The sequence below is a fragment of the Streptomyces sp. NPDC049837 genome, assembly GCF_040674455.1.
GTDB lineage: Bacteria > Actinomycetota > Actinomycetes > Streptomycetales > Streptomycetaceae > Streptomyces.
Genome location: NZ_JBFAMP010000008.1, coordinates 224288 through 280938, shown reverse-complemented (window position 1 = coordinate 280938; position 56651 = coordinate 224288). Strand labels below are relative to the sequence as shown.

Genomic DNA, 56651 nt, shown 5'->3' with positions numbered 1-56651 from the left:
GCCCCGACGGCACGGCGCTGGCCAGCGGCGCCGAGGACGGCACGGTCCGCCTGTGGAACCTCCCCGCCGACGGCGGCGCCCCGTCGCCGCGCGCCACCCTCATCGGCGTACCGGGCGGCTGGGCGGCACTGACACCGTCCGGTGGCTACAAGTACGAGGGGAACGTGGCAGGGGAGTTCTGGCACGTGGTGGGCATGTACCGGTTCCAGCCGGGGGAGTTGGACGAGTTCCTGCCGGGGGTGCGCCGGCTGCCGCTCGGGGAGGAGCTGTGACGGTCGCCTAGTCTGATCGTCATGCCGATCAGCCTCCGGAAAATGGAAGAGACCGCGCCGGCCCTGGTCAGCCTCTACAAGAGCGCGGGCGTCAGCCTGCGCAAGCACGGGCTGAGCGGCGAGCGGGCGGCGGTCTACCTGGTCATCGACTACTCGGGGTCGATGAAGCCGTACTACAAGGACGGCAGCGTGCAGGCCCTCGCCGACCGGGTGCTGGGCCTGTCGGCGAACCTCGACGACGACGGGCGCGTGCCGGTGGTCTTCTTCTCCACGGACATCGACGCCGAGACCGACATCGCGCTCGCCGACCACCAGGGCCGGATCGACCGGATCGTGGCGGGCCTCGGCCACATGGGCAAGACCAGCTACCACCTGGCCATGGACGCGGTCATCGACCACTACCTCGACAGCGGCGCCACCGCCCCGGCGCTGGTCGTCTTCCAGACGGACGGCGGGCCGATCAACAAGCTCGCCGCCGAACGCTACCTGTGCAAGGCGGCCAGGCTGCCGCTCTTCTGGCAGTTCATCGGCTTCGGCGACCCGGGCAGCCGCCAGTTCGAGTTCCTGCGCAAGCTCGACGAGCTGGCCGTCCCGGGCAAGCGGTGCGTGGACAACGCGGGCTTCTTCCACGCGGGCACCGACCCGCGCCGTGTCCCGGACGCCGAGCTGTACGACCGCCTGGTCGCCGAGTTCCCCGCCTGGCTCGCCGCCGCCCGCGCGCAGGGCATCGTGCGATGAGCACCGTACTGCGGGCGGCGGAGCGGACGGCGCTGCCGTGGAAGAACGGCGGCGGCGTCACGCGCGAGATCGCCGCGTACCCCGGGGACGCCGGCCTGGAGGGCTTCGACTGGCGGGTGAGCCTCGCCGACGTCCGCGCCGACGGGCCGTTCTCCGCCTTCCCCGGGACGGAACGCATCCTGACCGTCGTCGACGGCACGGGCATGAACCTCGACACCGGCGGACGGCACCTGCGCGCGGAGCGGTACGTCCCCCGCCCCTTCCCCGGCGACGTCCCGACCGACGGGCGGCTCCTCGCCGGGCCGGTCGTCAACCTGAACGTGATGTACCGGCGGGGGGCGGCCGGGGCGGCGGTCGCGGTGGTGCGGGGCGAGCTGACCGTGGCGGCCCCGCCGGACGCGACGGTGCTCGTCGTCGCCCTGGACGGCCCGGCGGAGGTGGCGGGCGTCCAACTGGGGCGCTACGACGCCGTGTTGTGCGACGCGCCCGGGACGGCCGTGCGTACGGACGGGCACGCGGCGGTCGTCACGCTCGGCCGAACGGGCTGAGCCGGCCGTGTGATTGTGCCCGGCCCCTCGTGACCGGCCGCGCCCGCCGGGTAGTGCTGCACCTCGGGGCAGGCCACCGGACAGGAGACATTCACATGCGCCGTGCAGGTTTCGTCATCGCCGCCACGACCGCGCTCACCCTGGGGTCCGCCGGGCAGGGCTGGGCGACCACCTCCAGCGGTGACATCACCGCTAGCTGGGGAGACCGGACCCGTATCCAGGTGACCTGGGTCGACAAGCACTCCTTCCGCGACGGAACGCTCGCCGTCGCCGACCAGACGTGCGACGACAAGTCCCTCTACGCCACGCTCACCGTCCGGACGGGCTCCGGCGCCACGCGCTCGCTGGGCGACCGGCACAACACCCGCGGCTGCGGCACGACCGCCGACTTCCGGGACATCCGGGCCACGGACCCCAGCGGCATCCGAAGCGTCACGATGACCCTGTGCCGCCGGTCGGCCGGCGCCGCCGACCACTGCGAGACCCGGTACATCACCGCCAACCCGTACTTCGGATTCGGTGCCGTGTCCGGACTCGGCTTCGGGCTCTGATGCCCGACCTCAGCGTGTGTACTCCTTCAAGTAACGGAGCACCTCGTCCACATGGGGCCGGGTGCGTTCCGGTACGCCACGGGCCTCGATCACGGTCTTGTCGCTGGTGCGGTAGCCGGCGGCCATCAGCGCGGGCAGGTTGTCGCGCAGCCCGTTGTCCTTGAACCGCTGGTCGAGCCAGCACGTGAACACGGCCATGGTCGCGATGGCGTCGGGCGGGGACATGTGGTCCTTGTCGCCGTCCCCGTCGCCGTCCACGGCCCACGCCTGGAACACCGACGGCGTCCACATGGCGATGCCGTACTCCCCGGCCGCGGGCCGGGATGCCCGCGGGTCGAAGCCGCTCTCGGCCTTGATCATGGCGGCGAGGAACGCCGGCGTGACCTCCGGGTCCGTGCAGCGCTTGGCGGCGTTCGTGATGGTCGCCCGCAGGGCGACCGGCACGTCCGAGTCCGGGGGAATGGCCCCGGGCGGACCGGACGCGGTCCCGGTCGCGGGTGTGGCCCTCGCGGGCGGGGCCGGCCCCTCGTGCCTCCCGTCGTCCCTCCCGTCGGGCAGCAGCGCCAGGGTGGCGGCCGTGACGGCGGCCAGCCCGAGGCCCGAACCCAGCAGCAGGGCCGTACGTCTCGGGCGCGGCCGGGCGGGCGCACCCTTCCGGAGGTCCCGCGCGCGCCGGGCCAGTTCCCCGGCGCCGAGCGCCGCCCGCGCGGCGTGGTCGGGGGCGAGGCAGGCGCCGATGAGCTCCCGCCACTCCGGCCGCAACCCGTCGTCGAGGCGGAGCTGCGCCGAACCGGCGGCGTAGGACTGGGCGGCGAGGGCGCGGGCCCGCGCGGTGGTGCCCGGGAAGGGGTGGAGCCCGCCGGTCAGCACCTGGTGCGCCAGGACACCGAAGGCCCAGATGTCGGCCGTCTGCCGGACGGCGGTGCCGTGGACGCCGGTCCGCTCGGACCACCACTCGGGCGGTACGTGGTCGAGGGAGCCCATGGGCGGGATGTAGGCGTGGGTGCCGTCGAGTTCCACGGTGAGCCCGAAGTCGGCGAGCCGGACGGCGTCGTCCGGGCCGAGCAGGATGTTGGCGGGTTTCAGGTCCGCGTGGACCCAGCCACGGGCGTGCATGTGGGCGAGCCCCGTGGCGACCCCGGCGAGGACGCGCTCGGCGCCGGGGACGGGCACGCCCGGCTCGCCGGCCGCGATGAGGTCGTGGAGGCTGCGTTCCGCCCGGTCCATGACCAGCGCGGTGACGCCGTCGAGGTCGGGCCGGTCCGGGTCGCGCAGGACGACCACGGTGTGGGTGCGTATGAGGTTCGGGTGTTTCGCCTCGCTGCTGAACCGCACCTCCTGCCGGATCAGTTCCTCCATGGACGCCCGCTGCCCGGGGGTGAGCAGGTCGGTGCGGAGCAACTTCACGGCGACCTGGTCCGGCGCCCCGCCGGCCCGCTCGGCGGCGTAGACGGTGCCCCAGCTCCCCGATCCGAGCAGGGCCGTCACGGCCCAGTCGGCGATCCGGTACCCCTCGGGCAGGTCGAGGCCGGTGGCGTTGCGGTGTGGGTCCATCCTCGATGGGCCTTTCGGTTCAGCGTCTGACGGGCGGGGGAAGGAGGCGCAGGTGCTCTTCGCGCACGAGGTCGAAACGGAGCGCCAGGGAGACGAGCCGGCTCCGCTTGGCACCGCCCGTGGCCGGCTCGTCGGGGTCCTCGCGCAGCCGCAGTTTGGCCGTGACGAGATAGTCGATGTGGTAGTTGACGGCCGACCGGGTCAGCCCCGCGCAGGACGGCAGGGGCCGCAGCCGTTCGACGACCTCCCCCACGCCCGGCACCGCCGCGTCCGACGGGCGGCGCAGCCTCGGCTCGCACAGGGCGAGCAGCACCAGGAAGTACTTGGACGTGGGGTCCAGGGAGAAGGGCGTGGTGGTCGGTTCGCCGGCGCCGGGGGCGCGGCCCGGTTCCCGGTACGCGTGCTGCGGCGCGAACACCTTGAACCCCACCGAGCCGTCGGCCGCGGGCAGGATCACCCGCGACAGCTCGAACGGCACGGGGGCGCCGATCCGGCCGGGTGCGACCTTGATGTGCTCACCGCCACCCTCCATGTTCTCGACGACGTAGGTGGCGCCCAGGCTGTAGTTGGACAGCCGCCAGTAGTCCTCGGTGGCGGTGATCTGCCCGGCGTACCGGGAGACGCCGGGGTCGTCGAGGGGAATGGGGAGCGGGGCTCCGGGCGTACCCCGGCCGAAGTCGGCGCTCTGGCCCGGGCTCATATGAAGAAGGCGGGGCTTGGGCGGCGGCTCGTCCGAGTGCCGGGGCGCCGGTTCGGGGAGCTGGACAGTCACGGTCGTCACGGGGGCATGACAATAGCGACTGCCTGCGCGCGGCCGCATCACCTCAGGCCACGGCGGTACTGACATCCGTCAGGACCGGCGGGCCGCCCCCGCCCCTAGTGTCTGCCCCGTAGGAGAGAGGTACCGAAGCAACGGGGGAGCATCGGTATGAAGCGGACGTCTGCCCGGGTCGCCGCGGCGGTGCTGGCCACCGTCGTGGCGACCCTGGTGACGGGGTGCACGGGCGACACACCGCACCCGCGGAACGCACCGGGCGCCCGGAACGCGGCCGCCACCCCGGCGCCGGCCGGCCTCCGGCCGCTCACCGAGGCCGAACAGCTCCGCGTCGCGGACGCCCAGCAGCGGCTGATCAAGGACTGCATGGCCCGCGAGGGCTTCACGTACCACGAGGCCGAGCGGCTGAGCCTGGAGGAGAGCCGCACGTTCGGCTACGTGTCGGACGACGTCGACTGGGCCCGCGCGCACGGCTACGGCAGCCGCATCCGGGCGAAGCACGAACAGGCCAAGCGCGCCAACCCCAACCTCGCCCACCGCCAGGGCCTCCCGGCCGAGCGCCGTGCGGCGTACGACAAGGCCCTGGACGAAGGGGTGGACGCGCCCGAGCTGACGGCCGAGCTGCCCACCGGCGGAACGGTCCGCAAACGGGTGGGCGGGTGCGTGGCCGAGTCCGAGAAGCACCTGTACGGGGACCCCAAGGCCTGGTTCCGGGCGGAGAAGACCGCCATGAGCCTCCAGCCGCTCTACGTCCCCAAGGTGATGGCCGACCGGCGCTTCACCGCGGCCCTGGCGGACTGGTCGGCGTGCATGGAACGGGCGGGCCACCCCTACAAGAACCCGGCCGAGGCCCGCCAAGCACAACCCGCCTCCTTCGAAGCCGAGCGGAAGCTCGCCGTCGCCGACGCGACGTGCGCCAGGGACAGCCGCTTGAGGGTCATCGGCAAGGAGCTGGAGACCCAGTACGTCAACGCGCTGCGCGGCCAGTACGGCGAGGCGCTCGACACCTACGCCCGGCTGCGGCTCCGGGCGCTGGCCCAGGCGGCGAAGCTCGTCGCCCCCCGCGCCTGAGCGCGCCCCCAGACGTCCACGGTCGTCGTCCGTGGATCCGGCATGCCTCCGACGAGGCCGACAAAAGGAGTGAACGATGCGCAAGTTGGGCACAGCCCTCGCAGCCCTGGGCCTGGCGGCCTTCGGCGTCGCGGTCCCCACGTCCGCCCAGGCGGCGGCCCAGGGCGCCTACTGCGACTACGACTGGAACCAGCACGGCCGTGACGGGATGGTCCGCGCCTGGAACGGCTACGACTGCACGGGCACGCTGCTGGGAGCGACCCCGGGCGACGACTACGCCTGGGGCGACAGCTCCGGCGCCTTCACCGGCACGGAGTACAGCCAGCCCAAGTCCGTGATGAACAGCGGCTACGTCGGCAACCTGGACGTCGTCGCCTTCTACCGCACCAGCGGCTACCGCTACGAGTACGGCTACGTCTGCCTCTCGCCGTACGAGCTGTATGCCGACGACCTGTCCGACAACTACTACACCAACAACGGTGGCCGGGTGCTCAACAACATCGGCTCCCACCGGTGGGTGAACGCCTCCGGGTGTGCCGCCGGTAGCTGGCTCACCTGACCCGGTCATTTCCGGCACCGACGGCCCGCCGGTCCACCCGGCGGGCCGTACGCGTGGCCTGGGCGTCACCGTCCAGCACCCGCGCCCGGCACCACGCGGGCGTGCCCCACGCGTCCCGCAGGGGGCGCGCCTTGCGCAGCCAGAGCGCCAGGTCGAGCTCCTCGGTGTAGCCGATGGCGCCGTGCAGTTGGAGCGCGGTGCGGGCGGCCCCGTACGCCGCCTCCCCGGCCGTCACCTTGGCGGCGGCGACGTCGGGGGTACGCAGGGACAGCGCCGCCCCGTACAGCAGCGGCCGGGCGAACTCCAGCGCCAGCAGGGTGTCCGCCAGCCGGTGCTTGACCGCCTGGAACGAGCCGATCGCCGCCCCGAACTGGGTGCGCTGCCTCACGTACGCCACCGTCCGGTCCAGCAGCGCGTACCCGACGCCCAGCGCCTGCGCGGCCGTCGCCAGGGCCGCCCACCGCGCCGCGTACCGTGCCGCCTCCACCACGTGCGGCCCCGCCGCGAGGACCTCCCCGCCGGGCGCCGGCCGCGCGAGCCGCCGCGCCGGATCGGCGCCCACCCGCACCGGACCGTGCCCGGGGGCCACCCGCAGCTCGTCGCCCGCCACCACCAGGACCAGGTCGGCCGTGTCGGCGTCCAGGGCGTACCCGGACCCCACCGCCAGGGTGGCCGACAGCTCGCCGGCGGCGATGCCCGGCAGCCGGCGCTTGGCGGGCCCGCCGTCGCCCAGCCGGTCCAGCAGCGCCGCCACCGCGACCGTCTCCACCACCGGCCCGGGCACCGCGTGCCGCCCCAGCTCCACGAACGCCAGCGCCACCTCCAGCGGCAGCACGCCCAGCCCGCCCTCGTACGCCTCCGGCACCGCCAGGGCGAACACCCCCGCCTCCGCCAGCCGCGCCCGCAGCGCCCGCCCCGGGACAGGGTCCCCGGCCGCCCACGCCCGTACCGCCGACGGGGTGTCCGAGGCGGTCAGCATGGCGTCCAGCGACCGGGCGAAGTCCCGGTGCTGCTCGGTGAGGTGAAGTGGCATCAGCGGCGGCCCTTCGGCAGGCCGAGCAGCCGCTCGGCGATGATGTCCCGCTGGATCTCGTTCGTCCCGGCGTAGATGGGTCCGGCGAGCGCGAAGGTGTACCCCTCCGGCCACGGGCCGTCGAACTCGCCCTCGTCGCCGAGCAGGTCGAGCGCCGTCTCGTGCAGGGCGATGTCGTACTCCGACCAGAAGACCTTGTTCAGGCTGGATTCCGCGCCCACCGGGCCGGCGGACGCGGCGAGCTCGGTGAAGAGCTGGTACGCCCGCGCCCCGATCACCGCGTCCGCCACCCGGTCGCGCACGCCCGGGTCCCGCCCGCGCTCCCGCCACAGCTTCACCAGCCGGCCGGCGGACGCCAGGAAGCGGCCGGGGGAGCGCAGCATCAGACCGCGCTCGTTGCCGGTCGCCGCCATCGCGATCCGCCAGCCGTCCCCGGGCGCGCCGATCACGTCCTCGTCCGGCACGAACACCCCGTCCAGGAACAGCTCGGCGAACGCCGGCTTCCCATCCAGCCGGGGAATCGGCCGCACGGTTACCCCCGGCTCCCGCAGCCCGAACATCAGGTACGACAGGCCCTGGTGCGGCCTGGCCGCCGCCGGGTCCGTACGGAATATCCCGAACGCCCGGTCGGCGAACGCGGCCCGCGACGACCAGGTCTTCTGCCCGTGCAGCAGCCAGCCGCCGTCCGTGCGGACCGCCCGGGAACGCAAGGAGGCGAGGTCGGAGCCCGCCTCGGGCTCGGACCAGGCCTGGGCCCAGACCGTCCCGCCGCTCGCCATCGACGGCAGGACGCGGTCCCGCTGCTCGTCCGTGCCGTGGTCGAAGAGGGTCGGGGCGAGCAGGCTGATGCCGTTCTGCGAGACCCGGCCGGGCGCGCCCGCCGCCCAGTACTCCTCCTCGAAGGCCAGCCAGTGGAACAGGTCCACGCCCCGCCCGCCGTACCGCTCGGGCCAGGTGACCACCGACCAGCCCCCCGCGTGCAGCTCCGCCTCCCACGCGCGGTGCGCCTCGAAGCCCTCCGCCGTCTCCAGCGACGGCAGCGGCTCGGGCGGTACGTGCGCGGTCAGCCAGGCGCGGGCCTCGGCCCGGAAGGCTTCGAGGGACTCGTCCACGGCGCTCCCCTTCCCTAACAAGCGTTTGGCAGGTTAGCGTACGGCCATGAAGAGCGTCGAGTACGTCCCCGCTCACGGCCTGCTGGCCGGACGTACCGCCGTCATCACGGCCGCCGCCGGAGCCGGGATCGGCGGCGCCACCGCACGCCGCTTCCTGGAGGAGGGCGCACGGGTCCTCATCAGCGACGCGCACACCCGGCGCCTGAAGGAGACCGAGCGGGCGCTGGCGGAGGAGTTCGGGCCGCCGGCCGTCGCCGCCCAGCCCTGCGACGTCACCGAAGAGGCCCAGGTGCAGGCGCTGTTCGCGGAGGCGGTACGGCTCCACGGCGCACTCGACGTGGTCGTCAACAACGCCGGCCTCGGCGGCACCGCGCACCTCGCCGACATGACCGACGAGCAGTGGAACCGGGTCCTGGACGTGACGCTGAACGGGACGTTCCGGTGCACCAGGGCGGCGCTCAGGCTCCTCCGCGAACAGGACAGCGGCGGCGTCGTCGTCAACAACGCCTCCGTCGTCGGCTGGCGCGCCCAGGCGGGCCAGGCCCACTACGCCGCCGCCAAGGCGGGCGTCATGGCGCTCACCCGCTGCGCGGCACTCGAAGCCGCCCCGTACGGCGTCCGCGTCAACGCCGTCGCGCCGAGCCTCGCCATGCACCCGCACCTGGTGAAGGTCACCTCCGCCGAACTGCTGGAGGAGCTGACCGAGCGGGAGGCGTTCGGGCGGTACGCCGAGCCGTGGGAGGTCGCCAACGTCATCGTCTTCCTGGCCAGCGGCTACTCCTCGTACATGACCGGCGAGACCGTGTCCGTCAGCAGCCAGCACGCCTAGGACCACAATGTCCCCGTGCCGAAGCAGACGAAGAAGCCCCAGGTGACCGCCCCCGCCCCCGAACGGCGCGCCGAACTCCTCGCCACGGCGGCGGAGGTGTTCGCCGCGCACGGCTACAACGCCACCACCGTCCGGAAGATCGCCGACGAGGCCGGCATGCTCGCCGGCAGCCTCTACTACCACTTCGATTCCAAGGAATCGATGGTCGACGAGATCCTGTCCGACTTCCTCGACGAGCTGTGGACCGGGTACGACGCCGTCCTCGCCGCCGGACTCGGGCCGCGCGAGACCATCGAGGCGCTCGTCACCGAATCGTTCCGCGAGATCGACCGCCACCGCGCCGCCGTCGCCATCTACCAGAAGGAATGGCGCCACCTCGCCACCCAGCCGCGCTTCCAGTACCTCTCCGACTCCCAGGTGAAGTTCGAGAAGGCGTGGCTCGGGACGCTGGAGCGCGGCGTCGCCGCCAGGGTCTTCCGCGCCGACCTGGACGTCCGGCTCACCTACCGGTTCGTGCGCGACACCGTCTGGGTGGCGGCGTCCTGGTACCGGCCGGGGGGCCTGCACAGCCCGGAGGAGATCGCCCGCCAGTACCTGTCGATGGTGCTGGACGGTATCGCCGTACGAACCTGAGAGGAAGTCTGATGGGTGAGGCCTACATCGTCGAAGCGGTACGCACCCCCGTCGGCCGGCGCGGAGGCGGCCTCGGCGCCGTCCACCCCGCCGACCTGGGCGCCCACGTCCTGAAGGCGCTCGTCGACCGCTCGGGCGTCGACCCGGCGGCCGTCGACGACGTCGTGTTCGGCTGCCTGGACACGGTCGGCCCCCAGGCCGGCGACATCGCCCGCACGGCATGGCTGGCCGCCGGGCTGCCGGAGGAGGTGCCCGGCGTCACCGTCGACCGCCAGTGCGGCTCCTCCCAGCAGGCCGTGCACTTCGCCGCCCAGGCGGTCATGTCCGGCACCCAGGACCTGGTCGTGGCGGGCGGCACCCAGAACATGACGATGGTCCCGATCGCGTACGCCTCCCGGCAGGCCGCCGTCCCCCTCGGCCTCACCGAGGGCCCCTTCGCCGGCTCGGAGGGCTGGCGCGCCCGGTACGGCGACGCGCCGGTCAACCAGTTCACCGGGGCGGAGATGATCGCGCGGCAGTGGGGCATCACGCGGGCGGACCAGGAGGAGTACGCGCTGCGCTCGCACCGGCGGGCGGTCCGCGCGACCGACGAGGGGCGCTTCGCCCGCGAGACGGTGGCCTACGGGGCGGTCACGGCGGACGAGGGCCCGCGCCGCGACACCGGCCTGGAGAAGATGGCCGGGCTGAAGCCCGTCCTGGAGGGCGGCACCGTCACCGCCGCCTGCTCCTCCCAGGTCTCCGACGGGGCGGCGGCGATGCTGCTGGCGAGCGAGCGGGCCGTCGCCGCGCACGGGCTCACGTCCCGGGCCCGCGTCCACCACCTGTCGGTACGCGGCGAGGACCCCATCCGCATGCTGACGGCGCCCATCCCGGCGACCGCGCACGCCCTGAAGAAGACCGGCATGACCATCGGCGACATCGACCTCGTCGAGATCAACGAGGCGTTCGCCCCCGTCGTCCTCGCCTGGCTCACCGAAACGGGCGCCGACCCCGACCGGGTGAACGTCAACGGCGGCGCCATAGCCCTCGGCCACCCCTTGGGCGCCACGGGCGTCCGCCTCATGACCACGCTCCTGCACGAACTGGAGCGCACCGGCGGGCGGTTCGGGCTCCAAACGATGTGCGAGGGCGGCGGCCAGGCCAACGTGACGATCATCGAGCGGCTGTAGCGAGGCTCCAGCGTGCCTGGTTGCGGACGGCCCGCCGGGGTGGTGTGCTACGGTTGTCCACGTTGCAGTTTTGGTACCCATGAACTTTATGTGCGCCTGACGGGAATGTTCCTCAGGCGCATTATTGTTTTACCGGCTTTCTCCGGATGGGGCCCCGACACCATCAGGAGATAATTATGGCCACCGGTACCGTGAAGTGGTTCAACTCGGAAAAGGGCTTCGGCTTCATCGAGCAGGACGGCGGCGGCGCCGACGTCTTCGCCCACTACTCCAACATCGCCACCTCGGGCTTCCGTGAGCTCCAGGAAGGCCAGAAGGTGACCTTCGACGTCACGCAGGGCCAGAAGGGCCCGCAGGCGGAGAACATCCTCCCCGCCTGATCACCGGACACACAGCACCGGTATCTCGCAGCCGGGACCCGCACCATGCAGTCGCAGGTGCGGGTCCCGGCTTGTGCTGTGCTCAGGCCCTGCACAGGCCTGCTCAGGCCAAGGAAGGCAAATGTATGACGACGACTCGACCCGAACGCCCCGCCCGTAAGCGCCCCGCGCGCTCCGGGAACGCGAATTCCGCGCGCTCCGGAAACGGCAGGGCAGCCGGAAACGGCAGGACGGCCGGAAACGGCAAGGCGCCCGCCCGCGGCACGGGCAACCGCGCCACCGTCGCGCCCCCGCGCGAATTCACCCTGCCGGAAACCGCCACCCCCGCGCTGCCCCCGGTCGCGGCCTTCGACGACCTCGACATGCCGGCCGCCCTCCTCAAGACGCTCACCGCCCAGGGCGTCACCGAGCCGTTCCCCATCCAGGCCGCCACCCTGCCGAACTCGCTCGCGGGCCGCGACATCCTCGGCCGGGGCCGCACCGGCTCCGGCAAGACCCTCGCCTTCGGCCTCGCCCTGCTCGCCCGCACGGCCGGCCGGCGCGCCGAGCCGAAGGCCCCGCTCGGCATGGTCCTGGTCCCCACGCGCGAGCTGGCACAGCAGGTGACCGACGCCCTCACCCCGTACGCGACCTCCGTGCAGCTCCGGATCGCCACCGTCGTCGGCGGCATGTCGATCACCCGGCAGGCCGGTGCGCTGCGGCGCGGCGCCGAGATCCTGGTCGCCACCCCCGGCCGCCTCAAGGACCTCATCGAGCGCGGCGACTGCCGCATCGACCAGGTGTCGGTCACCGTCCTGGACGAGGCCGACCAGATGGCCGACATGGGCTTCCTCCCGCAGGTCACCGCGCTGCTGAAGCAGGTCGAGCCGGACGGGCAGCGCATGCTGTTCTCCGCCACGCTCGACCAGAACATCGACCGGCTGGTGCGGATGTTCCTCACCGACCCCGTCGTCCACTCGGTCGACCCGTCGGCGGGCGCGGTCTCCACCATGGAGCACCACGTCCTGTACGTCGCCGACGAGACCGACAAGAAGGCCGTCACCGCGCGCATCGCGGCGCGCGACGGCCGGGTGATCCTCTTCCTGGACACCAAGCGCTCCGTGGACCGGCTGGTCAAGCGGCTCCTCGCCAGCGGCGTACGGGCCGCCGGCCTGCACGGCGGGCGTTCGCAGCCGCAGCGCAACCGGACCCTGGACCAGTTCAAGAACGGTCAGGTCACCGCGCTCGTCGCGACCAACGTGGCGGCCCGGGGCATCCACGTCGACGACCTCGACCTCGTCGTGAACGTCGACCCGCCCACCGACCACAAGGACTACCTGCACCGAGGCGGCCGTACCGCCCGCGCGGGCGAGTCCGGCAGCGTCGTCACGCTCGTCCTGCCCGAGCAGAAGCGCGACATGACCAAGCTGATGTCCCACGCGGGCATCACCCCGCGCGCCGCCCGCGTCAAGTCGTCCGACGAGGAACTGGCCCGGCTCACCGGCGCCCGCGAACCGTCCGGCATACCGGTCACCATCGAGGTCCCGCAGCCGGCCCAGCCCGCCGCGCAGACCTCCGGCAAGCCCGGACGGCGCCGCCGCCCCCGGCGCAGCGGCCAGGGCGGCGGCACCGGCACCGGTGCGGCGACGGCCGCCGGCGCGAGCACCCAGGCGGGCGCACCGCGTCGCCGGCGCGCCACCACCGGCGGCGGCACCACCGGCACGGGCGCGGGTCGCCCGACCGGGCGCGGCGGCCGCCGCACCGCCGCCTAGGCCGGGACCGGTCCCCGACCGCTCAGCCCACGAGCTGGGCCCGGAGCGCCGCGAGTGTGCGGTGGTCCAGGCCCAGCCCCGCGGTCAGGTACCGGTACAGGCCGCCGTACACCTCCGACGCGGCCGCCAGCGCCGCGTCCAGGTACTCCGTCCGCACCTCCTGCAACGGAATGAGCAGGTCGGGGTTCTGCATCAGCCCCGCCTGCTTCAGGTACGCCCGCAGCGCGGCGTCGTACGTGGCGCGGAAGGTGTTCGACGCCAGGTAGTCGGCCACGGCCGTCCGCTCGGGTACGCCGAGCGCGGTCAGCAGCAGCCAGCTCGTCCAGCCGGTGCGGTCCTTGCCGGCCGTGCAGTGGTAGAGCAGCGGGGCCCGGCGCGCGGCCGCGATGTCCCGGAGCGTGGCGCCGAACTGCGCCCGGTTGTCGGCGCTGGTGACGAAGGTGCGGTACACGTCCCGCATGAACGCGGCCGCCTTGCCGCCGCCCAGCATCTCCTCCTGCCGGACCGGGTCGGCCGACCCGATCGCGGTGCGCAGCCGCGCGTACAGCCCGTTGTCGGTGACCGGGCGGGAGACGGGCGTGAGGCCGTCCGGGAGGCGGTCGGCCCCGTCGTACTGGACCTCCAGCGGGATGCGGAAGTCGATGACCTTCGCCAGGCGGAGGCCGGAGAGCGTGGCCACGTCGGTGTCGGTGAGCCTGCTCAGCCCGTCGGCCCGGTAGACCAGGCCGGGGCGTACCGTCTCGCCGTCGTAGGTGAGGTGACCGCCCAGGTCGCGGACGTTGACCGCGCCCTGGAGGGGGATGTGGCGGCCGGTGGTGCCCGCCTTGGCGGTTCCCGTGGCCGCGAGGAACGCGGCCGTCGTCGCGGTGGTGAGGAGTGTGCGTCTCGTCAGGGTCATGGACCGGCTCCTTCGGGAGAGGGCAGGGAGCGGAGCACGTGCTGTGCCTCGGACATGACGCGCCGGACGAGGTCCTCGCAGCTCGGAAGGTCCTCGATCACCCCCGCGACCTGCCCCGAGGCCATCACGCCGAGGTCGGTGCGGCCCTCGACCATGGACGCCCGCAACAGCACGGGCGTGTTCGCGGCGAGCAGGACCTGGCTCCACGACAGGTCCTTGCCGCGCTTCATGGCCCGCCCGTCCCGGACCATCCGCGCCCACGACAGGCCGGACAGTTTCCGGAACCGGGCGGCCCGCCGTACCGCCTCCGCCAACGCCCTCACGCGGCCCGCGCGTTCGAGGGCGGCGACGAAGTCGGTACGCAGCATGCGGTGCGGCAGCCCGTCGACGGCGGTCGTCACCGTGACGTCCCGGACCGTCGCCGCCAGGTAGGCGGCCTTCACCGGGCCGGGGACGGGCGAGTCGGAAGTCAGCAGGAAGCGGGTGCCCATGGCGATGCCCGCCGCTCCGTACGCCAGCGCCGCCACCAGCCCGCGCCCGTCGTGGAACCCGCCCGCCGCGACGACCGGGACGTCCACGGCGTCCACGACCTGGGGCAGCAGCACGGACGTGGCCACCTCACCGGTGTGCCCGCCGCCCTCGGCGCCCTGCGCGATCACCGCGTCCGCGCCCCACGCCGCCACCTTCTCGGCGTGGCGGCGGGCGCCGACGGACGGGATGACCACCACGCCCGCGTCCTTCAGCTCGGCGATCAGCTCCCGCGAGGGCGCCAGCGCGAACGAGGCGACCCGTACGCCCTCCTCCACGATGATCCGCACCCGCTCCCGGGCATCGGCCGCGTCCGCCCGCAGATTGACGCCGAACGGCGCGTCCGTGCGGGACTTGACCTCACGGACGGCCGCCCGCAGCTCGCCGGTGGTCATGGTGGCGGAGGCCAGGATGCCGAGCGCGCCCGCGCGGGCGGTGGCCGTGACCAGGCGCGGCCCGGCGACCCACCCCATGCCGGTCTGGACGATGGGGTACCGCACGCCCGTCAGCTTGGTCAGCGCGGTGTCCATCAGGCCGTCACCTCGCGGTCCCGCGTACCGCTGGGATCCAGCACCTCGCGGATCAGCCGGAGCTCCTCGGCGGCCGGTTCGCGGGTGTACGGGACGTCGTCGGCGACCGCGAGCGGGAAGCCGGTCGCCGCCCGGACCTCCTCGACGGTGACGCCCGGGTGGACGGAGACCAGCCGCATGGAGCGGTCGGGCGTGGCGAAGTCGAAGACCCCGAGGTCGCTGACCACGCGCGGGATGCGGTGGAAGCGGGCTCCGGTGGCGGCCGCCCGGTCGTACCCGACCCCGCACACCATGTCGACGCGCTCGACGAACACGCGGCGGGAGTGGCGCGGCACCCAGTAACTGGTGGGGTTGTTGAGGGTGTTGACGGGCGCGCCCCGCACACCGAGGAGCTGGCGGGCGGGCCGGGCCCAGTCGCCGATGCAGGAGATGTTCTGGTTGCCGTACCGGTCGAGCTGGCTCGCGCCCATCATCACGTGCCGCCTGCCACCGGTGACCAGCGCGAGGTGGCGGCGGTACGGCAGCCAGCCCTCGACGGTGCCGTCGGGGCGGACCAGCATCGCCTCGCCGTCGGTGAGGAGCAGGTCGGGGGAGAAGGTGAGCCGGGCGAGCCGGGCACCGAGCGAGGGGATCAGGCCCATGGGGCTCGCGAGGACCTCGCCGTCGCCGCGCCAGGCCTCGGCGCACGCGACGACGCAGTACTCGGCACGGGAGGCACGGGAGGCACGGGAGTCACGGGACACGGTCATCGCTGCTCCTCCCGCCACGCCTGGACGGCCGCCTGGTACGCGCGTTCGCTGCCGCCCGACAGGAATCGGCCGGCGAACTCGGGCCAGGGCGTCGTCGCGTACAGCTTCTGGAACGCCTCGTCGCGCCCGTGGTCGGGGGCGCAGGAGGTGAAGTGGGCGCCGTTCGGCGTCTCGACGACCCCGGTGACGTACTGGCGCTGGATCAGCAGCGTCTGCGGGGCGGCGCCCTTCGTCAGCTCGGCGGTCCCGACGAGCCGTTCGCACGAGACGTACGCGGTGTCGGCGGCCTGGCAGAACAGGTCGTCGAAGTAGGGGTCGGGGCCCAGGTACTGGCCGTTGCCGAGCCGGTCGGCGCGGTTGACGTGCACGAGGGCGGCGTCCATGCGCAGCGCGGGCACGGCGACGAGCTCCTCGCCGTCCTCGTACGGGGAGCGCACGGTACGAAGGGCGGGGTTCACCCGCATGACGTCGGAGCCGAGCCCCGCGCGCACGGGGAGGAAGGGCAGCCGGTGGGCGGCGGCCCGCAGGCCCCACATGACCATGGCCTCGTCGTACTCCGTCAGTTCGAAGGCGCCGCGCTCGCGGGCCGCCCGGAAGTGCGGCTCCAGGGGGATCGAGTCCAGGGTGGCGAAGGCGGTGACGAGCCTGCGGATACGGCCGGCGGCGGCGAGCAGCCCGACGTCGGGACCGCCGTACGACACGACCGTCAGATCGGTGATCTCCGACCGGAGCAGTGCGCGCACCAGGGCCATGGGCTTGCGGCGCGAGCCCCAGCCGCCGATGCCGATCGTCATGCCGCTGCGCAGCCTCGCGACGGCCTCGTCGGGTGTCATCGTCTTGTCGGTCACGGCGTCGCCCGGCCCTTCCCGAAGCTGTCGCGTACGCGGTCGGCGGCCCCGCTCAGGCTCGCCTCGAAGGTGAAGCCCTGCTCGAAGCGGTAGCTGCGGCGTACGTCGACGGGGTCGATGCCGTTGATGGCCGCCTTGGCGAGCCGCAGCAGGGTGCCGTCCTTGCGGGCGATCTCCCGGGCCAGCTCCAGGGCGGCGCCCCGTAGTTCTGCTGCCGGCACGACCCGCCACACCGACCCGTGGGCGTGCAGCTCGGCGGCGGTGGCGGTGCGGGAGGTGTAGTACAGCGCCCGCATCAGGTGCTGGGGGACCAGCCGGGCCAGGTGGGTGGCGGCGCCGAGCGCGCCCCGGTCCAGCTCCGGCAGCCCGAAGGTGGCGTCGTCGGAGGCCACGATCGCGTCCGCGTTGCCGACGAGCCCGATGCCGCCGCCGAGGCAGAAGCCGTGCACGGCCGCGACGACCGGCACCTCGCACTCGTACACCGCCGAGAACGCCTCCGCGCAGCCCCGGTTCACCCCGATGAGCGCTCTGCGGTCCGGGGTGTCGCGCTGCAACTCCTTGATGTCGACGCCCGCGTTGAAGCCCCGCCCGGCGGCGGCGAGGACGACGCAGCGTGTGTCCGGGTCCCGCCCGGCGGCGCGCACGGCGTCGGCCAGCTCGTACCAGCCGCGTACGGGAAGGGCGTTGACGGGCGGGAAGTCGACTTCGACGAGCGTGACGCCCTTGCCGGGGCTTGTGGTGGAGACACCCATGAGCGGATCAGCTACCTTTCCACCAAACATTTGTTAGGCGCTGTGTGATGAGGAAGGTAGCAGCGGATGGAGCTGGACGGGAGGGGCCTGGACGGGAGGGTCGCCGTCGTCACCGGCGGCACGCGCGGCGTCGGCGCGGGCATCGCACGGGCGTTCCTCGCGGCGGGAGCGCACGTCGTGGTCTGCGCCCGCCGCCCGCCGCCGGGCCCCGTCGAAGCGGCCGGCCGCCGGGCCGAGTTCATTTCTGTGGACTTACGCGAACAGGCCGCCGTACGCGCGTTCATCGCCGACGTGGTGGCGGAACACGGCCGCCTGGACGTGCTCGTGAACAACGCGGGCGGCACGCCGTACCGCCCCCTGGCCGAAGGGACCGCCGAGCAGCACGCGCGCGTGGTGGGGCTGAACCTGCTCGCCCCGCTGACCGCCTCCCTCGCCGCCTACGAGCACCTGCGTGCCGTCCGGGGCTCGGTCGTCATGATCGGCAGCGTGAGCGGGACGCGCCCCTCGCCCGGCACGGCGGCGTACGGCGCGGCCAAGGCGGGCCTGGAGAACCTGGCCCGTTCGATGGCCGTGGAGTGGGCGCCGGAGGTACGGGTGAACACCCTGACGCTCGGCATGGTCCGCACCGAGCTGGCCCACCTGCACTACGGCGACGACACCGGCGTCGCGGCGGTCGCCCGCACCGTCCCGCTCGGGCGGCTCGCCGAGCCGTCGGACGTGGGCGACGCGGCGGTCTTCCTCGCCTCCGACCGCGCCGCCTACATCACCGGGGCGTCGCTCCTCGTCCACGGCGGCGGCGAACGCCCCGCGTTCCTGGACGCCGCTACCGCCAACAAGGAGACCTGACATGACCGTAGAAGAACGTGCCGGGAGCTGCGCGGGCCGGATCGTCGCCGTCACGGGCGCCGGCCGGGGCCTCGGCCGCGCCCACGCGCTCGCCTTCGCCGCCGAGGGCGCCCACGTCGTCGTCAACGACCTGGGCGTCGGCCTGGACGGCACCCCGGCGGCCGACAGCCCCGCCCGGCGGGTGGTGGACGAGATCCGGGCGGCGGGCGGGCAAGCCGTCGCCCACGGGGGCGACGTCGCCACCACCGAGGGCGCCGCCTCGCTCGTCGCCACCGCGCTCGACGCCTTCGGGCGGCTCGACACGCTCGTCAACAACGCGGGGTTCCTGCGCGACCGGATGCTCGTCAACCTCGGCGAGGACGACTGGGACGCCGTCATACGCGTCCACCTCAAGGGCCACTTCCTGCCCCTCCGGCACGCCGCCGCCCACTGGCGCGCCGAGGCCAAGGCGGGCCGCACGCCCCAGGCGCGGGTCGTCAACACCAGCTCCGGCGCCGGGCTCCTGGGCAGCGTCGGCCAGGGCAACTACGCCGCCGCCAAGGCCGGCGTCCTCGCCCTCACGCTCGTCGCGGCCGCCGAACTCGCCCGCTACGGCGTCCAGGTCAACGCCATCGCCCCGGCCGCCCGCACCCGCATGACGGAACGGACCTTCGCCGCCACCATGGCCGCCCCCCGCGACGGCGGGTTCGACGCCATGGCCCCGGAGAACGTCTCCCCGCTCGTCGTCTGGCTCGGCTCCGGCGAGCCCAGCGAGGGCGTCACCGGCCGGGTCTTCGAGGCGGAGGCGGGCCGCATCACCGTCATGGAGGGCTGGCGCCCCGGCCCCACCGCCGACAAGGCGGCCCGCTGGACCCCGGCCGAAGCGGGCGAGGCCGCCCGTGAACTGCTCGCCCGCGCCGAACCCCCGCAACCGGTGTACGGGGCCCAGTAGTACACCGGCCCAGCCTCCTCCTTACCCTCGTCCGCATGGCCCTCGCGCTCACCGTCCTCGGCACCGCCTCCCCGCACCCCGCACCCGGACGCCCCTGCTCCGGGTACCTGCTCACCGGAGGCGGCGCCCAGGTGTGGGTCGACGCGGGACCGGGCACGTTCGGGGAGCTCCAGCGGTACACCGACCCCGCCCGGCTCGACGCCGTCTGGATCTCCCACCTGCACGCCGACCACAGCGCGGACCTCCTCGCCGCCCTGTACGCCTTCGCCTACGGCGGCCTCACCCCGCCCGCCCCCGTCCCCGTATACGCCCCGCCCGGCTGCGCCCGCCGGATCGCCGGCTTCCTCGGGCGGCCCGACCCGGCCTCCCTGCCCCCGGTGTTCGACTTCCGCGACCTGCACGACGGCCACGAGGCCCGCCACGGTGACCTGCGCCTGACCGCCCGGTCCGTCCGGCACGACACCGAGGCGTACGGGCTGCGCGCCGACTGCGACGGTGCCGTCCTCGCGTACTCCGGCGACAGCGGGCCCTGCCCCGCGCTGGCCGAACTCGCCGACGGGGCCGGCCTGCTGCTCTGCGAGGCCGACATCGACCGGGCGGCGGGGGAGGGCGAGCAGGTCCACCTCACCCCCGAGGACGCCGGGCGGCTCGCCCGGCACGCGCGCGTGAAGCGCCTTCTGGTCACCCACGCCGGCCCCACCCTCACCCGCGAGGCGGCGACGGAGCGGGCCGCGGCGGTGTACGGGGGCGTGACGGCGACCGCGTACGAAGGTGACGTTCACCGTCTCACCCCGTAAGTGTCGGACACGTCAACATCCGGGAAACACAACGGACTTGGCGTTGACGTGACCACATCTACACGCGTCATCATCGGCGTATGCGAATCCCCCCACGGTTCACCCTGCTCGGCGGCGCGGCCGCGCTGCTGTCCACCCTGCTCGTCGGCCCGGCGGCCGCTGTCCCCACCACGGCCGCCGCCGTCGGCGACATCTGTTACTCCGATCTGCCCTCGCAGGCACACGACACCCTGCGCCTCATCGAGAGCGACGGCCCCTACCCCTTCCCCCAGGACGACACCGTCTTCCAGAACCGCGAAGGCATCCTGCCGAGCCGGACCACCGGCTACTACCACGAGTACACGGTCATCACCCCCGGCTCGGACACGCGCGGCGCCCGCCGCATCGTCACCGGCGAGGCCGACCGGGAGGACTACTACACCGCCGACCACTACGAGTCCTTCGACCTCGTCGACCACACCTGTTGAGCGTCTACGTCATCGAGGGCCGCCGGGTCACCGCACCGGCCGACTTCTGGCAGGCCATCGGTGAAGCCGTGAACGGCCCCGGCGGCTACTTCGGCCGCAACCTCGACGCGTTCGCGGACTGCCTGAGCGGAGGTTTCGGCACGCCCGAGGACGGCGACTTCACCATCGAGTGGCGCGACCACGACGTCTCGCGCCGCGCCCTCGGGCCTGCTCTCTTCGACGAGCTCGTGGAGATCATGGAGGAACGGGCACCGGGCGCGCTCCGGCTGCGCTGATCCTTCGTCGCGGGGTCAGCGGCCGCGCGGCAGCGTGTGCTCCAGGCGGCGCCTGTTGCGCTCATCCCGTACGTGCACGAGCGCGGCCTCGGCGATGGCGCGCGCCGAACCGCCCGGAGCCTCGCTGCCCAGGATGCGTGCCAACGCCTCCAGGGCACGGTCGTCCTGACGCATCGCCAGGCCCCGGGCGGCCTCGGCGGCCGTGTCCGCGTCGGAGTCGTCCAGCCGGGCGGCCAGGGCCTCCCGCAGGGCGGGGGAGTCGTCCGGCAACTCCGCGAGCGCCAGGGTCGCCCAGTCGCGCACCTCGCCCTCCGCGTCGCGGCTCAGCCTGATCAGCGCCTCCACGCCCTCGCGGTGCCCGGCCGGTACCAGCCCGGTGAGCGCGACGGCCACCCCGCGCCGTACCCCGGCGTCCGGGTGCGCCGCGTGCCGGAGGATCTCGGGCAACGCGGCCGGGTCCCCGAGCTGCCCGAGCGCGGCCACGACGGCCACCACCAGCTCCGCCTCCCGCGCCTCCCGCGCCACCTCCCGCAACACCGGCCACGCCCGCCCCGCGAACGGCATCCGCTCCCGCGCGGGCCGCCGGGTGCCGTCACCGCCCTCCTCACCCTCACCCTCACCCGCGTCCTCGCCGCGGCCGAGCCGGGCCAGGACGTCCACCGCGAAGGCCCGGCGCAGGGGGTCGTCGCTCGCGGTCCAGGCGACCGCCGCCCGGAACGTCTCCTCGTCGCCGCGCCGCCACAGCGCCCGTACCGACTCGATCCAGTCGTCCTGCCCGGGGTCGCCGCGGTCCAGTGCCCGCGCGGCCAGCTCCTCGTGGCCGGCGCGGATGCCCAGGGCGCCCTCCAGGAGCGTGACGATCGCCGCGTGGCCGGTCTGCTGTTCGGCGCCCGCCCCGGGCACCCCGTCGCGCAGCAGCTCCACGACGACGGTCACCCCGCCGTCCTCCGGGACCCGCCGGGTGGCGATCTCGTACTCGCCCGGCCCGTACGCCTCGACCAGGTCCCGCCGCAGCGCCTCCGCCACATCCGTCGCGGCCCACCGCAGCGCCTCGCGCAGCGCCTCCTCCAGGCCCGGCGCGCCCCGCTCCAGCAGCGCCCGCACCACGGAGGGCGAGCCGCGCCGCGCGGCGGCGACCAGCGGCGGCTCCCCGCCGGGCGCCGGCCCGGGCAGGCCGGGGTCGGCCCCGTACTCCAGCAGGGCCTCCACGGTGTCGGTGAACCCCTGCCGCACCGCCCACGCCAACGCGGTGAACCCGAACTCCTCCCGCTGGTCCGGCCGCGCCCCGGCGGCGAGCAGCGCCCGCACCACCCGGGTGTGCCCGCCGCAGGCGGCGCCGCACAGCGGCAGGTCACCGCCGCGCTCCCCGCTGCCCCGCCCGGGGTCGGCCCCGGCGGCGAGCAGCAGCCGCACGATCCCCACGTGCCCGCTGACCGCGGCCAGGTAGAGGGCGGTCTGCCCGTCCCCGTCGGCCGCCTCGGCGGGAACGCCCGCCCGCAGCAGGCGGACCACCGCGTCCTCGTCGCCGCCGTGCACGGCTTCGAAGAGCGCGTCCTCCATGTCCTCGACCGTCATGGTCCGACCTAAGCCCGCCCGCCCCCTCGCCGCCAAGTCAATTTCGCCCCGGCCGTCTTATGTGTCGCATTCCAGTACCGTCCGGCACAGTCCGCACCGGGCCCGCACCCGCCCCCGTACCGGGACCCGGATGCGCTGCTGGCAGGTGGGGCAGGGGAACGACACCCGCAGCGCGGCGTCCCGCCCGCCGCCCTCGAAGGCGTACGCGAGCCCCGGCCCGGGGTCCGCTCCCGGCCCGTGGTCCTGGGCGTGCCGGCGGTCCTTGGCGTACCGGTGGCGGCCCGCCCAGCCCGCCGCCGTCAGCGGGGGCTGCCGCCCGTCGCGCAGGGCCAGCGCCCGCCCGTCGGTGTACGCGCCGTACCCCTGCGGGCTGGTGAACCACGGCGACGGGTCCTCCCCGAACGCCAGCGCCCGCTTGGCCAGCACGTACCCGAACTCCTCCGGCGTCAGGTAGCCCAGCTTCTGGCTCGACACCGCGTCCTCCCGGTAGGCGTCCAGCAGCAGCCAGCCGGCCCCCAGGTACGTCGCCACCGTGTCGGTGAGGATCTCGTTGTCCCGCGTCCCGGGGAAGCTCAGGCCGAGCCGGTGCAGCAGCACGTGGGTGATCTCGTGGGCGAGGGCCGCCCCGATGTCGCGGCGATGGGTGCGGAACCGGTCGTTCAGTTCGATGAAGTACTCCGGGCCCGCCGCCAGTTCGACGCTCGCCGCGTGCGTCATCTCCCGGAAGCTGACGATCATCCGCGCGTCCGGCAGCCGCAACTGCTGCACCAGCGCGTGGGCCACCCGCTGTGCGCCCAGGTGCAGGTCGTCGTCGTCCGCGAAGGCCACGTCGGCGGGGGCGACGCTGACGGCGTACGCGTACAGACCCTCCTGGGTCAGCCGCCGGTACAGGGCGGTGATCGCCGCCCGCACGGTGCCGATGTGCGGGTAGCCGTGCACGACCTCACTGCCGTTCGCCACGTCCCTGCCCCCATGTGCGACGCCGACCCACTTCCACTGTACGAGCCCCCATGGGCGCCCCACAGGAGTCGAAGAACAGTGCGATGGCCGAAAACACGGCCTTGTCGCGCCGTCGGCGGCCTCCGGATAATCCGGGACACGCCTTGACGGGCCCATGTCATAGAGCTGCCTGCCGGCAGGGGTCCGTCGTGCGCGCAAGGCTCAACCCCCCACGAAAGGCAGACAGTTGTCCAAGCTTCTTCGCGCCATCAAAAGATGCGCCGCGGCCGGCGCCGTCGTCCTCGCCGCGGTCAGCCTCCAGCCCACCTCCGCCCACGCGGCACCCTCGCCCGCACCCGCGCCCGTCGTCGGCGGGACGACGGCCGCACAGGGCGAGTTCCCCTGGATGGTCCGGCTCTCCATGGGCTGCGGCGGCTCCCTGCTCACCCAGCAGATCGTGCTGACCGCCGCCCACTGCGTCAGCGGCTCCGGCAACAACACCAGCATCACCGCCACCGCCGGCGTCGTGGACCTCCAGAGCTCCAGCGCCATCAAGGTCCGCTCCACCAAGGTCCTCCAGGCGCCCGGCTACAACGGCAAGGGCAAGGACTGGGCCCTGATCAAGCTCGCCCAGCCGATCAACCTGCCCACGCTGAACATCGCGACGAACACGGCGTACAACAACGGCACCTTCACCGTCGCCGGCTGGGGCGCCACCCGCGAGGGCGGCCCCCAGCAGCGCTACCTGCGCAAGGCCACCGTGCCGTTCGTCTCGGACGCCACCTGCAAGCAGGCGTACGGCAACGACCTGGTCCCGGCCGAGGAGATCTGCGCCGGCCTGCCGCAGGGCGGCGTCGACACCTGCCAGGGCGACTCCGGCGGCCCGATGTTCCGCCGCGACAACGCCGGGGCGTGGATACAGGTCGGCATCGTGAGCTGGGGCCAGGGCTGCGCACGGCCCGACTACCCCGGTGTGTACACCGAGGTGTCCACCTTCGCCTCCGCCATCAAGTCCGCGGCGGCGAGCCTCTAGCGCGACAGGACACGGGGGGCAGGCCCGGCGGGGCCTGCCCCCTTCCCGCGCACAAGCCGCCTGCACAAGCCGCCTACACCAGCCGTACGGAGGCCCCGGCGCCCTCCAGCTCCAGCACCCACACCTCGTTCGTCCCCTCCCGCAACACCGGCCCCGGCACGAACAGCGACTCCTGCGGGCCCACCCCCCAGTACCGCCCCAGACAGAACCCGTTCAGCCACACGAACCCCCGCGTCCAGCCGGGCAGTTCCAGCGCGGCGTCCCCCGCACCGGCCACCTCCACGACCATGCGGTACAGCCCCGCCCCCCCGCCCGGCCCCGGCCCCCCGCCCGGCGCGGGAGCGCCGTCCGGCGCCGCGGTGACGCCCGGCACCGGCGTGAACGGCACCTTCGCCACCCCGTCCGCCGTGAACGCGTCCACCCGCAGCCCCCGCGCCCGCACCCCGTGCACGTACTGCCGTTCGTGCAGCACCCCGCCCGTGACGCCCTTCGCCTCACCCAGGCGCGGCCCGTAATTGACCCGCCCCAGCGACTCCACCCACAGCTCCACCACCGCGGGCCCCGCCACCGGCTCCGCCAGCACCGCGTCCTCCGCCTCCAGCACACCCGCCCGGACGCCGTCCACGTACACCACCGCCCGGTCCCTCAGGCCCGTCACCGCCAGCGGATACGGCTGCCGGGGCCCCGGCACCTCCAGCCGGTAGCGGACCAGGCCCCGGTCCACCCCGAGGTCCTCGAACGTCGGCGGCACCGGCCCGTCCCACTCCTCGTCGCCGAGCGCGTCCAGCACTCCCTCCAGCGGCGCCCACTCGTGCGGCACCGCCGCCACCCGGCCCGCCAGCCGCGCGGGCGGCGCCGGAACGGGCGGCAGCGGACCGGTCGCGTACCGCTCCAGCACCGACCGGAACGCCCAGAACTTCGCCGTCGGCAGCCCCGCCTCGTCGACCGGCGCGTCGTAGTCGTACGACGTCACCGTCGCCTCCAGGGGCCCGTCATGCAGCGCGCCGGCCCGGTTCGCGCCCGCCCAGCCACCGAAGCTGGTGCCCCCGTGCGCCATGTACACGTTGACCGACGCCCCGCAGTCCAGCACCTCCGCCAGCGCCGCCGCCGCGTCCTCCGCGTCCCGCACCGCACGCGCGTCGCCCCAGTGGGCGAACCAGCCGCACCAGAACTCCATGCACATCAACGGCCCCCGAGGCTGGTGCCGGCGCAACACCTCGAACGCCGCCCGCGCGCCCGACCCGAAGTTCACGGTGGCCAGCACACCCGGGATCGACCCGCCCGTCAGCATGTGGTCCTCGGGCCCGTCCGACGTGAACAGCGGCACGGTCACCCCGCACGCCTCCAGCAGATCCGCGACGTACCGCAGATACCCCTGGTCGGAGCCGTAACTCCCGTACTCGTTCTCCGCCTGCACCATGATCACCGGACCGCCCCGGTCGATCTGCCGCGCCACCACCTCCGGCAGCAGCGTGCGGAACCAGCGGTTCACATGCACCAGGTACCCGGCGTCCTCCGACCGCACCCGCCGCCCCAACCGCCCCGTCAGCCAGTGCGGCAACCCGCCGTTCTCCCACTCGGCGCAGATGTACGGGCCCGGCCGCACGATCGCCCACAGCCCCGCCTCCCGCACCGCGTCCAGGAACCGCCCCAGCGCCCCCACGTCCCGGTAACGCCCGGGCTCCGGCTCGTGCAGGTTCCAGGGGACGTACGTCTCCACACAGTTCAGGCCCATCGCCCGCAGCATCGCCAGCCGGTGCTCCCACTGCTCCTCGTGCACCCGGAAGTAGTGCAACGCCCCCGACAGCAGCCGCACCGGCCTGCCGTCCAGCAGGAAATCCCGATCACCCACCGTGAACTCGCCCACGACCCACCCATCCCCGCCCGTCTCATGGTCACGTACCGCGACCAACTGTCGCCCTCTGGCGGCTGACGGGTCCATGGACAAAGATCGGCGCTGATTGGACGCAAAAACGGTTCGCCGGGGAGGCCGAGGGATGTACCACACCTGGATGCGCTTCTTCACGCCGAGCCCGCTGCACACCCGGCTCGGCCTCACCTGCCTCGGCGTCGGCCTCCAGCACGGCACCCTGCCCACGGTCGGCCCCCGCACCCTCGACCACCACGTCGCCGTCGTGATCAACGCGGGCGGCGGCTGGTACCGGTGCCCCGACGGGCGGCGCCTGACCGTCACCGCCCCCGCGCTGCTCTGGCTCACCCCCGGCGTCCCGCACCACTACGCGCCCGACCCCGCGACCGGCTGGGACGAGGGCTTCGTCGACTTCACCGGCCCGGTCACCGCCACCTACACCGAGCTGGGCTACATCGAGCCCGACCGCCCCGTCGTCCCGCTCGCCGACGCGGGCCCCGCCCGCTCCGTCATCGGCCGCATCGCCCGGGCCGCCCGGCGCGGCAACCCGCTCCTCGAAGTGGAGACCGCCGCCGCCGTCCACGAACTGCTCGTCACCCTCCGCCGCGCCCGCGCCGACACCAACGCCGACGGCGACCCCGTCCTGGAAGCCCTCGCCCGCGACGCCTTCCAGCCCCTGTCCGTCGCCGAACACGCCGCCCGGCACGGCATGACGCCCGCCGAGCTGCGCACCGCGGTACGCCGCGGCGCCGGGTGCAGCCCCAAGGACTTCCTCCTCGGCATCCGGCTCGGCCGCGCCAAGGAGCTCCTCGCCGGCACCGAGCTGCCGGTCGCCGCCGTCGCCCGCCGCGTCGGCTACGACGACCCCGCCTACTTCTCCCGCCTGTTCACCCGCCGTGTCGGCATGGCCCCGGTCCGCTTCCGCGAGCAGCAGGGCCGCACCGTACCGGGCGGCTGGAGCACCCGGATCCCGGATGCCGAACACCCCCCGACGATCATCACGGGACACGTCTAAGCTCGCTGACCATGAGCACCAGCGAGACCGAGGACTCCGTACGCGCCGAACTGACGCGGCTGCGCGAAAGCATCGACAACATCGACGCGGCGGTCGTCCACATGCTGGCCGAGCGGTTCAAGTGCACCCAGCAGGTCGGCCACCTCAAGGCCCGCCACCACCTGCCCCCGGCCGACCCCGAGCGCGAGGCCCGCCAGATCGCCCGGCTGCGGCAACTCGCCGAGAGCGCGAACCTCGACCCCGCCTTCGCCGAGAAGCTGCTGAACTTCATCATCGCCGAGGTGATCCGCCACCACGAAACGATCGCGGGCGGCCGCCCGGCGGTCTGAGGCGGGGCCGAGCCCGGAGGGCCCAGCGAGGCCCGCGCCCATGCCCCAGCCCGGCTGCCCCGCGCAACCCCGCCGGGCACCGACCACACCGCGCACGACCCGCCCGCCACGGGCCCCCGGGCTCCGACCCACCGGACACGACCGGCCCGCAACCGCGCGACGCATCCCCGCCGGGCGCCCACCCGGCCGGCGCCGAAGCCCCGGCGCCGACTCCTGCCAGGCGCCGCCCCGACCACCCCCGACCGCGCCGGGCCACCCGCCCCACCGGGCACCCGCCCACCGGCCACGACCCACCCGCGCCCGCGCGACGAGCCCCCGGGGCACCGACCCCAACCCGCACCGCCCCCCCGGGCACCCACCCCACCCGCCCCCGCCGGGTACCGACTCCCCGGGGCACCGGCCCCAACCCGCATCCGCCCCCCGAGCAACCACTCCCACCCCCACCCGCCCCGCCACCGGATCAGCCCTCAGAAGAACACCCGTGCCCCGCGCCCGCCCCATCGGGCAGCATGGGCCCATGCCCGTACTGACGCGCGACGAAGCGCAGACCCGAGCCCGGCTCCTCGACGTCCACCGGTACACGGTCGACCTCGACCTGACCACCGGCGAAGAGACCTTCGACTCCACCACCGTCATCCACTTCACCGCCCGCGCCACCGGGAACACCTTCGTCGAGCTCAAACCGGCCACCCTCCGCTCCGTCACCCTCGACGGCTCGCACCTCGACCCCGAGACCCTCGCGGACAACCGGCTGCCCCTCACCCTCGCCGAGGGCGAGCACACCCTCCGCATCGACGCGGCCATGCGCTACTCCCGCACCGGCGAGGGCATGCACCGCTTCACCGACCCCAGCGACGGCGAGACGTACGTCTACACCCAGCTCTTCATGGAGGACGTCCAGCGCGTCTTCGCCGCCTTCGACCAGCCCGACCTCAAAGCCGTCTTCGAGGTCGCCGTCACGGCCCCCGCCGGCTGGACCGTCCTCGCCAACGGCGTCACGGCCCACCAGGGCGGCGGCCGCTGGCAGGCCGCGGCCACCCCCCTCATCTCCACCTACCTGGTCGCCGTCGCCGCCGGCCCCTGGCACTCGATCCGCACCGAGCACGCCGGACTGCCCTTCGGCATCCACTGCCGCCGCTCCCTCGCCCCGTACCTCGACGCCGACGCCGACGAGATCCTCGACGTCACCCGGCAGTGCTTCGACCGGTACCACGAGAAGTTCGAGGAGCCGTACCCCTTCGACTCCTACGACCAGGCGTTCGTCCCCGAGTTCAACGCGGGCGCCATGGAGAACCCGGGCCTCGTCACCTTCCGCGACGAGTTCGTCTACCGCTCCGCCGTCACCGTCACCGAACGCCAGACCCGCGCCATGGTCATCGCCCACGAGATGGCCCACATGTGGTTCGGCGACCTCGTCACCCTCAAGTGGTGGGACGACATCTGGCTGAACGAGTCCTTCGCCGAGTACATGGGCTACCAGATCATCAACGAGGCCACCAGCCGCTACCCCCACACCTGGATCGACTTCGGCATCGCCCGCAAGGCCTGGGGATACGACGCCGACCAGCGCCCCTCCACCCACCCCGTCGCCCCCGACCCCGACGCCGTCCCCGACACCGCCTCCGCGATGCTCAACTTCGACGGCATCTCCTACGCCAAGGGCGCCTCCGCCCTCCGCCAGCTCGTCGCCTGGCTCGGCGAGAAGGAGTTCCTGGCCGGCATCAACACCCACTTCGCCCGCCACAAGTTCGCCAACGCCACCCTCGCCGACTTCATCGAAAGCCTCGCCTCCGCGACCGACCGGGACGTCCACACCTGGGCCGAGCAGTGGCTGCGCACCACCGGCGTCGACACCCTCACCCCGGCGTACGACCGGGCCACCGGTACCCTCACCGTCACCCGCACCGGCAGCCGGCCCCACCGCATCACCGTCGGTGTGTACGACCACGACCTCGCCGACGCCCGGCGCCTGGTGCTCCGTAACCGCCTGGAGGTCGACGTCCCGCAGGACACCCCCGCCAACCTCCCCGGCCCCCGCCCCGCGCTCATCGTCCTCAACGACGGCGACCACACCTACGCCAAGATCCGCCTCGACGCGCACTCCGAGGAACCGGCCCTTCGCAACCTCTCCGGCATCCCCGACGCCCTCACCCGCGCCGTCGTGTGGAACTGCCTGCGCGACATGGTCCGCGACGGCGAACTCGAACCCACCGCCTACCTGGAGACCGCCCGCGCCCACCTCCCCGAGGAGAAGGACCTGGCGGTCGTCCAAGGCGTCCTCGCCTTCGCCACGTCCCAGATCGCCGACCGGTACCTCCCCGCCGAGGCCCGGCCCGCCGCCCTCGCCCTGCTCACCGACCTCACCCGCGACCTCATCCGCCGCACCGAGGACGGCACCGACCCCGGCCTGCGACTGACCGCGGTGCGCCACCGCATCGACACCGCCGCCCACCCCGACACCATCGCCGCCTGGCTCGCCGACGGCACCGTCCCCGGCGGCCCCGAACTCGACCCCGAGCTGCGCTGGCGCATCCTGGGCCGGCTCGCCGTCCTCGGCGCCACCGACGAGGCCGCCATCGCCGCCGAACTCGACCGCGACGCCAGCGCCACCGGCCAGGAGGGCGCCGCCCGCTGCCGCGCCGCCCTGCCGACGCCCGAGGCGAAGGCGGCCGCCTGGGAGCGGATGTTCACCTCCGACACCCTCTCCAACTACCTGTTCACCGCCACCGCCCAGGGCTTCTGGCAGCCCGAACAGGCCGACCTGGTACGGGAGTACGTCTCCCGCTTCTACCCTGACGCCACCGCCCTCGCCGACCGCCGGGGCCCGGCCATCGCGGAGGCGGCCGGCCGCTACGCCTTCCCCGCCCACGCCGTCGACACCGCACACCTCCACCTGGCCGAGCAGCACCTGGCGTCCGACAACCTCCTGCCGGCCCTCCGCCGCAAGCTCACCGACCAGATCGACGACCTGCGCCGCGCCCTCCGCGTCCGCAAGGCCTGACCGATCCCGTACCCCGCCCCGGCCGGCAACCCCCGGCCCGGGCGGGGCCACCCCCGCAACGCCCCCCGCGCCGACCGCCCTTAGCACGCCCAATCCGCCCCGCCACCCCCTCGTCCCCCTTTCGGGTTGTGATCGCCCCGCACCGCAACCGCGCTCCGCCGGGCGGGGCCACGCTGGCAGCATGAGCAGCAGCCCGTCGAGCACCCCGTGGAGCACCCCGTGCGGCACGCCGCCCCTCGCAGGAGGCCCCGGAGGAGCCGACGCGCTGCGGCCGCTCGTCGCAACCGTCCTGGACGCCCTCCACGACGGCGCCGCCGCCCGCGGCGGGCCGCTCCCGCCGGGCGGGCCCGAAGCGGTCACCGCACACGTGCGGGACGCCCTCGCCGACGTCCTGCCCGACACGGGCACCGGCGCGGAAGAGGCCCTCCACGCCCTCGTCACCGCCCTCGCGTACGGCGCCGCCGACCCCGCGCACCCGCACTGCGCCGCCCACCTCCACACCCCGCCCCTCGCGCTCGCCGTCGCCGCCGACCTCGCCGCCTCGGCGCTCAACCCGTCCCTGGACTCCTGGGACCAGGCCCCCGCCGCCTCCGCGCTCGAACAGCTCGTCACCCGGGCCCTGGCCACCGAGATCCATCCCACCGGGCCGGCCCCCGACGCCCTGGTCACCACCGGCGGCACCGAGTCCAACCACCTCGCGCTCCTGCTCGCCCGCGAGCACCACGGCCCCACCCTCCAGACCGTCTGCGGCGCGAACGCCCACCACTCCATCCGCCGCGCGGCCTGGCTCCTCGGCCTCCCCGAACCGGTCACCGTCCCCGCCCCCGACGGCACGATCGACCTCACGGCCCTCGCCGCCGTCCTCACCGACCTCCGCGGACCCCTCCTCGTCACCGCCACCGCGGGCACCACCGACACCGGCAGCATCGACCCGCTGTCCGAGATCGCCGACCTGTGCGACACGCACGGCTCCGCCTTCCACGTCGACGCCGCCTACGGCGGACCGCTGCTGTTCAGCGCCACCCGCCGCCACCTCCTCACCGGCCTCGACCGCGCCCACACGGTCACACTCGACCTGCACAAACTCGGCTGGCAACCGGTCGCCGCAGGCCTCCTCGCCGTACCCGACACCACGATGCTCGACGCCCTCGCCCACACCGCGCCCTACCTCAACCCCGACGACGACACCCGCGCCGGCCTCCCCGACCTCCTCGGCCGCTCCCCGCGCACCAGCCGCCGCCCCGACATCCTCAAGGTCGCCGTCACCTTCCGCGCCCTCGGCCGCACCGGCCTCGGCCACCTCGTCGACCGCGTCTGCGACACCGCCCAGCAACTCGCCGACCTCGTCGACAAGAACCCCCACCTCGACCTCTACGAACGCCCCACCCTCACCACGGTCCTCTTCCGCCCCACCGACGCCACCGACGAGGCCGTCGCCGCCACCCGCCGCGACCTCCTCACCCACGGCCACGCCGTACTCGGCCGCGCCCACGCCGACGGCCACCTCTGGTTCAAGGCCACCCTCCTCAACCCGCACACCACCCCCACCGATCTCGACACACTCATCGCACTCGTGGAAGGCAGCACCACCCGATGACCGGCAGCACACCCCAGCGCGACCCCGACCAGCCCCACGACCTGGTGGGCATCGGCATCGGTCCCTTCAACCTCTCCCTCGCCGCGCTCGCCCACGGCGTACCCGGAGGCCTCGCCGCCGCCTTCTACGAACAACGCCCCGCCTTCCACTGGCACCCCGGCCAGCTCATCGACGGCACCACCCTCCAAGTCCCCTTCCTCGCCGACCTCGTCACCCTCGCCGACCCCACCAGCCCCTGGACGTTCCTCAACTACCTCCGCGGCCGCGAGCGCCTCTACCCCTTCTACTTCGCCGAGCGCTTCCACATCCACCGCGCCGAATACGACGCCTACTGCCGCTGGGTCAGCGACAACCTCCCCGGCCTCCACTTCGCCCACCAGGTCGACGCCGTCCGCTGGAACCCCGAACGCGACCTGTTCGAAGTCGACTACACCCAACTCGACACCAACGGCGAAGCCGAAGCCCTCGGCCGCACCCACACCCGCCACATCGCCCTCGGCGTCGGCACCGAGCCGTACATCCCCGAACCGCTGCGCCCCCTCGCCGAACAGCCCGCCGTCCCCGTCATCCACTCCGCCGACTACCTCCACCACCGCGAACGCCTCCTGACCGCCGAGCACATCACCGTCATCGGCTCCGGCCAGTCGGGCGCCGAGATCTTCCTCGACCTCCTCCGCACCCGCCCCGCCGGAGCCGAGAAGATCCACTGGCTCACCCGCACCGAGGCCTTCGCCCCCATGGAGTACTCCAAACTCGGCCTCGAACACTTCACCCCCGACTACACCCGCTACTTCCACGCCCTGCCCGAACAGGTACGCAGCGACCTCGTCCCCCGCCAATGGCAACTCCACAAAGCCATCGACGCCGACACCATCGCCGCCATCCACGACGAGCTCTACCGCCGCACCCTCCACGGCGGCTGGCCCGACGCCGTCCTCACCCCCGGCGTCCGCGTCCGCACCGCCGGCCGCCTCGCCACCACCAAGGTCGAGCTCCACCTCGAACACATCCAGCAGGGCACCCGGGCCCGCCTCACCACCGACGCCGTCATCCTCGCCACCGGCTACCGCGAACGCCCCCTCGGCCGCCTCCTCGCCGGACTCGACCCCTACATGCGCCGCGACTCCGCCGACCGCCCCCGCATCGACGCCCACCACCGGCTCGTCCTCGACCCGTCCGTCACCGGCTCCATCTACGTACAGAACGCCGAAACCCACACCCACGGCGTCGGCGCACCCGACCTCGGCCTCGCCGCCTGGCGCAGCGCCACCATCCTCAACCACCTCACCGGCAAGGAGCCCTACCCCCTCCCACGCCGCACCGCCTTCACCACCTTCGGCCTGGAACGGCAGGAGACGCCCGGCATTCCCAGCCAGACGCCTCCACTCAAAACCCACCGCGACCGATAGGACCCCTACACCGGCGGCCCTAGAACACCGGCACACCGTCCCGGGTCAGTCGCCAGTCCACCGACGCGAACCGGCCCGGGTCGACCGTCCCCTGCGCCTTCACCCACTGGATGATCGTGTTCCTGATCTCGTCCGAGTTCGCCCACACCTGCTGCGCCCCCGCCACATGTGGGAACGCACCGCCACCCGACGCCCGGTAGTTGTTCACCGCCAGCACGAACCGCGCCGCCGGGTCCAGCGGCTTGCCCTGGAACGACAGGTTCACGATCCGCGACCCCGCCGGCTTGGCGATGTCGATCTCGTACGACAGCCCGTACACGGCGTCATAGTTGTAATCCGGCGTACCGCCCGCGTTCGTCAGTTGCGCCGGGTCCACCGGCGCACCCGCCGGCGTCTGCACGTAGTACCGCGCCGAGAACTCCAGATAGTCCTTGAGCTGCGCACCCGTCAGCAGCCGCGCCTCCAGCGTGTTCTCGAACGGGTACAGCCCCGCCGCGTCCCGGATCGTCACCTCACCCGCCGGAATCCGCGCCGAACGGGAGAAACACGACGCCTGCGACAGCACCGGCAGCGACGCGTACTCGCCACCCGCCAGCGCCGCCTTCACCGTCTCCGCCTGGACGTGGTTGATCAGGTCGATGATCGGCTCGTCCTTCCACGGCGCGTCGGCCGTCGACATCACGGCCGTCGACGTACCGATCACCTGGTTGACGTACGCCACGACCTTCTCGTGCTCGTCACCCAGCAACTTGACGATCTCCGGGTCCTCCTCGACGGTGTTGGAGTTCAGCACCTGCGCGCCGACCTTCTCCACCACCCAGCGCCCCTTCGACCACACCACGTCGAAGTCGAAGAGCGTCAGCCGCTGGCCCCACTTCAGCGGCTCCGACAGCACGACGTCCTTGCCGGTCTCCTTGTTCTTCACCCGGTACTCCGGGATCTCCGTGTGCGCGTGACCCACCAGGATCGCGTCGATGCCCGGCACCTGCTCCGCCACCAGCGCCGCCGCGTTCTCGATGTACGGGAGCTGGTCCCCGTACGACGACGTGCCGCTCGACCCCGAGTGCGCCGACACGATCACCACGTCCGCGCCCATCGACCGCAGCTTCGGCACCCACTTCGCGGCCTGCTCCTCCAGCCCCGGGAACACCATCTTGCCGCTCACGTTCGCCTTGTCCCAGATCGCGATGCCCGGGTTCGTCAGCCCCAGCACCGCCACCCGCACATCCCGCCCGCACGGCGTACGCAGCCGGTGCATGCTGTACGGGGGGAACGCCGGGCGCAGCGTCTTCGCGTCCAGCGCGTTCGCGCCCAGCAGCGGGAAGTCGCACTGCTCCTGGAACTTCCGCAGCACCGGTATGCCGTAGTTGAACTCGTGGTTGCCCAGGGCGGCGGCGTCGTACCCGATCGCGTTCATCGCCTGCGCCATCGGGTGCACCGGCCCGCGCTCGGCGGTGATCGGGTCGACCTTGGCGTAGTAGTACGACAACTGCGTGCCCTGGATGGTGTCGCCCGCGTCGATCAGCAGCGTGTTGCGGCGCCCCTTCTCCTTCCGGACCCGCTCCACCAGCGTCGAGATCTTCGCCAGGCCGACGTCGTTGTGGGCCTTGTCGTCGAACTCCCTGTCCGTGAAGTAGTCCCAGTTGAAGACGTTGCCGTGCAGGTCCGTCGTGCCCATCACGGTGAAGGAGTACCGCTTCGCCCGAGGCGCGGCGGCCGCCGCCGGTGCCACGACCGCGCCGGCGATCACCACACCGGCACCGGCCACGGCCGAACTCCCCAGGAACGTCCTTCGATTCAGCGGCATGTGGTCTCCTTCGTTCAGTGCATGACGCGCGTAGATTCTGGCGCAGACACGCCCCTCGCAACAGCCCTCACAGGTTTCGATCCGATGACCACGTACGGAAGAGTGGAACCCCGGGCCCCGGGAACCCCCGAGCCGGCCCCGGACCGAGCGAAGGAGCCGACCGGCGATGACCCACCCGACCGACCCACCCACCGACCACCGCACCGACCTCCCCTACGGCACCCCCCACGCCCCCCGCGTCGCCGTACGCGGCGAGGCCCACCTCGAAGTCGACCCCGAACTCGCCCGCATCGGCATCACCGTCACCGCCCGCGGCACCGACCGCCGCAGCGCCCTCGACGACCTCACCCGCCGCAACACCACCGTCCTGGACCTCGTCAAGAGCTACGGCGACGCCGTCGAAAACCTCCAGACCGGCGCCCTCTCCATCACCCCCGAACTCTTCCGCCACGGCCGCGCCGAACGCGTACGCGCCTACCACGGCAGCGTCCACATCACCGCCGAACTCACCGACTTCACCGCCCTCGGCGAACTCACCACCCGCCTCGCCGACCTCGAACTCACCCGCGTCGACGGCCCCTGGTGGGCCCTGCGCCCCGACTCACCCGCCCACGGCGAAGCCCGCCGCCTGGCCGTCAAGGAAGCCGTCCAGCGCGCCCGCGAATACGCCGAAGCCCTCGGCACCCGCCTCGCCGCCCTCGTCGAACTCGCCGACCTCGGCGCCGAGACAGCCACCCCCTCCTACCCGCCCGCCACCGGCGGAACCCGCATGGCCTTCGCCGCCGCCACCACCGAATCGGCCGCCCCACCCCTCGACCTCGAACCCCAGCGCCAGACCGTCACCGCACAGGTCAACGCCCGCTTCACCATGCACCCGCCCCAACTCTGACGCTCATCAGAGCAGAGCCCCGCACACATTCAACACTTGTCAATAGCGCTTCATCGAAAGGTTGTTGAGTAGTCACGCGGGACCAATTCTCTACCCGCCGGTAAGCCATAGGGTCGAACCATGCGCCGAGCCAAAATCGTCTGCACCCTGGGCCCAGCCACCGACACATACGACCAGATCAAGACACTGGTCGAAGCCGGAATGGACGTCGCCCGCTTCAACCTCAGCCACGGCAGTTACGCCGACCACGAGGAGCGCTACCAGCACGTACGCAAAGCCTCCGACGAAACCGGCCGCAGCGTCGGCATCCTCGCCGACCTTCAAGGCCCGAAGATCCGCCTCGGACGCTTCCGCGAAGGCCCCGTACTCCTTGAACGCGGCGACAACTTCACCATCACCGTCGAACCCGGCGTCCAGGGCGACCGCCACACCTGCGGCACCACCTACGAAGGCCTCGCCGCCGACGTCACCCCCGGCGAACGCATCCTCGTCGACGACGGCCGCGTCACCCTCCACGTCACCGCCGTCGACGGCCCCCGCGTCCACACCACCGTCCTCGAAGGCGGCATGGTCTCCGACAACAAGGGCCTCAACCTCCCCGGCGTCGCCGTCTCCGTCCCCGCCCTCTCCGACAAGGACGTCGACGACCTCCGCTGGGCGCTGCGCACCGGCGCAGACATCATCGCCCTCTCCTTCGTACGCAGCGGACGCGACATCGAAGACGTCCACCGCGTCATGGACGAAGAGGGCCGCCGCGTACCCGTCATCGCCAAGATCGAGAAGCCGCAGGCCGTCGACAACATCGACGACATCGTCGCCGCCTTCGACGGCATCATGGTCGCCCGCGGCGACCTCGGCGTCGAAATGCCCCTCGAACAAGTCCCCATCGTCCAGAAGCGAGCCATCAAACTCGCCAAGCGCAACGCCAAGCCGGTCATCGTCGCCACCCAGATGCTCGACTCGATGATCGACAACTCCCGCCCCACCCGCGCCGAGGCCAGCGACGTCGCCAACGCCGTCATCGACGGCACCGACGCCGTCATGCTCTCCGGCGAAACCAGCGTCGGCCGCTTCCCCATCGAAACCGTCCGCACGATGAGCCGCATCGTCGAAGCCGCCGAAGAAGACATCCTCGCCAAGGGCCTCACCCCCCTGACCGACCGCAACAAGCCCCGCACCCAAGGCGGGGCCGTCGCCCGCGCGGCCGCCGAAATGGGCGACTTCCTCGGCGCCAAGTACCTCGTCGCCTTCACCCAGTCCGGCGACACCGTCCGACGCCTCTCCCGCTACCGCTCCCCGATCCCCCTCCTCGCCTTCACCCCCGACCCGGCCACCCGCGCCCAGCTCAACCTCACCTGGGGCGTGGAAACCTTCCTCGGCCCGCACGTCGACTCCACGGACGCGATGGTCGCCCAGGTCGACGAGCACCTCCTCAAGATCGGCCGCTGCCAGAAGGACGACCTCGTCATCATCACCGCCGGCTCGCCCCCGGGCGTCTCGGGCTCCACCAACCTGGTCCGCGTCCACCACATCGGCGAACCCCTGGCGTAACCCGCTCAGTACTTCGGCCCGACGTGCGCGTCCATCAACCCCACGGACGCGCGTCGGGCAACCGAGATGTTGAACGGGTTCCCGTTCCGCGTGCAGTGCGCCCACTCGACCCCGAGCTTGTCGAGCGTGTCCGTGTAGAGCCGCCGGATGTCGTCCGACACGTTGGTGAAGAAGTACCGCGGATACTCATACCGCTTCCGCTCCCCTCCGACCACGCGGGTCGTCCAGTTCGTGATCCGGCACCCATCGGAGTGGATGAGCCCCCGGACGAACTCCCACGGGTGGGCGTCGACGATCTCCTGCTGCCAGCCTTCGAGCACGATGCGCCGCGTGTGCTTCTTGCCGGGACCGTGCTGGGGGAAGAGGCACCCGAGGTGTTTCGAGTAGACCTTTACGTTGTGACACCCGGTCCTGCGTACCCGGCACACCCGGTTGTCGGGGAGAACGGCGCGCATGGCCTGCTCGCATTCGTCCATCAGGCCAGGCCAGGTGTCAGCACAAGCGATCATGAGGTTCGGTGCGCGGTGCGCCGAGTAGTGACTGATGTGCCCGTCACCGAGGTACAGCCCGAGTAAGTACGAGTAGGCGGCGGTGTCGAGTTCCCTGTCGTCGCAACGGGGACACTTGGGATCATGCTTGCCCGGGCACTCCCCGCGCTTGGCTCGGTCCATGTGAAGCCAGTAGGAGACCGTGCCGAGCGGGACATTCAGCTCTCGCGCCACGTCCGCGTTCCGCGCGCCGCCACGCAAGAGGGTGAGGGCCTTCTGTCGCACTGCTGTGCCGTGAAAGTTCATACGACCACTCTGCGTGAGCGGGCGTCACCGTGAGCAGCAAAAAGCGGATGTTCACGAGAACGGGAACATCCGCTTAGGGTGCTGTTGTGCCGGGTGCGGGACTTGAACCCGCACGCCCTTTCGGGCAATCGCTTTTGAGGCGATCATGTCTGCCGATTCCATCAACCCGGCGAGGTGTCTTGTCGGAGTGTACCCGGTGCCCATGATCCCTGACAGCTAGGTAGGCTCAGGGGAGCTGTACCTGCCCTTGGAACGAGGAGCCCACGTGACCGCCCCCGAGTCGCCCCAGCCCGACGCCGCCGACGACGACAAGTCGCACGTCCCGCCGATGACGACCCGTGTCGTGATCGCCGAGGACGAGGCCCTCATCCGCCTCGACCTCAAAGAGATGCTCGAGGAAGAGGGCTACTCGGTCGTCGGCGAGGCCGGTGACGGTGCCCGTGCCGTCGAGCTGGCGCGGGAGCACCGGCCGGACCTGGTGATCCTGGACGTGAAGATGCCGGTCCTGGACGGGATCTCGGCCGCCGAGAAGATCGCCGGTGAGTCCATCGCGCCGGTCCTGATGCTGACCGCGTTCTCGCAGCGGGACCTGGTGGAGCGGGCGCGGGACGCCGGGGCCATGGCGTACCTGGTGAAGCCGTTCAGCAAGAGCGACGTGGTGCCGGCCATCGAGATGGCGGTGTCGCGGTTCGCGGAGCTGAAGGCGCTGGAGAAGGAGGTCGCGGACCTCTCGCAGCGGCTGGAGACGCGCAAGCTGGTGGACCGGGCGAAGAGCATCCTTCAGACGCAGTACGGCCTGTCGGAGCCGGCGGCGTTCCGGTGGATCCAGAAGACGTCGATGGACCGGCGGATGTCGATGCAGCAGGTCGCGGAGGCGGTCATCGAGGACGCCGAGGAGAAGAAGGCCGCGAAGGGCCAGTAAGCACGGGCGTACGTGAAGAGGCCCACCCCGCGACGGCGGGGTGGGCCTCTTCGTGTGCGTACGGCTCAGTCCTCGCCGAGGTAGGCCTTGCGGACGGATTCGTCGTGCAGGAGGTCCTGTCCGGTGCCGGAGAGGACGATCTTGCCGATTTCCATCACGTGGGCCTGGTCGGCCAGCGACAGCGCGGCCTGGGCGTTCTGCTCGACGAGCAGGATGGTGGTGCCCTGGGCCTTGAGCTCGGCGATGGTCGCCATGATCTTCTGCATCATGATCGGGGAGAGGCCCATGGAGGGCTCGTCGAGCATGAGCAGCTTGGGCTGGGACATGAGGGCCCTGCCCATGGCGAGCATTTGCTGCTCGCCGCCGGAGAGGGTGCCGGCGGCCTGCTTCCGGCGTTCCCCGAGGATGGGGAACAGGTCGTAGGCGCGCTGGATGTCCTTCTCGATGCCTGTCCGGTCGCTGCGGAGGAAGGCGCCGAGGCGGAGGTTGTCCTCGATCGTCATGCGGGGGAAGATGTGCCGCCCTTCGGGGGAGTGAGCGAGCCCGAAGGAGACGATCTTGTGGGCGGGGTACTTCCTCAGCGGCTTGCCGTCGAACTTCACCTGGCCGCCGACCGGCTTGAGGAGGCCGGAGAGGGTGCGCAGGGTGGTGGTCTTGCCGGCGCCGTTGGTGCCGATGAGGGTGACGACTTCGCCTGCGTCGACGGTGAAGGAGATGCCCTTGACGGCTTCGATCTTGCCGTAGGCGACGCGCAGGTCCTCGACTTCGAGCAGGGCGGTCATGAGTCGTTCTCCTTGCCGGAACCCTTCGCGCCCGAGGCTTCGGCGGTGGTGGTCGGGTCGGTGGTGCGGTCGGTGTCGCCGTCCGCGTCGGCGTCGGCGTCCGATTCGGCGTCAGCCTCGGCGCCCGAGGTGCCGGCGTCAGCCTCAGCCTCAGCGTCCGCCTCAGCGTCCGCCTCAGCGTCCGCCTCCGCGTCGGCGTCCGTCTCCGCGTCGGCCTCCGCGGCCGCGTCGGCGGCCTCTTCGGCGGCGGCGACTTCCGCCGCCTCCGCCTCGCCGGGCTCGCCCTCGAAGGGCTCGCCGAGGTACGCGGCGATGACGCGCTCGTCGCGCTGGACCGTCGGGCCGTCGCCCTCGATGAGCTTCTGGCCCTGGACGAGCACGGCGACGCGGTCGCAGAGGTTCATGATGAACCGCATGTCGTGCTCGATGACGAGGATGGCGATGCCCATGTCCCGGATGGCGAAGACCAGTTCCTCGGTGGCGCGGGTCTCCTGCGGGTTCATGCCGGCGGTGGGCTCGTCGAGGAGCAGCAGGCCGGGTTCGCTGGCGAGTGCGCGGGCGATTTCGAGCTTGCGCTGTTCGCCGTAGGGGAGGTTGCGGGCGAGGTGGTCGGCCTTGGCGGCGAGTCCGACGAACTCGAGGAGTTCGAGGGCGCGGGCGCGGGAGGCGGCTTCGGCCTTGTGGAAGCCGGGGCCGCGGAGGAGGGCGGACCAGAGCCCTTCCTTGGTGCGGGTGTGGCGGCCGACGAGGACGTTCTCCAGCACGGTCATGTTGCTGAAGAGCCGGATGTTCTGGAACGTCCGGGCGATGCCGGCGGCGGTCACCTTGAAGGACTTGGGCGGCAGGACCTGGCCCTTGTACCGGACTTCTCCCTCGGTGGGGATGTAGAGGCCGGTGAGGCAGTTGAAGAAGGTGGTCTTGCCGGCGCCGTTGGGTCCGATGAGGCCGACGATCTCGCCGCTCTTGACGGTGAGGTCGACCGAGCGTACGGCGGTGAGGCCGCCGAAGCGCATGGTGACGCCGCGGGCGTCGAGGACGGTTTCGCCAGGAGCCGGGGCCTTGGCCGTGGTGGCCGTCGTGGTGGTGGTCATGTTCAGGCACCTGCCTTGGTGAGGGTGGCGGGCGCTTCCTCGTTCTCGTGGAATTCGAGCTGACGGCGGCGGTTGGGGATCATTCCCTCGGGGCGGAAGCGCATCAGCAGGACGAGCGCGACGCCGAAGGCGAAGAGCTGGTAGTCGCCGAGGAACTGCAGCTTGTTGGGGATGAGGAAGAGCAGTGCGCCGCCGACGAGCGGTCCGCTGATGGTGCCCATGCCGCCGAGGACGACCGCGGCCAGCAGGAAGGCCGAGTTGGGCGGGACCACGTGGGCGAACTGGTACTGCTCGGGGGTGACGGTGTAGGTGACGTGGGCCTGGACGGCGCCGGCGAGGCCGGCGAGGGTGGCGCCGAGGGCGAAGGCGACGAGCTTGACGCGGAAGCCGTTGATGCCCATGGCGAGTGCGGCGGTCTCGTCCTCGCGGATGGCGATCCAGGCGCGGCCGATGCGCGATTCGGAGCTGCGGCGGAACACCACGACGACGATCAGGGTGACCAGCAGCATCAGGAAGAAGTAGTTCGCGAACCGCCCGATGCTGAAGGGGCCGATGGTGTGGACGGCGCCGAAGTCGAAGCCGAACATGTTGAGGTTCGGGATCGAGGAGATGCCGTTGGAGCCGTTGGTGACGTCGGGACCGGAGGTGCCGTCGAGGTTGAGCACGGTGATGCGGAAGATCTCACCGAAGCCGAGGGTGACGATGGCGAGGTAGTCGCCGCGCAGCCGGAGCGTCGGGGCGCCGATGAGGACGCCGAAGATCATGGAGACGGTCGCGCCGACGAGGATGGCCGCCCAGAAGGGGAGGTGGACGTCGTAGGGCGAGGAGGGGGAGCCGGAGACCATGGCCGCCGCGTAGGCGCCGACGCCGAGGAAGGCGACGTAACCGAGGTCGAGGAGGCCGGCGAGGCCGACGACGATGTTCAGGCCCAGGGCGACGGTGGCGAAGATCAGGATGTTGACGCCGATGGTGGCGTACTGGTCGTCGCTCTGGGTGAAGGGGAACGCCGCGGCGGCGACGAAGGCGCCGATCATGGCCACGTTGCGGTGGCGTGCGGTGAGTGTGGAGACGCGGGTGATCAGGCCGGCCTTGTTGAGCGCGGCGAAGCCGAAGCCGGCGGTCATCAGGAAGCCGAGGAACAGCTCGTCGTACTCGGTGCCGATGCCGTAGGTGAAGACGGTGAGGCCGAGGGCGAGTACGGCGGTGATGATGAGGATCTCGACGTAGCCGGGCAGTTTGCGGGCCGGGGTGACCGGTCCGGTGGCGAGGGCCGCCTTGATGGTGGCCCACTGGTTGCCGGCGCGGTGCTTGAACTGGTCCCAGCCGGTGTCTTCGGGGTCGGCGGGCAGGAGTTCCGGCCGGTCGAAGGGGAGGGCAAGGGCGCCGATGAGGGCTGCCAGGGTGGCCAGGGCCACGACGTAGCCGCCGGGTTCGAGGTTGATCAGGCCGCCGAGCTGGACGCTGATGGCGATGATCGTGTACCAGGCGGTGACGAAGGCGGCGAGGGCCGACAGTTTGATGGCGGAGTCGGCGCCGGCGGGCACGAGCCAGCGGGTGCCCTTGATGCCGTACGAGGCGAGTCCGAACAGGGCGGTCAGGGCGCCGCCGATGAGGACCAGCCACTGGAGGCCGCCGGGGTAGCCGTAGACGGTGAGGTCTCCGGGGAAGGCGGGGGTCCAGGTCCAGGCCAGGAACGCGGAGACGACGGTGAGCGCGCCACCCGCGGTGGCGGTGGCCCGCGCGATGTGCGGGGGCAGGGCGATGAGCCCGGTGCGCTCGTCGGTCGTGGTGGTGTGCGGGGTGTCCGCGGTGGTGGTCTGTGTGGTCATGGTGGTGTCACGCCCTGTCCGCGACGCGCTCGCCCAGGAGGCCCTGGGGCCGGAAGAGGAGCACGAGGATGAGGAGTACGAACGCCCAGACGTCGGCCCAGGACTGGCCGCCGAGCTGCTGCATGCCGGGGATGTCGGCGATGAAGGCGGTGGCGAGGGTCTCGGCGAGGCCGAGGGCGAGGCCGCCGATCATGGCGCCGTAGATGTTGCCGATACCGCCGAGGACGGCCGCGGTGAACGCCTTGAGGCCGAGGATGAAGCCCATGCGGAAGTTGACCTCGCCGTACTTGAGGCCGTAGGCGACGGCTCCGACGGCGGCGAAGGCGGCTCCGAGGGCGAAGGCGACCACGATGATGCGGTCGGTGTTGATGCCCATGAGCTTTGCGGTGTCCGGGTCCTGCGCGGTGGCCTGCATGCCGCGTCCGGTCCGGGTCTTCATCACGAAGTAGCCGAGGACCGCCATGGATATGGGCGCGGCGGTCAGGAGGAAGACGTCACCGGTCTGGATGGTGACGCTGCCGAAGTGGAAGGGGCCGCCGGGGATCTCGGGGAAGGTGAGGGAGGAGGTTGCTCCCGGGTACCAGGCCCAGACGGCCTGCTGGAGTGCGAGCGAGATGCCGATGGCGGTGATGAGTGGTGCGAGGCGTGGCCCTCCGCGCAGAGGGCGGTAGGCGAATCGTTCGGTTCCGACCGCGATGGTGACGGCGACGATGATCGCGCCGATGATCATGAGTGGCAGGGCGAGCCACATGGTGGTGCCGCCGGGGAGTATCAGCCAGACCGTGAGCGCGCCGAAGCCGCCGGTCATGAAGATCTCGCCGTGGGCGAAGTTGATGAGCTGGACGATGCCGTAGACCATCGTGTAGCCAATGGCGACCAGCCCGTACATCGATCCGAGTAGCAGGCCGTTGACCAGCTGTTGCGGCAGTTCGTTCACCGCAGGTCCTCCGAAGTCTTTCGCCGGATGTGACACCGCGCGGGGCGCTTGGTGCAGCGTCCCGCGCGGCCAGGGATGTGATGCGGAGTCGTGATCAGCCGGTGTAGGTGCCGGACTTCACGGGCTTCCAGGCGCCGCCTTCGTACCGGTAGACGGTGAGCTGCTTGTTCGTCGCGTCGCCGAACTCGTCGAAGGACACCTTGCCGGTGACGCCGTCGAAGGAGACGCCTTTCATGGCGTCGAGGACCTTGGCGCGGGCGTCGGAGGGCAGTTTGCCGCCGTTGTCGTCGACGACCTTCTTGACGGCCTCGATGATGGCCCAGGCGGAGTCGTAGGAGTAGCCGCCGTAGGCCTCGAAGGCCTCCTTGTACTTGGCCTTCTTGTAGTTCTCGACGAACTCCTTGGCCGAGGGGAGCGTCTCGACCGGGGCGCCGACGGAGGTGGCGAGGTCGCCCACGCCCTCCTTGCCGGCGAGCTTGATGAACTCGGCGCTGTAGATGCCGTCGCCGCCGATGAGCGGGATCTTGGCGCCGGAGGCCTTGATCTGCTTGCTCAGCGGGCCGGCGGCGGGGTACTCGCCGCCGTAGTAGACGACGTCGGCGCCCGAGTTCTTGATCTTGGTGACGACCGCGGAGAAGTCCTTGGTGTCGGGGTTGACGTGGTCCTCGCCGGCGACCTTGCCGCCCAGCTTGGTGAACTCGGCCTTGAAGGTGGCGGCGAGTCCGGCGCCGTAGGTCTTCTTGTCGTCGACGACGAAGACCTTCTTCTTCTTGGCGTCGTTGAAGAGGTACTGCGCCGCGAAGGGGCCCTGGATGGCGTCCGTGGTCGCGGTGCGGAAGTAGGAGGCGTAGGGCCGCTTCTTGGTGCCGCCGTTCCAGTCCTGGCCCTGGGTGAGGGCCGGGTTGGTGTTGGCGGGGGAGACCTGGACGAGCTTGGCGTCGTCGAACACCTTCTGCATGGACTCGGCCACGGAGGAGTTCAGCGGGCCGACCACGCCGAGGACGTTCTTGTCGGCGACCAGTTTGGTGGCGTTCTGCTGGCCCGAGGAGGGCTGTGCCTGGTCGTCGAGCGCCTCGATCTTGAAGGTGACGCCGTCGACGTACTTCTTCTCGTTGGCCTGCTTGGCGGCGAGGTCCACCGAGTTCTTGATACCGAGGCCCAGGGCGGAGAGGTCGCCGGTCAGCGGTGCGTCGACACCGATGACGACGGTGGTGCCGCCACCTCCGGCGGAGTCCCCACCCTTGTCGTCGCGCGAGCCACAGGCGGTGAGGGACAGTGCTCCGGTCGTGAGCACTGCGGTGAGTATGAGCAACGAACGCTGTCGCACGAAGGGGTCCTTTCCCTGGCGCGGTCTCCTCGGGTCGAGGAGCCGTGTCGAGCGCCGGGCCGTACATGGAGTGGTACAGCCGTGCAGTTGACGCGCCCGGCGGCGCGGTGACTGGCCGTGACTCTAAGCGCAGCCGGGGCGGCTCGGGGAGCGCCATCGGCAGGATGTGACTCTCTTGTTATGCCGTGGCCAAACGTTTCCAATGCGTGGCGCCTACACCCTTCACCGGTGATCCCGCGTTCTTCTCACATGCCGAGAACGCCCAGTTCCGCTAAGGGGCTTGGGCAGATCTTGGTACTTACCGGCGGCTCGCCCGCCGGTGCTCCGGAGCGCCGCGTCGCGGGCTGTTTCGCGACGCCCGGAGCCGTCCGGCGGCGCGGCCGCCGTTCCGCTCGACGATTACGCAGCGTGACATTTGGCGGGTGGTCGCGCGGGTCACTGCCAGGGGTGGCCGGTGGGTCCGCCGCTTCCGTGGCGCTCGGCGCAGCGCCGGTTCGTCTCCTTCTCGATCATGCTCTCGGCCGCCTCCGCGCCGGCGCGCCGGAGCTCCTCACGGGCCGCGGCGACGACCGCCAGGAGGATCTCGTTCTGGCCTCCGGACAGACCCTTCTGCATGAAGTCCCCTTTGGCCCGCCCCGCGACCTCTTCGCGCGCCCAGTGTCCGATCAGCGCGACGCAGAGTTCGATAGGTGAAGTCGCTTGCGCGGACGGCGAGTTGGCTTCGTCGTCGGTGTGCTGCCCGGAGGCGCAGCCGACGAGCAGGACGGCGGCGACGAGTGGGGCGAGCGGCCGCGCACGTCGTCGTCCGCGGTGCGGTACACCGGGCGTCATGCGCCAGACGTTACGCGCGCCTCGGCTCCCCGGCCAGAGACCGGAAGTCTCAACTGTGCGTGAGCGGCGAGAAGTTGGGCGGTCTGGTGTGGCCGGTGTGCAGACGGTGGAATATGTGGGCGCTTCTCGCGTGCTCGTCACACCCCCCAGGCCCCGGAGGCTGGCACGATGCGGAGAATGACCGGATTACGCACCACGCGTTCGACCCACGCGCTCGCCCTGGGCGTGGCCGCCGCCGCGTTTCTGGCGGCGCTTCCCTCGCCCGCCGCGCGCGCCGCCGGCGAGCGTCCAGCGCTGCGGATCGAGGGGCGGGCGACCCAGCCCGTCTTCTCCCGCGCGGACGCCGTCCACCAGCAGGTGGACATCGAAACGGCGACGGACAGCGACAAAGACGGCAGGCGTGACACCGTACGGATGCGGATCCTGCGGCCCCGGGCGACCGACGCCGGGCTGAAGGTCGCGACCATCATCGAGGCGAGTCCGTACTGGGGCGGCGGCAACGACGTCCCCTTCCACAACGTCGACGTGGAGGAGGACGGACTGCCCGCAAGTAAGGGGCGAGAGGGGCTTCCGGGCCTTTTCGAGACGTCCACCGGGCCGGCTTCGCCCCTGCTTGACACCCCTTCCGTGGTGTTCCCCGGCTACACCGACAACTACTTCCTGCCCCGTGGCTACGCCGTGGCCCAGCTCGACAGCGTCGGTACGGGCGGCTCGACGGGGTGCCCGGTGTCCGGCGGCCGCGCGGAGACGCTCGGCGCGAAGGCGGCCGTCGACTGGCTGAACGGCCGGGCCCGGGGCTGGGACCTCCAGGGCCGGCCGGTCGGAGCGGCGTGGTCCACCGGCAACGCGGCGCTGATGGGCATCTCCTACAACGGCACCCTGCCGACCGCCGTCGCCACCACGGGCGTGGCCGGGCTCAAGGCCATCGTGCCGATCTCGGGGATCAGCTCCTGGTACGACTACTACCGGGCGGGTGGCGGGGTCGTGGCGCCCGGCGGCTACCAGGGCGAGGACGCCGACATCCTGGCCAGGGCCGTCTACAGCCGGGCCGACCGGGAGATCTGCGTGCCCGTACTGGACGGGCTCACCGCCGCGCAGGGCCGGGAGAGCGGCGACTACACCGGGTTCTGGCGGGAGCGGGACTATCTGAAGGACGTCGGGAGGATCAAGGCCGGGGTCTTCCTGGTGCAGGGCCTCAACGACTGGAACGTGAAGACCCGGCACGCCGGCCTGCTGTGGGAGGCGCTGGAGAAGCACGGCGTGCCGCGCACGCTGTGGCTGCACCGGGCCGGGCACAGCAACCCGATGCCGTTGCGCATGGAGGCGTGGCTGGACCGGCTCCACCAGTGGTTCGACTTCTGGCTGTACGACGTGGACAACGGCGCCCTCGACGGGCCGAAGGTCGACGTGGAGCAGGCCGACTTCTCCTGGCGGCAGCAGCGGGAGTGGCCGGCGCCCGGCACGCGGGACGTCACTTTGCGGCTGACCGCCGACGGCGGCCTGTCGCCGGTGCCCGGCCGGCCGGTGCGGCAGACCCTTCACGACGCGGGCCGCACCCTGCGGGCCGAGCAGCTCGTGGCCTTTCCGGAGGCGGCGAATCCGAACCGGCTCGCGTACACCACCGGTCCGCTCGCCGCCGACCTGAGGGTCAGCGGGACGCCCACGATGTCGGTGCGGGCGTCCCTGGACGGGACGTCCCCGTATGTGACGGCACTGCTCGTCGACTACGGCACGGACACCCGGGCGACGGCCGGCACGGTGGCGGACACCTCGCAGCTCGTCTGTTACGGAGAGGGGGTCCCCGGCGACACCGGCTGCGCCTACCGGACCCGGCACCGGACCGAGACCGCCGACTTCAGGATCGTCTCGCGCGGGTGGCTCGACGCCCGCAACCGCGACTCGGTCGAGCGGCAGAGCCCGGTGGTGGAGGGGCGGGAGTACCGGCTGGAGTGGGAGATGCAGCCCCAGGACTACGTCTTCAAGAAGGGGCACCGGCTGGGCGTGGTGCTGATCTCCACGGACCACGACTACACGCTGCGCCACCCGGCCGGGACGCGGATGACGGTCCGGGCCGGGCTCAGCGGCATCACCCTGCCGGTCAGTCCGTAGCCACGGCGGTGGTCCCGGTGGCGGCCTCGGCGGTGGCCCCGGTGGCGACCGCCCCGGGGATGTTGTCCGCGTCCTTGGGGGAGACGTCGCGCAGCAGGCAGGTCAGGCGGGCCGTGCAGACCCGCTTGTCCTGCTCGTCGGTGATGACGATCTCGTACGTCGCGGTGGAGCGGCCCCGGTGGACGGGGGTGGCCACGCCGGTGACCAGCCCGCTGCGCACGCCCCGGTGGTGCGTGCAGTTCAGGTCCACGCCGACGGCGATCTTGGAGACGCCGCCGTGGAGCATGGAGCCGACCGAGCCGAGCGTCTCGGCCAGAACGGCGGAGGCGCCGCCGTGCAGCAGCCCGTAGGGCTGGGTGTTGCCCTCGACCGGCATGGTGCCGACGACGCGGTCCGCGGACGCCTCGACGATCTGCACGCCCATGCGGTTGCCGAGGTGCCCGGCGGAGAAGAGGGCGGGCAGGTCCACGCCGAGCGAGGCGTACTCGTCGATGACCTCTTGAGGGAACTTCACCTGTGTCTGCTCGCCCATGGGGCCCGGCTCCGATCGTCGTGCGGTCATGTCCCTGGTCTGCCGTGCTGCCTAAGCGAACGCTCAGGCGGAGGGTGATTGTTCCAGACGCACGATGACGGACTTGCTGGCGGGGGTGTTGCTGACGTCGGCGGTCGCCTCCAGCGGCACCAGGACGTTGGTCTCCGGGTAGTACGCCGCCGCGCAGCCACGGGCGGTGGGGTAGTGGACGACACGGAAGCCGGTGGCACGGCGCTCGGTGCCGTCCGTCCACTCGCTGACCAGATCGGTGTACGCCCCGTCGGTCAGTCCCCGCTCACGGGCGTCCTCGGGGTGGACCAGGACGACACGGCGCCCGCCCTTGATGCCCCGGTAGCGGTCGTCCAGACCGTAGATCGTGGTGTTGTACTGGTCGTGCGAGCGCAGCGTCTGGAGCAGCAGCCGGCCCTCGGGGACCTTGGGGTACTCGACGGGCGCGGCCGTGAAGTTCGCCTTGCCGGTCTTCGTCGGGAAGCGGCGCTCGTCGCGCGGGGCGTGCGGGAGGGTGAACCCGCCGGGGTTCCCCGCCAGCCTGGCGTTGAAGTCCTCGAAGCCGGGCACCACGCGCGCGATGCGGTCGCGGATCGTGGCGTAGTCCTTCTCGAACTCCTCCCACGGCGTGGCCGACGCCTCGCCCAGCACCGCCCGCGCCATGCGCGCCACGATCGCCGGCTCGGACAGCAGGTGCGGGCTCGCCGGCGGCAGGTTCCCGCGCGAGGCGTGGACCAGGCCCATCGAGTCCTCGACGGTCACGAACTGCTTGCCGCTCGCTTGTACGTCCTTGTCGGTGCGGCCCAGCGTGGGCAGGATCAACGCGCGCGTGCCGGTGACCGCGTGGGAGCGGTTCAGCTTGGTCGACACGTGCACGGTGAGCCGGGCCCGCCGCATGGCCGCCTCGGTGACCTCGGTGTCGGGCGTCGCGCCGACGAAATTGCCGCCCATGGCGAAGAACACCTTGGCCTTGCCGTCCCGTAGCGCCTCGATGGCGCGGACGACGTCGAAGCCGTGGTGCCGGGGGGAGGTGATCCCGAACTCCTTGTCGAGCGCGTCCAGGAAGGCGGGCGCCGGGCGCTCGAAGATGCCCATGGTGCGGTCGCCCTGCACGTTGGAGTGGCCGCGGACCGGGCACACGCCGGCCCCGGGGCGGCCGATGTTTCCGCGCAGCAGCAGGAAGTTGACCACCTCGCGGATGGTCGGCACGGAGTGCTTGTGCTGGGTGAGGCCCATGGCCCAGCAGACGATGGTGCGCTCGGAGGCGAGCACCATGCGCAGTGCCCGCTCGATCTCGCCGCGCTCCAGGCCGGTGGCGGCGAGGGTCTCGTCCCAGTCGGCGGCCTTGGCGGCGGCCGCGAACTCCTCGTAGCCGTGGGTGTGCTCCCGTACGAAGTCCTGGTCGACCGCGCCGTCGGTCTCGAGGATCAGCTTGTTGAGGAGGCGGAAGAGGGCCTGGTCGCCGCCGATGCGGATCTGGAGGAACAGATCGGTGAGGGCGGCGCCCTTGATCATGCCCTGGGGGGTCTGCGGGTTCTTGAACCGCTCCAGGCCGGCCTCGGGCAGCGGGTTGACCGAGATGATCCGCGCGCCGGAGGCCTTGGCCTTCTCCAGGGCGGACAGCATCCGGGGGTGGTTCGTGCCCGGGTTCTGCCCGGCCACGATGATCAGGTCGGCGCGGTGCATGTCCTCCAGCGAGACGCTGCCCTTGCCGATGCCGATCGTCTCGTTCAGCGCCGAGCCGGACGACTCGTGGCACATGTTGGAGCAGTCCGGCAGATTGTTCGTGCCGAACTCGCGGGCGAAGAGCTGGAGCAGGAACGCGGCCTCGTTGCTGGTGCGGCCGGAGGTGTAGAAGACGGCCTCGTCGGGGGAGCCGAGCGCCGTCAGCTCCTCCGCGATGATCCCGAAGGCCCGCTCCCAGCTCACCGGCTCGTACCGGTCGGCGCCCTCGGCCGCGTACATGGGGTGGGTGATGCGGCCCTGCTGGCCCAGCCAGTACCCGCTGCGGGTGGCCAGGTCCGCGATCGGGTGGGCGGCGAAGAAGTCCGGGGTGACGCGGCGCAGCGTCGCCTCCTCGGCGACGGCCTTCGCCCCGTTCTCGCAGAACTCCGCGATGTGCCGCTTCTCGCCCTCCGGCCAGGCGCAGCCGGGGCAGTCGAAGCCGTCCTTCTGGTTGACCTTGAGCAGCGTGCGCGCGGTGCGGCGCAGTCCCATCTGCTGCTGCGAGATCTTGAGCGTGTGCCCGATCGCGGGGAGGCCCGCGGCGGCGTGCTGCGGCGGCGCGACCTGCGGCGCGTCCTGGACCGGGTCACCTGCGGGCGGCTTGCTGGCCATCGCGCTCTCCCTTGAGCGGTCGTGTCCGACGGACGTCTTCGCTGTACGTCTCCGATCCTGTCACGTGGCACCGACAGCGGCCGACCCACGCAGCCCGGTCGGGATTGTCAGTGGTCCGTGGCAGGATCGTCCCCGTGGTAGAGACAGCATCGAAGAAGACCGACGACAACCGTCCGCGCCTGCTCCTCATGGACGGGCACTCCCTGGCGTACCGGGCGTTCTTCGCGCTGCCCGCGGAGAACTTCACGACCGCGAGCGGCCAGACGACCAACGCCATCTACGGCTTCGCGTCGATGCTGGCGAACACGTTGCGTGACGAGTCGCCCACGCATTTCGCCGTGGCGTTCGACGTCTCACGCAAGACCTGGCGCTCCGAGGACTTCCCCGAGTACAAGGCGAACCGCTCCAAGGCCCCCGACGAGTTCAAGGGGCAGGTGGAGCTGATCGGCGAGCTGCTGGACACCATGAACGCGGAGCGGTTCGCGGTCGAGGGCTTCGAGGCCGACGACATCATCGCCACGCTGGCCACCCAGGCCGAGGCGGCGGGCTTCGAGGTGCTGATCGTCACCGGCGACCGCGACTCCTTCCAGTTGGTCTCCGACCACATCACCGTGCTGTACCCCACCAAGGGCGTCTCCGAGCTGACCCGGTTCACCCCGGAGAAGGTCCAGGAGAAGTACGGACTGACCCCCGCGCAGTACCCCGACTTCGCCGCCCTGCGGGGCGACCCGTCCGACAACCTGCCGGGCATCCCCGGTGTCGGTGAGAAGACGGCCACGAAGTGGATCACCCAGTTCGGTTCCTTCGCGGAGCTGGTCGAGCGCGCCGACGAGGTCAAGGGCAAGGTCGGCCAGGCGCTCCGCGACCACCTGGAGTCCGTCAAGCTCAACCGCCACCTGACCGAGCTGGTCCGGGACGTGGAGCTGCCCAAGTCCGTCGCGGACCTGGAGCGCCGGCCCTACGACAGGACCGCGCTGAAGGGTTTCCTGGAGGTCCTGGAGATCCGCAACCCGAGCCTGCGGGACCGGCTCCTCGCCGTCGACCCGGGCGCGGAGGAGGAAGAGGCCCCGGCCACGGCCGCCGGTGTCGAGCTGGACGGCACCGTCCTGGGCGCCGGCGAGCTGGCGTTCTGGCTGGAGCAGCACGGCCGCCAGCCGCTGGGCGTGGCGACCGTCGCGACCTGGGCGCTCGGCGTGGGCAATGTCAGCGAGGTCGCGCTGGCGGCCGCCGACGGCAAGGCGGCCTGGTTCGACACGACCCAGCTCGACGAGGCCGACGAGAAGGCGTTCGCCGCCTGGCTCGCCGACCCCGACCGCCCGAAGATCATGCACAGCGCCAAGGAGGCGCTGCGGGTCTTCCCCGAGCACGGCTGGCACATCGAGGGCATCACCATGGACACCGCCCTCGCCGCGTACCTGGTCAAGCCGGGCCGCCGGTCCTTCGCGCTGGACGCCCTGTCCGTCGAGTACCTGCACCGCGAGCTGGCCCCGGCGGCGGCCGACGGGCAGCTCGCCTTCGGCACCGACGAGCAGGCCGAGGCCGACGCCCTGATGGCGCAGGCCCGCGCGGTCCTCGACCTGGGCGACGCGTTCGGCGAGAAGCTCAAGGAAGTGGGAGCCACCGAGCTGCTGCACGAGGTCGAACTGCCCACCTCCCTGCTGCTCGCCCGCATGGAGCGGCACGGCATCTCCGCCGACCGCGCCCATCTGGAGGCGATGGAGCAGCAGTTCGCGGGCGCCGTGCAGCAGGCCGTGAAGGAGGCGCACGCCTCGGTCGGGCACGAGTTCAACCTCGGCTCGCCCAAGCAGCTCCAGGAGGTCCTCTTCGGCGAGCTGAACCTGCCCAAGACGAAGAAGACCAAGACCGGTTACACCACGGACGCGGACGCGCTGGCGTGGCTGGCGGGCCAGACCGAGCACGAGCTGCCGGTCATCATGCTCCGCCACCGCGAGCAGGCCCGGCTGCGCTCCACGGTCGAGGGCCTGATCAAGACGATCGCGGCGGACGGCCGTATCCACACCACCTTCAGCCAGACCGTCGCGGCCACGGGCCGTCTGTCGTCCACCGATCCGAACCTCCAGAACGTCCCGGTGCGCACCGACGAGGGCCGCGCCATCCGGCACGGCTTCGTCGTCGGCGAGGGCTTCGAGTCCCTGATGACGGCCGACTACAGCCAGATCGAGCTGCGGGTCATGGCCCACCTCTCGGAGGACGAGGGTCTCATCGAGGCGTTCACGTCGGGCGAGGACCTGCACACCACGGTCGCCTCCCAGGTGTTCTCGGTGGAGCGGTCCGCCGTCGACGCGGAGATGCGCCGCAAGATCAAGGCCATGTCGTACGGCCTGGCGTACGGGCTGTCCGCCTTCGGCCTGTCCCAGCAGCTCAACATCGAGGCGGGCGAGGCGCGTGCCCTGATGGACACGTACTTCGAGCGGTTCGGCGGCGTGCGCGACTATCTGCGCCGGGTCGTCGACGAGGCCCGCGCGACCGGGTACACGGAGACGATGCTCGGCCGCCGCCGGTACCTGCCGGACCTGAACAGCGACAACCGCCAGCGCCGCGAGGCGGCCGAGCGGATGGCGCTGAACGCCCCGATCCAGGGCACGGCCGCCGACATCGTGAAGGTCGCGATGCTCAACGTCGACCGGGCGCTGCGGGAGGCGGGCCTGCACACCCGCATCCTGCTCCAGGTCCACGACGAAATCGTCCTGGAGGTCGCCCCGGGCGAGCGCGACCGGGTCGAGGACCTCGTCCGCCGCGAAATGTCCACGGCGGTCGAACTCCGTGCCCCCCTGGACGTCTCGGTGGGCGTGGGCCCGGACTGGGACTCGGCGGCCCACTGACGGGCCGGTTGGCCGGCCCCTCGACGCCTTTGTCGGGGGGCCGCGCCCCGAACCACGCCGCCTACCCCGCCGCCCCGCGGGCGCCCGCCGCGCGGAGGCGCATCCCCGCGCCGTACAGCAGCAGCCCCGCCGCCAGTCCCGCGCCCGCGCCGAAGCAGGCCGTGGGGATGATGTCCAGGGGCGTGTCGATCCGGCCCCAGTACGCGTACCACCGCACGCACCGGTGCACGATCCCCACCGCCACGCACGCCCCGAGCAGGCCCGCCGCCAGCCACCGGCCCCGCCGGTCCAGCACCGGCACCGACGCCGGAGCCCGCACCGCCGTCTCCGGCGGTATCCGCCGCAGCGCGCCGCCCACGAACCACACCAGCACCACCAGCGCGACGGCGGAGCCGCCGTACTGCGCGTACAGGTACATCGGGAAGCCCGCCACCACCTCGCCGAGCACCGGCAACACCTTCATGCCCCACCGGTCCGCGTGCGTGAACAGGTCCCACACCACATGCGTCGCCGCCCCGATGACGGCCGAGACGTAGAACCGGACCGCCAGCCCCGCCGGTTGCCGCTCACGCCAGGACTCACCCCGTACCAGCGCGTGCACCCGCCCCTGCCACCGGGCCGGCACCAGCGCCAGGAGCGGCTCACGCACCATCAGCCAGACCGCCACCAGCGCGGCGGCGATGAGGACGTCGACGGTCAGGACGCCCAACAGGCTGTGTGTGACGTCCCCGAAGAGCATGGCCCCCGGGATCGCGGTGTCCGCGAAGTACGTCATATCGGGCGAGAACGACCCCATGACGAGCGCCGAGGCGGCCAACGGCCCCCGCCCGGTGCCGGACCTCCGTATCCCCGGCAGGACCGCCGCGGCGTGGCTGAGCGTGAATGGCATGGCTGTCGTGCCCCCCGAATTGCGAACCTCAGGTCAATGGCGCTCAGTATGCGTGACGTTCGCACAGCGGATTCCGGGCAACCCAGAGGTGACGAAAGCGTGAAAAACGGTCAGGTGGCGGTGTGCCGGGCCGCCGAGTTGACGTAGGGTCGCCTGAGTGACCGCGCTGGGGAGCGCGACAGGGCCGTCATCGGGGAGGGACCGGACGTATGGCAGCGCACATCGGCCGTCGGCTGCGCAAGGGAGCCACCAGCACAGCGGTGGCAGCGGCGGCGGTGGCGGCGCTCTCCGCCTCGCAGGCCCCCGGTGTGACGCCCTCGGGCGGCGGCGCCGACCAGCAGTTGTCCGACGCGACACCGCCCCCCTCGGCCGACGGCTCGGCCACCGGCAACTCCCCGTACTACACCGATCTGCCGCCGCTCAACACCCCCGCCAAGCCCGGCGGTTCCCCGGATGCGCCCGCCGCCACGGGCCCCGCCGAGGCGGGCATACCGGCGACCGTACTCGCCGCCTACAAGCAGGCCGAGCAGTACCTGAAGACCAACGACCCCGGCTGCAACCTCCCCTGGCAGCTCCTCGCCGGCATCGGCAAGGTCGAGTCCGGCCAGGCGCGCGGCGGCCGCGTGGACGCCAACGGCACCACCTTCTCGCCGATCCTCGGCCCCGTCCTCAACGGCGTCGGTTTCGCCAACATCTCCGACACCGACGACGGCGCGTACGACGGGGACACGACCCACGACCGCGCCGTCGGCCCCATGCAGTTCATCCCCTCCACGTGGGCGAGCTGGGGCCAGGACGCCAACGGCGACGGCCGCAAGGACCCGAACAACATCTACGACGCCGCGCAGGCGGCCGGCATGTATTTGTGCGCCAACAACCGCGACCTCGCGGTCAAGGCCGACCTGGACAAGGCGATCCTCAGCTACAACCGCTCGACGGAGTACCTTCGTACCGTCCTGTCCTGGTTCGAGTACTACAAGAACAACAGCCACCAGGTGCCCGACGGCACGGGCGTCCTGCCGGTGGACCGCAGCGACGACGGCGTCGGCCGGACCGGGACGACCACCCCGACGCCGACCCCCGGACCGTCGGTCACGCCCACCCCCACGCCGCCGGCGAGCGCGAAGCCCACCCCCACGCCGACGCCCAAGCCGCCGACGTCCCCGACGCCGACCCCGCCCTCGACCCCCACTCCGACGCCGACGCCGCCCACCCCGACGCCGACCCCGCCCTCCGCCACCGTCGCGCGCCTCAAGGACGCCGGCACCGGGCCGCTGACCGCGACGGCCGGCACCCGGTTCGCGGAGCGCCCCGCCGTCACGGCGCTGAACGGGGCGGGCAAGCCGGTGGCCAGGGTCAGCGTGAAGTTCACGATCGTCGGCGAGACCGACTCCCGCTTCCCGGACGGCGCCACCAGCGTCACCGTCCTCACGGGCACCGACGGCACCGCCACCGCGCCCCAGCTCCAGGCGGGCGAGCGGACCGGCGAGTTCACCGTCCGGGCCACCGTCGTGGGCCGCACGGTCACCCCGGTCGAGCGCACCGCGACCGTCACCGCCCGCCAGGCCGACGTCCTGGCCAGGACGGACGACAAGGAGCTGACGGCCAAGCCGGAGACGGAGTTCGCCGACCAGGTCCAGGTGAAGGCGACGTACAAGGGCGCCGTCGCCTCCGGCGTCGCGGTGACCGCCACCATGATCAAGGCGGCGGACGACGCGACCGTCAACGACAAGGGACCCTTCTTCAAGGACGAGCAAGGGAACCCGGTTCGCACCCTGGAGACCCTGAAGACCGACGCGAACGGCATG

51 protein-coding genes and 1 tRNA gene (2 of these 52 running past the window's edge) are annotated in these 56651 nt (G+C 72.2%); 28 read left to right on the top strand and 24 right to left on the bottom strand.

Features of this window, described 5'->3' with window-relative positions; translation table 11 throughout:
- The 4 genes from AB0J57_RS23140 to AB0J57_RS23125 all read left to right on the top strand — a co-directional run.
- A protein-coding gene (locus AB0J57_RS23140) for a TIR domain-containing protein (RefSeq protein ID WP_366130175.1) crosses the window boundary here: on the top strand, positions 1-272 show its end. 5572 nt of this gene lie to the left of the window's left edge; the window shows 272 of its 5844 coding nt (coding positions 5573-5844); its start codon lies beyond the left edge, outside the window; the stop codon is at positions 270-272.
- Between the two features lie 21 nt (positions 273-293).
- Positions 294-1010 carry a VWA domain-containing protein gene (locus AB0J57_RS23135; protein WP_366130174.1) on the top strand — a complete coding sequence of 239 codons (717 nt, stop codon included), beginning with the start codon at positions 294-296 and terminating at the stop codon, positions 1008-1010.
- On the top strand, positions 1007-1558 hold the full coding sequence (locus AB0J57_RS23130; RefSeq protein WP_366130173.1) for a HutD family protein: 552 nt from the start codon (positions 1007-1009) through the stop codon (positions 1556-1558). The genes AB0J57_RS23135 and AB0J57_RS23130 overlap by 4 nt, the downstream gene beginning before the upstream one ends.
- A gap of 95 nt (positions 1559-1653) precedes the next feature.
- The gene (locus AB0J57_RS23125) at positions 1654-2109 is read left to right on the top strand and encodes a hypothetical protein (RefSeq protein ID WP_366130172.1); all 456 of its coding nucleotides are present in this window, start codon (positions 1654-1656) and stop codon (positions 2107-2109) included.
- Between the two features lie 9 nt (positions 2110-2118).
- Here the strand turns inward: AB0J57_RS23125 and AB0J57_RS23120 are convergent, their stop codons facing one another.
- Positions 2119-3663, bottom strand: a complete 1545-nt coding sequence (locus tag AB0J57_RS23120; RefSeq protein WP_366130171.1) for a serine/threonine-protein kinase — start codon at positions 3661-3663, stop codon at positions 2119-2121.
- A gap of 19 nt (positions 3664-3682) precedes the next feature.
- Positions 3683-4435, bottom strand: coding sequence for a serine/threonine protein kinase (locus tag AB0J57_RS23115; RefSeq protein WP_366130266.1), 753 nt, complete (start codon positions 4433-4435; stop codon positions 3683-3685).
- Between the two features lie 156 nt (positions 4436-4591).
- On the opposite strand from AB0J57_RS23115, the gene AB0J57_RS23110 reads away from it, so the two are divergent.
- Together AB0J57_RS23110 and AB0J57_RS23105 are read left to right on the top strand one after the other, a co-directional pair.
- Positions 4592-5509: a hypothetical protein gene (locus AB0J57_RS23110; protein WP_366130170.1), complete on the top strand. Its 918-nt coding sequence runs from the start codon at positions 4592-4594 to the stop codon at positions 5507-5509.
- Between the two features lie 76 nt (positions 5510-5585).
- Positions 5586-6068 carry a hypothetical protein gene (locus tag AB0J57_RS23105; RefSeq protein ID WP_366130169.1) on the top strand — a complete coding sequence of 161 codons (483 nt, stop codon included), beginning with the start codon at positions 5586-5588 and terminating at the stop codon, positions 6066-6068.
- Here the strand turns inward: AB0J57_RS23105 and AB0J57_RS23100 are convergent.
- Entirely contained in the window at positions 6061-7101 is a 1041-nt protein-coding gene (locus AB0J57_RS23100; protein WP_366130168.1) for an acyl-CoA dehydrogenase family protein, read from the bottom strand. The two genes, AB0J57_RS23105 and AB0J57_RS23100, sit on opposite strands and share 8 nt — an antisense overlap.
- Positions 7101-8213, bottom strand: a complete 1113-nt coding sequence (locus AB0J57_RS23095; RefSeq protein WP_366130167.1) for an acyl-CoA dehydrogenase family protein — start codon at positions 8211-8213, stop codon at positions 7101-7103. The genes AB0J57_RS23100 and AB0J57_RS23095 overlap by 1 nt, the downstream gene beginning before the upstream one ends.
- A 46-nt stretch (positions 8214-8259) precedes the next feature.
- On the opposite strand from AB0J57_RS23095, the gene AB0J57_RS23090 reads away from it, so the two are divergent.
- The 5 genes from AB0J57_RS23090 to AB0J57_RS23070 all read left to right on the top strand — a co-directional run bounded on the left by AB0J57_RS23090 (position 8260) and on the right by AB0J57_RS23070 (position 12975).
- Positions 8260-9042, top strand: coding sequence for an SDR family oxidoreductase (locus AB0J57_RS23090; protein ID WP_366130166.1), 783 nt, complete (start codon positions 8260-8262; stop codon positions 9040-9042).
- 15 nt (positions 9043-9057) lie between these two features.
- A complete protein-coding gene (locus tag AB0J57_RS23085) occupies positions 9058-9675 on the top strand; it encodes a TetR/AcrR family transcriptional regulator (RefSeq protein ID WP_366130165.1) in 618 nt (205 codons plus the stop codon).
- A gap of 11 nt (positions 9676-9686) precedes the next feature.
- Positions 9687-10844: an acetyl-CoA C-acetyltransferase gene (locus AB0J57_RS23080; protein WP_366130164.1), complete on the top strand. Its 1158-nt coding sequence runs from the start codon at positions 9687-9689 to the stop codon at positions 10842-10844.
- A 176-nt stretch (positions 10845-11020) separates the two neighbouring features.
- Complete coding sequence (locus AB0J57_RS23075) at positions 11021-11224, top strand: cold-shock protein (RefSeq protein ID WP_005318814.1); 204 nt, start codon at positions 11021-11023, stop codon at positions 11222-11224.
- 125 nt (positions 11225-11349) lie between these two features.
- Positions 11350-12975 (top strand): DEAD/DEAH box helicase, encoded by a 1626-nt coding sequence (locus AB0J57_RS23070; RefSeq protein WP_366130163.1) that lies wholly within the window; start codon positions 11350-11352, stop codon positions 12973-12975.
- Between the two features lie 22 nt (positions 12976-12997).
- Here the strand turns inward: AB0J57_RS23070 and AB0J57_RS23065 are convergent, their stop codons facing one another.
- Genes AB0J57_RS23065 through AB0J57_RS23045 form a run of 5 tightly spaced genes read right to left on the bottom strand, consistent with a single transcriptional unit; the run spans position 12998 to position 17280 of the window.
- Complete coding sequence (locus tag AB0J57_RS23065) at positions 12998-13873, bottom strand: tyrosine-protein phosphatase (RefSeq protein WP_366130162.1); 876 nt, start codon at positions 13871-13873, stop codon at positions 12998-13000.
- Positions 13870-14931: a nitronate monooxygenase gene (locus tag AB0J57_RS23060; RefSeq protein ID WP_366130161.1), complete on the bottom strand. Its 1062-nt coding sequence runs from the start codon at positions 14929-14931 to the stop codon at positions 13870-13872. Before AB0J57_RS23060 ends, AB0J57_RS23065 begins: the two co-directional genes overlap by 4 nt.
- On the bottom strand, positions 14931-15680 hold the full coding sequence (locus AB0J57_RS23055; RefSeq protein WP_366130160.1) for a CoA-transferase: 750 nt from the start codon (positions 15678-15680) through the stop codon (positions 14931-14933). Before AB0J57_RS23055 ends, AB0J57_RS23060 begins: the two co-directional genes overlap by 1 nt.
- Entirely contained in the window at positions 15677-16528 is an 852-nt protein-coding gene (locus AB0J57_RS23050) for a CoA-transferase (protein ID WP_366130159.1), read from the bottom strand. The genes AB0J57_RS23055 and AB0J57_RS23050 overlap by 4 nt, the downstream gene beginning before the upstream one ends.
- The gene (locus AB0J57_RS23045) at positions 16525-17280 is read right to left on the bottom strand and encodes an enoyl-CoA hydratase family protein (protein ID WP_366130158.1); all 756 of its coding nucleotides are present in this window, start codon (positions 17278-17280) and stop codon (positions 16525-16527) included. The genes AB0J57_RS23050 and AB0J57_RS23045 overlap by 4 nt, the downstream gene beginning before the upstream one ends.
- 66 nt (positions 17281-17346) lie before the next feature.
- Between AB0J57_RS23045 and AB0J57_RS23040 the strand changes: the two genes are divergently transcribed.
- The 5 genes from AB0J57_RS23040 (at position 17347) to AB0J57_RS23020 (ending at position 20596) form a co-directional block, all read left to right on the top strand.
- Positions 17347-18126, top strand: coding sequence for an SDR family oxidoreductase (locus tag AB0J57_RS23040; RefSeq protein ID WP_366130157.1), 780 nt, complete (start codon positions 17347-17349; stop codon positions 18124-18126).
- Position 18127: 1 nt separating this feature from the next.
- Entirely contained in the window at positions 18128-19057 is a 930-nt protein-coding gene (locus tag AB0J57_RS23035; RefSeq protein WP_366130156.1) for an SDR family oxidoreductase, read from the top strand.
- Positions 19058-19092: 35 nt separating this feature from the next.
- Positions 19093-19854 (top strand): MBL fold metallo-hydrolase, encoded by a 762-nt coding sequence (locus AB0J57_RS23030; protein WP_366130155.1) that lies wholly within the window; start codon positions 19093-19095, stop codon positions 19852-19854.
- A gap of 80 nt (positions 19855-19934) precedes the next feature.
- The gene (locus AB0J57_RS23025) at positions 19935-20321 is read left to right on the top strand and encodes a ribonuclease domain-containing protein (RefSeq protein WP_366130154.1); all 387 of its coding nucleotides are present in this window, start codon (positions 19935-19937) and stop codon (positions 20319-20321) included.
- On the top strand, positions 20315-20596 hold the full coding sequence (locus AB0J57_RS23020) for a barstar family protein (RefSeq protein ID WP_366130265.1): 282 nt from the start codon (positions 20315-20317) through the stop codon (positions 20594-20596). Before AB0J57_RS23025 ends, AB0J57_RS23020 begins: the two co-directional genes overlap by 7 nt.
- Before the next feature lie 15 nt (positions 20597-20611).
- On the opposite strand, the gene AB0J57_RS23015 is transcribed toward AB0J57_RS23020, so the two are convergent.
- Both AB0J57_RS23015 and AB0J57_RS23010 read right to left on the bottom strand, forming a co-directional pair.
- Positions 20612-22171 (bottom strand): ankyrin repeat domain-containing protein, encoded by a 1560-nt coding sequence (locus AB0J57_RS23015; RefSeq protein WP_366130153.1) that lies wholly within the window; start codon positions 22169-22171, stop codon positions 20612-20614.
- Between the two features lie 57 nt (positions 22172-22228).
- The gene (locus AB0J57_RS23010) at positions 22229-23131 is read right to left on the bottom strand and encodes a hypothetical protein (RefSeq protein ID WP_366130151.1); all 903 of its coding nucleotides are present in this window, start codon (positions 23129-23131) and stop codon (positions 22229-22231) included.
- A 226-nt stretch (positions 23132-23357) separates the two neighbouring features.
- On the opposite strand from AB0J57_RS23010, the gene AB0J57_RS23005 reads away from it, so the two are divergent.
- On the top strand, positions 23358-24143 hold the full coding sequence (locus tag AB0J57_RS23005) for a serine protease (RefSeq protein ID WP_366130150.1): 786 nt from the start codon (positions 23358-23360) through the stop codon (positions 24141-24143).
- A gap of 73 nt (positions 24144-24216) precedes the next feature.
- Here the strand turns inward: AB0J57_RS23005 and AB0J57_RS23000 are convergent, their stop codons facing one another.
- Positions 24217-26010, bottom strand: coding sequence for a beta-galactosidase family protein (locus AB0J57_RS23000; protein ID WP_366130149.1), 1794 nt, complete (start codon positions 26008-26010; stop codon positions 24217-24219).
- 130 nt (positions 26011-26140) lie between these two features.
- Here AB0J57_RS23000 and AB0J57_RS22995 point away from each other — a divergent pair, with 130 nt between their 5' ends.
- The 5 genes from AB0J57_RS22995 (at position 26141) to AB0J57_RS22975 (ending at position 33364) form a co-directional block, all read left to right on the top strand.
- Entirely contained in the window at positions 26141-27028 is an 888-nt protein-coding gene (locus AB0J57_RS22995) for an AraC family transcriptional regulator (protein WP_366130148.1), read from the top strand.
- 11 nt (positions 27029-27039) lie between these two features.
- Positions 27040-27357, top strand: a complete 318-nt coding sequence (locus AB0J57_RS22990) for a chorismate mutase (RefSeq protein WP_366130147.1) — start codon at positions 27040-27042, stop codon at positions 27355-27357.
- Positions 27358-27874: 517 nt separating this feature from the next.
- The gene (pepN, locus tag AB0J57_RS22985) at positions 27875-30358 is read left to right on the top strand and encodes an aminopeptidase N (RefSeq protein WP_366130146.1); all 2484 of its coding nucleotides are present in this window, start codon (positions 27875-27877) and stop codon (positions 30356-30358) included.
- 181 nt (positions 30359-30539) lie between these two features.
- Positions 30540-31955, top strand: a complete 1416-nt coding sequence (locus AB0J57_RS22980) for an aminotransferase class V-fold PLP-dependent enzyme (protein WP_366130144.1) — start codon at positions 30540-30542, stop codon at positions 31953-31955.
- A complete protein-coding gene (locus AB0J57_RS22975) occupies positions 31952-33364 on the top strand; it encodes a SidA/IucD/PvdA family monooxygenase (protein ID WP_366130143.1) in 1413 nt (470 codons plus the stop codon). The genes AB0J57_RS22980 and AB0J57_RS22975 overlap by 4 nt, the downstream gene beginning before the upstream one ends.
- Positions 33365-33383: 19 nt before the next feature.
- On the opposite strand, the gene AB0J57_RS22970 is transcribed toward AB0J57_RS22975, so the two are convergent.
- Positions 33384-35171, bottom strand: coding sequence for a 5'-nucleotidase C-terminal domain-containing protein (locus tag AB0J57_RS22970; protein WP_366130142.1), 1788 nt, complete (start codon positions 35169-35171; stop codon positions 33384-33386).
- A 166-nt stretch (positions 35172-35337) separates the two neighbouring features.
- Here AB0J57_RS22970 and AB0J57_RS22965 point away from each other — a divergent pair, with 166 nt between their 5' ends.
- Both AB0J57_RS22965 and pyk read left to right on the top strand, forming a co-directional pair.
- Entirely contained in the window at positions 35338-36060 is a 723-nt protein-coding gene (locus AB0J57_RS22965; protein WP_366130141.1) for an SIMPL domain-containing protein, read from the top strand.
- 120 nt (positions 36061-36180) lie between these two features.
- On the top strand, positions 36181-37611 hold the full coding sequence (gene pyk, locus AB0J57_RS22960; RefSeq protein WP_366130140.1) for a pyruvate kinase: 1431 nt from the start codon (positions 36181-36183) through the stop codon (positions 37609-37611).
- Between the two features lie 5 nt (positions 37612-37616).
- Here the strand turns inward: pyk and AB0J57_RS22955 are convergent, their stop codons facing one another.
- Both AB0J57_RS22955 and AB0J57_RS22950 read right to left on the bottom strand, forming a co-directional pair.
- A complete protein-coding gene (locus AB0J57_RS22955; protein ID WP_366130139.1) occupies positions 37617-38405 on the bottom strand; it encodes a helix-turn-helix domain-containing protein in 789 nt (262 codons plus the stop codon).
- Positions 38406-38492: 87 nt separating this feature from the next.
- Positions 38493-38576 (bottom strand) — tRNA-Leu (locus AB0J57_RS22950).
- Positions 38577-38670: 94 nt separating this feature from the next.
- On the opposite strand from AB0J57_RS22950, the gene AB0J57_RS22945 reads away from it, so the two are divergent.
- Complete coding sequence (locus AB0J57_RS22945; RefSeq protein WP_366130138.1) at positions 38671-39327, top strand: response regulator; 657 nt, start codon at positions 38671-38673, stop codon at positions 39325-39327.
- Positions 39328-39392: 65 nt separating this feature from the next.
- On the opposite strand, the gene AB0J57_RS22940 is transcribed toward AB0J57_RS22945, so the two are convergent.
- The 6 genes from AB0J57_RS22940 to AB0J57_RS22915 all read right to left on the bottom strand — a co-directional run bounded on the left by AB0J57_RS22940 (position 39393) and on the right by AB0J57_RS22915 (position 46124).
- Entirely contained in the window at positions 39393-40109 is a 717-nt protein-coding gene (locus AB0J57_RS22940; protein WP_366130137.1) for an ABC transporter ATP-binding protein, read from the bottom strand.
- Positions 40106-41200: an ABC transporter ATP-binding protein gene (locus tag AB0J57_RS22935; protein ID WP_366130136.1), complete on the bottom strand. Its 1095-nt coding sequence runs from the start codon at positions 41198-41200 to the stop codon at positions 40106-40108. Before AB0J57_RS22935 ends, AB0J57_RS22940 begins: the two co-directional genes overlap by 4 nt.
- 2 nt (positions 41201-41202) lie before the next feature.
- Positions 41203-43029: a branched-chain amino acid ABC transporter permease gene (locus AB0J57_RS22930; protein WP_366130135.1), complete on the bottom strand. Its 1827-nt coding sequence runs from the start codon at positions 43027-43029 to the stop codon at positions 41203-41205.
- A 7-nt stretch (positions 43030-43036) separates the two neighbouring features.
- On the bottom strand, positions 43037-43966 hold the full coding sequence (locus tag AB0J57_RS22925) for a branched-chain amino acid ABC transporter permease (protein WP_366130134.1): 930 nt from the start codon (positions 43964-43966) through the stop codon (positions 43037-43039).
- Between the two features lie 94 nt (positions 43967-44060).
- On the bottom strand, positions 44061-45293 hold the full coding sequence (locus tag AB0J57_RS22920) for a branched-chain amino acid ABC transporter substrate-binding protein (RefSeq protein WP_366130133.1): 1233 nt from the start codon (positions 45291-45293) through the stop codon (positions 44061-44063).
- Positions 45294-45728: 435 nt separating this feature from the next.
- Positions 45729-46124, bottom strand: coding sequence for a hypothetical protein (locus AB0J57_RS22915; protein ID WP_366130132.1), 396 nt, complete (start codon positions 46122-46124; stop codon positions 45729-45731).
- A 177-nt stretch (positions 46125-46301) separates the two neighbouring features.
- On the opposite strand from AB0J57_RS22915, the gene AB0J57_RS22910 reads away from it, so the two are divergent.
- The gene (locus AB0J57_RS22910) at positions 46302-48233 is read left to right on the top strand and encodes a Xaa-Pro dipeptidyl-peptidase (protein WP_366130131.1); all 1932 of its coding nucleotides are present in this window, start codon (positions 46302-46304) and stop codon (positions 48231-48233) included.
- Here the strand turns inward: AB0J57_RS22910 and AB0J57_RS22905 are convergent.
- Positions 48223-48765, bottom strand: coding sequence for a hotdog fold thioesterase (locus AB0J57_RS22905; protein WP_366130264.1), 543 nt, complete (start codon positions 48763-48765; stop codon positions 48223-48225). The two genes, AB0J57_RS22910 and AB0J57_RS22905, sit on opposite strands and share 11 nt — an antisense overlap.
- A gap of 63 nt (positions 48766-48828) precedes the next feature.
- Positions 48829-51111 carry an FdhF/YdeP family oxidoreductase gene (locus AB0J57_RS22900; RefSeq protein WP_366130130.1) on the bottom strand — a complete coding sequence of 761 codons (2283 nt, stop codon included), beginning with the start codon at positions 51109-51111 and terminating at the stop codon, positions 48829-48831.
- A gap of 188 nt (positions 51112-51299) precedes the next feature.
- Here AB0J57_RS22900 and polA point away from each other — a divergent pair, with 188 nt between their 5' ends.
- Positions 51300-53954 carry a DNA polymerase I gene (polA, locus tag AB0J57_RS22895; RefSeq protein ID WP_366130263.1) on the top strand — a complete coding sequence of 885 codons (2655 nt, stop codon included), beginning with the start codon at positions 51300-51302 and terminating at the stop codon, positions 53952-53954.
- Between the two features lie 61 nt (positions 53955-54015).
- Here polA and AB0J57_RS22890 read toward each other — a convergent pair whose 3' ends face one another.
- Complete coding sequence (locus AB0J57_RS22890) at positions 54016-54843, bottom strand: DUF4184 family protein (protein WP_366130129.1); 828 nt, start codon at positions 54841-54843, stop codon at positions 54016-54018.
- A gap of 209 nt (positions 54844-55052) precedes the next feature.
- Between AB0J57_RS22890 and AB0J57_RS22885 the strand changes: the two genes are divergently transcribed.
- A protein-coding gene (locus AB0J57_RS22885; protein ID WP_366130128.1) for a lytic transglycosylase domain-containing protein crosses the window boundary here: on the top strand, positions 55053-56651 show its 5' portion. The gene runs 105 nt beyond the window's last position; 1599 of the gene's 1704 nt are visible here — the first part of the coding sequence; it begins with the start codon at positions 55053-55055; its stop codon lies off the right edge, out of view.

What these genes read in the sequence shown, in the direction of transcription:
- AB0J57_RS23135 (WP_366130174.1), top strand. Translation starts at nt 294, where the DNA reads ATGCCGATCAGCCTCCGGAAAATGGAAGAGACCGCGCCGGCCCTGGTC.
- AB0J57_RS23130 (WP_366130173.1), top strand. Translation starts at nt 1,007, where the DNA reads ATGAGCACCGTACTGCGGGCGGCGGAGCGGACGGCGCTGCCGTGGAAG.
- AB0J57_RS23125 (WP_366130172.1), top strand. Translation starts at nt 1,654, where the DNA reads ATGCGCCGTGCAGGTTTCGTCATCGCCGCCACGACCGCGCTCACCCTG.
- AB0J57_RS23120 (WP_366130171.1), bottom strand. Translation starts at nt 3,663, where the DNA reads ATGGACCCACACCGCAACGCCACCGGCCTCGACCTGCCCGAGGGGTAC.
- AB0J57_RS23110 (WP_366130170.1), top strand. Translation starts at nt 4,592, where the DNA reads ATGAAGCGGACGTCTGCCCGGGTCGCCGCGGCGGTGCTGGCCACCGTC.
- AB0J57_RS23105 (WP_366130169.1), top strand. Translation starts at nt 5,586, where the DNA reads ATGCGCAAGTTGGGCACAGCCCTCGCAGCCCTGGGCCTGGCGGCCTTC.
- AB0J57_RS23100 (WP_366130168.1), bottom strand. Translation starts at nt 7,101, where the DNA reads ATGCCACTTCACCTCACCGAGCAGCACCGGGACTTCGCCCGGTCGCTG.
- AB0J57_RS23090 (WP_366130166.1), top strand. Translation starts at nt 8,260, where the DNA reads ATGAAGAGCGTCGAGTACGTCCCCGCTCACGGCCTGCTGGCCGGACGT.
- AB0J57_RS23080 (WP_366130164.1), top strand. Translation starts at nt 9,687, where the DNA reads ATGGGTGAGGCCTACATCGTCGAAGCGGTACGCACCCCCGTCGGCCGG.
- AB0J57_RS23075 (WP_005318814.1), top strand. Translation starts at nt 11,021, where the DNA reads ATGGCCACCGGTACCGTGAAGTGGTTCAACTCGGAAAAGGGCTTCGGC.
- AB0J57_RS23070 (WP_366130163.1), top strand. Translation starts at nt 11,350, where the DNA reads ATGACGACGACTCGACCCGAACGCCCCGCCCGTAAGCGCCCCGCGCGC.
- AB0J57_RS23065 (WP_366130162.1), bottom strand. Translation starts at nt 13,873, where the DNA reads ATGACCCTGACGAGACGCACACTCCTCACCACCGCGACGACGGCCGCG.
- AB0J57_RS23060 (WP_366130161.1), bottom strand. Translation starts at nt 14,931, where the DNA reads ATGGACACCGCGCTGACCAAGCTGACGGGCGTGCGGTACCCCATCGTC.
- AB0J57_RS23055 (WP_366130160.1), bottom strand. Translation starts at nt 15,680, where the DNA reads ATGACCGTGTCCCGTGACTCCCGTGCCTCCCGTGCCTCCCGTGCCGAG.
- AB0J57_RS23045 (WP_366130158.1), bottom strand. Translation starts at nt 17,280, where the DNA reads ATGGGTGTCTCCACCACAAGCCCCGGCAAGGGCGTCACGCTCGTCGAA.
- AB0J57_RS23040 (WP_366130157.1), top strand. Translation starts at nt 17,347, where the DNA reads ATGGAGCTGGACGGGAGGGGCCTGGACGGGAGGGTCGCCGTCGTCACC.
- AB0J57_RS23035 (WP_366130156.1), top strand. Translation starts at nt 18,128, where the DNA reads ATGACCGTAGAAGAACGTGCCGGGAGCTGCGCGGGCCGGATCGTCGCC.
- AB0J57_RS23030 (WP_366130155.1), top strand. Translation starts at nt 19,093, where the DNA reads ATGGCCCTCGCGCTCACCGTCCTCGGCACCGCCTCCCCGCACCCCGCA.
- AB0J57_RS23025 (WP_366130154.1), top strand. Translation starts at nt 19,935, where the DNA reads ATGCGAATCCCCCCACGGTTCACCCTGCTCGGCGGCGCGGCCGCGCTG.
- AB0J57_RS23015 (WP_366130153.1), bottom strand. Translation starts at nt 22,171, where the DNA reads ATGACGGTCGAGGACATGGAGGACGCGCTCTTCGAAGCCGTGCACGGC.
- AB0J57_RS22995 (WP_366130148.1), top strand. Translation starts at nt 26,141, where the DNA reads ATGTACCACACCTGGATGCGCTTCTTCACGCCGAGCCCGCTGCACACC.
- AB0J57_RS22990 (WP_366130147.1), top strand. Translation starts at nt 27,040, where the DNA reads ATGAGCACCAGCGAGACCGAGGACTCCGTACGCGCCGAACTGACGCGG.
- pepN (WP_366130146.1), top strand. Translation starts at nt 27,875, where the DNA reads ATGCCCGTACTGACGCGCGACGAAGCGCAGACCCGAGCCCGGCTCCTC.
- AB0J57_RS22980 (WP_366130144.1), top strand. Translation starts at nt 30,540, where the DNA reads ATGAGCAGCAGCCCGTCGAGCACCCCGTGGAGCACCCCGTGCGGCACG.
- AB0J57_RS22975 (WP_366130143.1), top strand. Translation starts at nt 31,952, where the DNA reads ATGACCGGCAGCACACCCCAGCGCGACCCCGACCAGCCCCACGACCTG.
- AB0J57_RS22970 (WP_366130142.1), bottom strand. Translation starts at nt 35,171, where the DNA reads ATGCCGCTGAATCGAAGGACGTTCCTGGGGAGTTCGGCCGTGGCCGGT.
- AB0J57_RS22965 (WP_366130141.1), top strand. Translation starts at nt 35,338, where the DNA reads ATGACCCACCCGACCGACCCACCCACCGACCACCGCACCGACCTCCCC.
- pyk (WP_366130140.1), top strand. Translation starts at nt 36,181, where the DNA reads ATGCGCCGAGCCAAAATCGTCTGCACCCTGGGCCCAGCCACCGACACA.
- AB0J57_RS22955 (WP_366130139.1), bottom strand. Translation starts at nt 38,405, where the DNA reads ATGAACTTTCACGGCACAGCAGTGCGACAGAAGGCCCTCACCCTCTTG.
- AB0J57_RS22940 (WP_366130137.1), bottom strand. Translation starts at nt 40,109, where the DNA reads ATGACCGCCCTGCTCGAAGTCGAGGACCTGCGCGTCGCCTACGGCAAG.
- AB0J57_RS22935 (WP_366130136.1), bottom strand. Translation starts at nt 41,200, where the DNA reads ATGACCACCACCACGACGGCCACCACGGCCAAGGCCCCGGCTCCTGGC.
- AB0J57_RS22930 (WP_366130135.1), bottom strand. Translation starts at nt 43,029, where the DNA reads ATGACCACACAGACCACCACCGCGGACACCCCGCACACCACCACGACC.
- AB0J57_RS22915 (WP_366130132.1), bottom strand. Translation starts at nt 46,124, where the DNA reads ATGACGCCCGGTGTACCGCACCGCGGACGACGACGTGCGCGGCCGCTC.
- AB0J57_RS22910 (WP_366130131.1), top strand. Translation starts at nt 46,302, where the DNA reads ATGACCGGATTACGCACCACGCGTTCGACCCACGCGCTCGCCCTGGGC.
- AB0J57_RS22905 (WP_366130264.1), bottom strand. Translation starts at nt 48,765, where the DNA reads ATGGGCGAGCAGACACAGGTGAAGTTCCCTCAAGAGGTCATCGACGAG.
- AB0J57_RS22900 (WP_366130130.1), bottom strand. Translation starts at nt 51,111, where the DNA reads ATGGCCAGCAAGCCGCCCGCAGGTGACCCGGTCCAGGACGCGCCGCAG.
- polA (WP_366130263.1), top strand. Translation starts at nt 51,300, where the DNA reads ATGGACGGGCACTCCCTGGCGTACCGGGCGTTCTTCGCGCTGCCCGCG.
- AB0J57_RS22890 (WP_366130129.1), bottom strand. Translation starts at nt 54,843, where the DNA reads ATGCCATTCACGCTCAGCCACGCCGCGGCGGTCCTGCCGGGGATACGG.